This window comes from Rhizobium sullae (assembly GCF_900169785.1).
Classification (GTDB): domain Bacteria; phylum Pseudomonadota; class Alphaproteobacteria; order Rhizobiales; family Rhizobiaceae; genus Rhizobium; species Rhizobium sullae.
Window position 1 is genome coordinate 1 of record NZ_FWER01000024.1, and the last position, 57,671, is coordinate 57,671.

Genomic DNA, 57,671 nt, shown 5'->3' on the forward strand with positions numbered 1-57,671 from the left:
ATGCGATCGTCCCTGGAACATCTGCCGGAAGAAAAGCAGCGCGAGCTTGCCCGCGTTGTTTCGATCATCCATGAGGAGTTCGCCGATGCGCTGTCAGGGACGTCGGCCGCCTTCAAGAAGCGCGGCCGGATCTTAAAGATCATTTTGTTTGGTTCTTTCGCGCGCGGCAGTTGGGTCGACGAGCCGCACACGATGAAGGGCTACCGCTCGGACTACGACATCCTGGTGCTCGTCAATTCCAAGCAGCTTGCCGAACCGCAGTATTGGGAGAAAGCGACCGACCGGCTGCTTTGGGATAAGGACGTGAAGACGCCGGTCGGGCTGATCGTCCATGGCGCCAGGGAGGTGAACAACTTTCTGGCCGATGGCCAGTATTTCTTCGTCGACATCCTGCGCGAGGGCATTGTGCTCTATGAGCTCGATGACCGGCCGCTTGCCGAACCGAAAAAGCTCTCCGCCGTCGATGCGTACAGGGTGGCGAAGGAGCATTTCGGGAGGCGCTACCCCGAAGCCCAGTTAACGCTTCGGACCGCGCAATGGCAGGCCAGCCAAATTGGTGAATCGACTGAATGGGCGCGTCTGGCAGCGTTTAGCTTGCACCAAGCAAACGAACATGCTTTTGCGACCGCGCTCTTGACGCTGACCAACTACAGCCCACCATCGCACAACCTGAAATTCCTGCGGGGGCTGGCGGAAGACCAGGACCGCCGGTTGATCGACGCCTGGCCGCGTGACCAGCACCGCTATACCGCCTGGTACAACATTCTCAACGAAGCCTATGTAAAGGCGCGATACTCGAAACACTTCGAGATCACCGAAGAAGCGCTAGCCTGGCTGCTTGAGCGAACGGAGCATCTACATCAGATTGTTGCAGCCATCTGCAGGGAGCGCTTGGCCGAATTGGAGCGGCAAGCGGCGACGACTGAAGACCGCGCCTAAAATGCGGCATGCCCGCAACGGCATGGGCGGCCAAATCCCTCCTCCGCTACATCAGAACGGTTGTTCGGCCCGGAGGCCTAGATTATTCGACACGGGTAGCTAATAGCCGTTAATACCGCTGCCGCGAACTGGGCCTATCCCTTGCGGCTGTGCGTAGGTTGTGTTGTCCGAGCCGGTGGTTGTACACCCTGAAAGGGTCAAAAGCGCTATTGCTGCGGCGGCCAAAAGATATTTCAGAGGCATGGGATTATCCTATCATGGAAGACTGCCCAGGCCCCAGGGGCCAGAGGCCGGATACTCCCTTAAATCATCTGCAATGGCAAGCGGACGGAGGTAACCGAGGCAAGTGCCTCCACGGTATCGGGCGGCGGTGATCGTCAGTCGAGGCGGACAACCTTATTGCGGGAAGCATACATCAAGCATCGCATGTCGCAGGTGTTCGGTATTGCCCATTCCTAGAATCACACCTCGCCAAGCATCGATGGGCTGCACGCACGGCGGAACAGGGCGGTTCCTCAAAGCAGATACAAAAGCTCGACGATCGCCGCAACTGTGTCGAGGATTGGCAATGCCAAACCAGCCAGGGCCAAAGAGATGATAGGCCAATTTGATTGGGCTTGGGCGGGTTTGTTGTTCCTGTCAACATCCATAGTCGCGCCTCCATGTGAATTGATATAGGATACCCGCATTAAGATGGAAGCCACGCCACCGCCCTTTCATCTTGTGGTCCCTACCGAGCCGCCTTCTCCTTAGCCGGGAAGGCAAGGGGCACACTCCTGCGGCACTGGGATCATGCAATTTTCATCGACTGAAGGACGATGAAATCGCGTGCCAATAAGCGCGCACGAGAAGGAAAAGTTCTCGGTGAAAAAAGGAAAACAGCCCCGCCCCATAGGGTGGAGGGCGAGGCTGAACTGGGAGGAGTAAATCACCGCCGCGGCGGCTCACCAGAAACTAGGGCAAGCTCTCAGTTTCCCAGGCGGTCAAATCGTCGCAGGCCGCGATAGTTCAATGGCTGATACTCCCGTCAATACCAGCGAGTGATCGTTAGATGCGGGACTGGAAGAATTATTTCACGGCGCCATTTACTGAATTCTAAGGAACATGGCTCGGTGAGGTCCGCGCTTTATCAGCCCGATGGACGTCGACATCGAAGGCAACGGCGATTTCCACGCGCTGACACAGTCAAGGACCTCGCCGGTCATGCGCCCAAGCAGCAAGTTATCCGAGTGCCGAAGCTAGTTTGCGTGTCCAGCCAGACCAAGCCTGGTGATGACGCGCTGGGAAAAGAAGCCCCGCAAGGGGACGGGGCTCAAGAAATGATGAGCAGCGCCCTAGAGCGGGCGACGTCGGAAAATACGCTTCATAGCTCGCATCTTCAAGATGCACGAACTAAGGTTCCAGGCCGCGCCCATGGCCAAGTCTCATCGTTCGAAGCCACTCTAGGCGACTGACGGACGATTGATCATCGTGTGAGAGAGGCTGGTGAGGCGAGCCGTCTGCTTGATGCTGAGAAGGTGCCAAGGCTGTCAGCCGTAGGGCGAGCGCCCCGCTGAAAGGGCTGCCTCGATATCTTTTCGCCGGCAGCCCACTTCGGGATCGGGCGGCTGAGCGAAGCGGACGTAGGCGAGGGCGGCTTGTCGACAATCGATTTGTTCATAGCCCACCACGGGCTTGTCACCGATGTTGCCGGCGGCACAAATGCCGAGAGCCTTTTGGTGAGCCGCAAACTCAGTTGTTTTAGAATGGTAACGGTGGTCAAGAGCAGAACGGCCACGTGATCTCGTGGCAGCGGCGTGACGTCAATCTGCCGCCCGACCCCATTCTCAAGTTAATGGCGGTCGCGTCCTGGCGCAGCGTCTACATCATCTGGTCGTTTACGCAAGGCGATCGATCAATCGCCCTTTTCTCTCGTCGCCCCCGCCAACAGCTTAGCTGTTCTGGTTCACGCACGCCTTGCCGATACAATTCGATGATGATCGATGCCAGGTGATCGACTACTGATCTGCCGTTGGCCAGTTGAAATTCAGCGCACAGTTCGTCCAGAACCATGTCGCAGATCGCGAGGTCTTCAGACGTAAGCGGGACGTCGCGGAGGCGGGGCTGGTGCGTGTCGGTCATGGTTGTGGCTCCCCCGATTTGCTCTTAGCGTTTTGCGACGATCTTTCCAGATTTCCTTCCAATCAGGCGCCGCAACCGAGAAGGCTGCGGCAATCCCGAAGTAGCTATCATAGACGCGTTTAGCCGGCGGCGCTGGACGACCACTCAACTAGATACTCAGTTCCGAATTCAGCAGTCGGTATCCGCCGCGTTGCCGGATCGAAGCTATCCGGCCAAGGAATATTGAGTTTTTCCGCCAATGCCCAGCAGCGATGCAACGCCTTTGGCAAGCAGAAGCGAAAAGTCCGGCCTGGCAAGCAGCGGCATAATCCAACGGCTCGACCAGACTTGCACGACTCCGGTAGTGGGATCCAGATTGCTCACGGTGAACCAATCAAAGATGCGATGGGAAGGACCGTTTCGTCCTTGACCGTCTTCGTAACGATATAAGTGAAGTAGCGTTCGATGCCGAGTTCGCGGTCGAGCAGGTCGTCGATCAGCCGCTGATAGGCATCGATGTCGGGTGCTGCGATTTTCAGAAAATAGTCGATCCCACCGCCGACCGACCAGCAGCCGACGATTTCGGGAATGGTCGCGATCACCCGTTCGAAGCGCTCGAAGTCGCTCTGGCGATGATTGGCAAGCGTCAGCTCCACCATAACGCTGGCGACCGGTGCGATCCGGCGGAGCGCGATGCGGGCATGGTAGCCGGTGACGATACCCGCTTTTTCCAGTTTTCTCAGCCGCATCCAGCAAGGGGTCGGCGAAAGCCCGGCCTTTTCGGCAAGCGCCAGCTTGGTGATGCGCCCGTCACGCTGAATGGCGTCGAGGATACGCAGGTCGATGGCGTCGAGTTTCATGGCATTTCCGGGTGGGCGAAATCATTCCAAAGATGAGGAAAAGACAATGGGAGCACATTTTGCCATTGTCAATTGAACTGATTTTCACCAGTGTCTAAATCATGACAAATTGGCGCCCTGATCCCTCTCAGCTTCGCCGGCCGGCCTATCTTTCGCTTGCCGAACAGATTGCCCGTGCAATTACCGACGGGAAGCTTTCCGACGGTGTCCGGCTGCCGCCGCATCGTAAAATGGCCGATGACCTGCAGCTTTCCGTGCAGACAGTGAGCCGGGCCTATGACGAACTGATCCGGCGCGGCCTGATATCCGGCGAGATCGGCCGTGGCAGTTTCGTGCAGACCCAGCCGCGCGAGCCGGAACCCCCTTACCTGCCGGAGCGGCTTGGTGAGGTGATCGACCTTTCGATCTTAAAGCCCGTTTGCGAGCAGTTGCATCTTGAAAAAATGCGCCAGGCGTTTGGCTGGCTTTCGGAGAATCTTCCATCAAGTTCGGCCCTGTCTTTCAGGCCGAACATGGTCTTCCCGCGTCACCGCGCCATTGCGGCGGACTGGCTGTCCCGCTGTGGCCTGGACGTCTCTCCGTTGAATATCTGCCTTACGAATGGCGCAACGTCCGGCATGACCGTCGCGCTGATGAGCGTTGCGCCGCCTGGCTCCACCGTTGCGACCGAAGCGATCAGCCATCATACGCTCGTGCCGCTTTCCACCTATCTCGGCCTTCATCTCGAAGGTCTGGCGATCGACGAGGAGGGCATGATCCCCGAAGCGCTCGACGAGGCTTGCCGCAAGGGTCCGATCCGCGCGGTCTTTCTGCAGCCGTCCGTCATCAATCCGATGGCCGCGCTGATGAGCGCCAAGCGCCGGCAGCAGCTCGCCGATATCGCGGCGCGCCACGACATCGCCATCATCGAAAACGACATCCTCGGGCCGCTGGTGGAAGATCGCGCGCCGCCGATTGCTGCTTTTGCGCCGGAGCGCACGCTCTACGTCACGAGCTTCACGAAGATCACTGTGCCGGGCCTACGCATCGGCTATCTCGCAGCCCCCGACCGCTATGTCGCCGCTGTTGCCAACCGCCATCTCGTTTCGAGCTGGATGGCGACACCGGCGATTGCCGAAATCGCCACCCGATGGGTAAGCGACGGCACGGCTCTTGAACTTGTCAAATGGCAGCGCGAGGCGCTGAAGGGCCGGCATGCCATCGCTGCGGAGGCCCTGGCGGGGCTTGCCTATCGCGCCCATCCGCAGAGCCTTCACGTCTGGCTGCCGCTTTCGGGCGCCCACCTGGAAGATTCCTTCGTATCGCAGGCCCGCCTGCGCGGCGTTGCGATTGCTCCCGGCACCTCTTTCAGAACAGCGGACCAAGGGTGGACGCCCGCTGTGCGCATTTCACTCGGCTCGACCACGGAAAACGAATTGCGCACCGGCCTTGGGGTTGTCGCATCTCTGGCGCAAGGAAATCCCGAGGCGCTGCTGCTTGCGATTTGACGCTGCTGCCCACGGAATGTGCAGTGCCAGAATAATTGTCATGATATTATTTTGCGAATTGACATGATTTCGATCGGCCGTCATCGTTAGCGCATTGCCTGTCTCAATAGGGGAGACATGAATGACGGCGCCCATCATCCGCATCGACAACATCGTCAAGAAATACGGTCCGCTGACCGTGCTCGATGGTCTGTCGATGAATGTCATGCCGGGCGAGAAGCTGGCGCTGATCGGGCCGTCAGGATCGGGAAAAACGACGATCCTGCGCATCCTGATGACGCTTGAATCGATCAACGGCGGCCATATCGAGGTCGACGGCGAGCAGCTCTACCACATGCCCCGAGGCAAGGAGCTGGTCCCGGCAGACGAGCGCCATCTGCATCGCATGCGCGAGAAGATCGGCATGGTCTTCCAGCACTTCAATCTGTTTCCACACAAATGTGTTCTCGACAACGTGACGCTTGCGCCGATGCTGACGAAAGGCCTCAAGCGGGCCGATGCGGAAAAGCGCGCGATGGCGCTCCTGGATATGGTCGGCATGGCCGACAAGGCCAAGAGCGTTCCCGCCCAACTGTCTGGCGGTCAGAAGCAGCGCGTCGCAATCGCAAGAGCCCTCGCGCTGTCGCCGAAGATCATGCTCTTCGACGAGGTGACATCGGCGCTTGATCCGGAACTCGTCGAGGAGGTCTTGAGCGTCATGAAGCACCTCGCGTCGGAAACCGACATGACGATGCTTCTCGTCACGCACGAAATGGGCTTCGCTCACGATTTTGCTGATCGCGTGCTGTTTTTCGACCGCGGCAAGATCGTCGAGGAAGGCAAACCCAACGACATTTTCCGCAATCCGACGCAGGAGCGGACGCAAACCTTCCTGCGCAAGATCATCGCGGCGGGACATCGCATCTGACCGCTGTGTATCCTCAAGTAACAATCCAAGGAAAACCAGGAGCAGGGAACATGAAAAAGACGATTCTTCTAAGTGCAGCCGCATTTTCCGCACTTCTTTCGGTGGCGATTGCGCCAGCGCAGGCGGTCGATCTCGATCAGCTGAAAGAGCAGGGCTTTGCCCGCATCGCCATCGCAAACGAGCCGCCGTTCACGTCGGTCGGCGCGGACGGAAAGGTATCGGGCGCCGCTCCCGACGTTGCACGGGTGATTTTCGAGCGCCTCGGCGTCAAGGAAGTGGTTGCCTCGATCTCCGAATACGGTGCGATGATCCCGGGCCTGCAGGCGGGCCGCCACGATGCGATCACCGCCGGTCTCTTCATGAAGCCCGAGCGTTGCGCTGCCGTCGCCTACTCGGAGCCGATGCTCTGCGACGCTGAGGCCTTCGCCGTCAAGAAGGGCAATCCCTTGAAGCTCAAGAGCTTTAAGGACATCGCCGACAATTCGGATGCGAAGATCGGTGCTCCCGGCGGCGGCACGGAAGAAAAGCTCGCGCTTGAGGCCGGCGTGCCGCGTGACCGGGTCATCGTCGTTCCGGACGGCCAGAGCGGCATCAAGATGCTGCAGGATGGCCGCATCGATGCCTATTCCCTGCCGGTTCTGTCGATCCACGACCTGATGGCCAAGGCGAATGATGCAAACCTCGAGACAGTCGCACCGGTCGTTGGCGCTCCCGTCTATTGCGATGGCGCCGCCTTCCGCAAGCAGGATGTTGCACTTCGTGACGCCTATGACGTTGAGCTCAAGAAGTTGAAGGAATCCGGCGAGTTCGCGAAGATCATCGAGCCTTACGGTTTCTCGGCGGCAGCCGCGATGTCGACCAGCCGCGACAAGCTCTGCGCGGCAAAATAAGCCAGCGGACTTCCGGCTCCGCCCTGAAATGCGGAGCCGGCTCCTCAATCCTCTGAAAGGGACCCGTCCAGATGTCGGTATGGTCCGGCTACCTCACATTGATCCTTGAAGGCGCGCTTGTAACCATCAAGCTCACGCTCATGGGATCGGCACTGGCGCTCGTCATGGCATTCGCCGCGGGGCTCGCGCGGCTTTCGCGCATGTTCGCCATCCGGGCGCTTGCGACGGCCTATATCGAATTCTTTCGCGGCACCTCGATTTTCGTCCAGCTGTTTTGGGTCTATTTCGTGCTGCCCTTTGCCGGGCTCACCCTGACGCCGCTCCAGGCGGGCGTTCTTGCGCTCGGGCTGAATGTCGGCGCCTACGCGGCCGAAGTCGTTCGCGGCGCTGTCAAGGCGATCGGGCGCGAACAGAGCGAAGCCTGCGTCGCGCTCAACCTGTCGCGCTACCAGCGCATGCGCTACATCATCCTGCCGCAGGCACTCCCTTTGATGCTGCCGACCTTCTGCAACAATGCGATCGAGCTGCTGAAGGGCACCGCCGTCGTCTCGCTGATTTCGCTGACGGATCTGACCTTCCAGGCACAGGTCGTGCGGGCGCAGACGGGCAATACGCTGATACCGTTTGCGACCATTCTCGTTCTCTACTTCCTGATGGCCTGGGCAATTTCGACTGCGATGCGCTGGCTTGAGCGGCGCATGACCCGCGGTCTCGACGGAATGAGGGTCTAGGGCGATGGAGTGGGATTGGGATTTCGTCTGGCAGATTATGCCGACGCTCATCGAAGGCTTCAAGATCACCATCCTTGCGACGGTGCTCGGCGCGGCAGTGGCGGCGGTCTTGGGCCTTGCTATCGCGCTGGTGCGCCGTTCGCCAATCAACGCTGTATCGCGCGGCGTGGGCTTCATTTCCGAGTTCATCCGTGGCACGCCGCTGCTCGTGCAGCTCTATTTCATATTCTACGTGCTGCCGGATATCGGCATCAGGCTTTCGCCGCTTGTCGCCGGCGTCATCGGCCTCGGCCTGCATTATGCAACCTACACCGCCGAGGTCTATCGCGCCGGCATCGAGAACGTGCCGCGTGGCCAGTGGGAAGCGGCAAAGGCGACGAATCTGACGACGCGCCAAGCATGGATCCATATCATCCTGCCGCAGGCGATCCCGCCGATGATCCCTGCGCTCGCCAACTACTTCATCGCGATGTTCAAGGAGACGCCGCTGCTCTCCGCCATCACCGTGCTAGAACTGATGAACCAGGCAAAGAGCATCGCCAACAGCAACTACCGCTATATCGAGCCGATGACGCTGGTCGGTATCTTCTTCCTGGCGATCAGCCTGATCTCGGTGATCGGACTGCGCTGGTTGGAAGAGCGTTATGCTCGGACGGAAGATTAAGATGACGGCAACGATCAATATCATGACGGCAAGCCGCCGTCCGCGGCTGGACGAGCGGCCCTTGGAAAAGCGCGTGGGCCTGGTGATCCTTGCAACCGATCATACGACGGAAGTCGACTTCCATCGGATGGTCGCCAGCGATCGCATCGGCGTTTACGTGAGCCGCATCCACTACGCTAATCCGACGACGCCGGAAAATCTTCTGAAGATGCAGCCGTCGTTGACGACGGGAGCAGGGCTCATCCTGCCGGGCGAACCGCTCGATGCGATCATGTATTCATGCACGTCGGCGTCGGTCGTCATCGGTGACGACAAGGTCGAGGCGGCGATCGCCGCGGCAAAGCCCGGCATGCCGGTCGTTACGCCGACGGCTGCTGCGCTGAAGGCGCTGCGCGCCTTCAGCGCGAAAAGTATATCGATCCTGACGCCCTACACCGTCGAAACGAGCCGGCCGATGGCGAATTATTTCGCCGCGCTCGGTTTCGAAATAGATCGCTTCACCTGCCTCGGTTTCACGGACGACCGGGAGATGGCACGGATCGCGCCGGAGGAGATTGAGGCGCTTGCGCTCGATGCCACTGCGCCGGGCTCAGATGCGCTCTTCATCTCCTGCACGGCGCTGCGTGCCGCCCAGGTCGCGGGCAGGATCGAACGGAAGATCGGAAAGCCGGTGGTCACCAGCAATCTCGCGACAGCCTGGGCCTGCCTGAGGCATTGCGGCGACGACAGGCCGCGGCCGGAGATCGCCCGGCTCATGACGATACCCTATCCGGGAGATTGATGTCATGACCAGATCCTTGCCAGTCAGTCTTCGGGACATCATCCTCGCGTCCGAGCGCATTTCGGGCCGGGTTCGGCAAACGCCAATCGTGAGATCGGATGCGCTCAGCGAACGTGTTGGCGCAGCCGTCTACCTGAAGCTCGAGCACCAGCAGATTACCGGCAGTTTCAAGTTGCGTGGCGCAACCAATGCCGTGCTTTCGCTGTCGGCTGCGCAGAAGGCGCGCGGCGTCGTGGCGGCCTCGACCGGTAATCACGGGCGCGCGCTTGCTTATGCGGCGAAGGCTGAGGGCTCCAGCGCGACGATCTGCATGTCCCGGCTGGTTCCTGAAAACAAGGTAGCGGAGATCCGCCGGCTCGGCGCAAATGTCCGGATCATCGGACGCTCGCAGGATGACGCCCAGGTGGAGGTCGACCGTCTTGTGCAAGACGATGGGATGATCGCGGTGCCGCCCTTCGATGATGCCAGGGTAATCGCGGGCCAAGGCTCGCTCGGGCTGGAGATCTTTAAGGATTGCCCGGAGGCCGCGACAGTTCTCGTGCCGCTCTCCGGCGGTGGCCTTGCGGCAGGTGTCGCTGCGGCGCTGAAGGCGATCAATCCGGGAATTCGCCTGATCGGCCTGACTATGGAGCGGGGTGCCGCCATGAAGGCAAGTCTCGACGCAGGTCATCCGGTTGCGGTCGAGGAAGAGGAAAGCCTCGCCGATTCCCTGGGTGGCGGGATCGGTCTCGATAACCGGCTTACTTTTTCGATGTGCCGCGACCTACTTGATGACGTCGTCCTTCTGAGCGAGCCGGAGATCGCCGCGGGCATGCATCACGCCTATTGCATGGAACGCGAGGTGGTTGAGGGAGCGGGTGCTGTCGGCATCGCGGCGCTGCTTGCGGGCAAGATCGATGTCACCGGACCGGTGGTTGCGATCCTGTCCGGCCGGAATGTCGACATGGAACAGCATCGAAGTGTGATCAACGGCGCAACGGCATCTACCGGAAAGGACACGGCATGAGCTCCATGATCATTCTGACGGAAGCAGACCTCCGGAAGATCGTCAGCCTTGATCTCGATGCGGTCGGCTGCGTCGAGGACGCCTTCAAAGCGCTGGCGACGAAATCAGTCGCCATGCCGCCGATCCTCAGGCTCGACGTTCCGGAACATCGTGGTGAAGTCGATGTGAAGACGGCCTATGTCCCAGGTATCGAAAGCTTCGCCATCAAGATCAGTCCTGGCTTTTTCGACAATCCCAAGATCGGACTTCCGAGCACCAACGGAATGATGGTGCTGCTCTCCAGCAGGACCGGCCTTGTTCAAGCGCTGCTCCTCGATAACGGCTATCTGACCGACGTCAGAACGGCAGCTGCGGGGGCCGTCGCAGCAAAGCATCTGTCCCGCGAGGACTCAAAGGTTGCCGCGGTCTTCGGGGCCGGCATGCAGGCGAAATTGCAGCTTGAGGCGCTGATGCTCGTCCGTCCGATCACGTCCGCCCGGATCTGGGCGCGGGATGGTTCCAAGGCAGAGGCTACGGCTGCCGAATTATCTGCAAAGCTTGGAATAGATGTCCTTGCGAAAGCCGACCCGCGAGAGGCGATGAGGGGAGCGGATGTCATCGTGACGACGACGCCTGCCGAGACGCCGATCGTGAGCGCTGGCTGGCTGGAGCCTGGCCAGCATCTGACGGCCATGGGTTCCGATGCCGAGCACAAGAACGAAATCGATCCTGTCGCGATCACGCAGGCCGATCTCTATGTCGCCGACAGCCTAAAGCAGACACGCCGGCTGGGCGAACTCCACCATGCGATCGCCGCCGGCACGATCGCCGCCACCACTGAATTTCCGGAGCTCGGACAGATTGCCGCCGGTCAACGTCAAGGCCGTTCGGACGCTAAACAGATCACCATCGCGGACCTGACGGGCACCGGCATTCAGGACACCGCCATCGCCACGCTTGCCTTTGGGCGGGCCAAGGCCGCCAACGCTGGAACGACATTTGAAAGCTGACCGGTGCGGCACCGGTCAAGGAGGGAAGGAATATGACAAAGCCCAATCTCAAATTTTCGCGCGAAGAATACAGCGCGCGCCTCGACAAGACCCGAAAGGCGATGGAAGCCAAGGGCATCGAGCTCTTGATCGTCAGCGATCCGTCCAACATGGCCTGGCTGACCGGCTATGACGGCTGGTCCTTCTATGTGCATCAGGCCGTGATCGTACCGCCGTCCGGCGAACCGATCTGGTTCGGCCGCGGGCAGGACGCCAACGGTGCGAAGCTGACCGCCTATCTGAAGCACGAAAACATCATCGGCTATCCGGACCATTACGTGCAGTCCACCGAGCGGCATCCGATGGACTACCTCTCCGGTATCCTGACCGACCGCGGCCTCGGCAAGCTTTCGATCGGCGTCGAGATGGACAATTACTGGTTCTCGGCCGCCGCCTTTGCTTCACTGCAAAAGCACCTGCCGAACGCCCGTTTCGTCGATGCGACGGCGCTGGTCAACTGGCAGCGTGCCGTCAAGAGCGAGACGGAGATCAAATATATGCGCAATGCCGCCCGCATCGTCGAAGCCATGCATCAGCGCATTTTCGACAAGATCGAGGTCGGCATGCGCAAATGCGATCTCGTTGCGGAAATTTATGATGCCGGGACAAGAGGTGTCGACGGGATCGGCGGGGATTATCCGGCGATCGTGCCTCTGCTGCCGTCGGGCGTGGAGGCCTCCGCGCCGCATCTCACCTGGGACGACCGGCCGATGAAGCGGGGCGAGGGCACCTTCTTCGAGATCGCCGGCTGCTACAATCGCTACCATCTTCCGCTGTCGCGAACCGTTTTCCTCGGCACGCCGACGCAGGCTTTTCTCGATGCGGAAAAAGCAACGCTCGAAGGCATGGAAGCCGGCCTTGCCGTCGCAAAGCCTGGCAATACCTGCGAGGACATCGCCAACGCCTTCTTTGCGGTGCTGAAGAAGTACGGGATCGTTAAGGACAACCGCACCGGTTATCCGATCGGGCTCTCCTATCCGCCGGATTGGGGCGAGCGGACCATGAGCTTGCGTCCTGGCGACAAGACGGAACTGAAGCCCGGAATGACATTCCATTTCATGACCGGGCTCTGGCTTGAAGACATGGGCTTCGAGACGACCGAAAGTATCCTGATCACGGAGACTGGCGTCGAGTGCCTCGCTAATGTGCCGCGCAAGCTGATGGTCAAGGACTGACAGGATGACGAGCAACACAATCCTGCGCCCATCGCCGATCAGCGCCACGGTCGATTTCGCTGCCGACGGCGTCCAGCACGGCTTTCTGCGGCTGCCGTACAGCCGCGACGATTCCGCATGGGGGTCGGTCATGATCCCGATCAGCGTCATACGGAACGGCTTCGGCCCGACTGCATTGTTGACCGGTGGCAATCACGGCGACGAATATGAAGGGCCGATCGCGCTCTTCGATCTTGCCCGGACGCTTCAGGCAGAACACGTCAAAGGCCGCGTCATCATCGTGCCCGCCATGAACTACCCGGCGTTCCTGTCGGGGGCCAGAACCTCGCCAATCGACAAGGGTAATATGAACCGCAGCTTTCCGGGCAGACCGGACGGCACGGTTACGCAGAAGATCGCGGATTATTTCCAGCGGACGCTCCTGCCGCTTGCCGATATCGTGCTCGACTTCCATTCTGGCGGCAGGACGCTCGATTTTCTGCCGTTTTGCGCCGCCCATATCCTGCCCGACAAGGATCAGGAGGCAAAGGGCTTTGAGTTCGTCGAGGCGTTCGGCGCGCCCTACTCGATGAAGATGCTGGAGATCGACACTGTCGGAATGTACGACACGGCCGCCGAGGAGATGGGCAAGATATTCATCACCACGGAACTCGGCGGCGGCGGAACGGCGACAGCGAAAAGCGCGACGATTGCCAAACGCGGCGTGATGAACGTCCTCAAGCATGCCGGCATCGTCGATGGTATCGTTGAGCCACAAGCGACCCGATGGCTCGATATGCCGGACGGCGACTGCTTCCTGTTCAGCGAAGATGCCGGGCTCGCAGAATTTGTAGCCGACCTGGGCGAGACCGTAAATAAAGGGGAGGTTGTCGCGCGGATCCATCCGGTCGGGAGAACCGGCGGCGTTCCGGTCGAGCTTCGGTCAAAGATGACGGGCATCCTCACCGCGCGGCACTTTCCGGGCCTAATAAAGCCCGGCGATTGCGCCGCCGTCCTGGCGATTTGACCTATGGAGGCAATTATCGCGCCGCGCCCAGGCGCGGCGTCGCTGCCATGTCCGGCTTCCGACCAGTCATTGCCCTTCCGGCAGAGGCCGGAAAGGCGGTTTATACGGTTCAGCCGGCCTGCATCAGGTCTGCAGGATCGCGTAGACGACGTTCCTGTTCTCGCCGAACTCCACCTTTGCCTCAAACCGATCCTGATTTGGCAAGTCTCTGATGATCGACCACATTTCCGATTCAGAGCGCCATAGAAGCTCCCAGTTCATGAACGTTTCCATATATCCCTCGACGCTGATGTCGCGCGCGAAGTTGGCGAAGAGAAATTGGCCGCCGGGCTTCAGCATCTGCAGGCAACGTTCAGTAAGTTTCACGGCCACATTGTGCGCAAGATAGTCGTAAAGACCGGCGGCGTAGATAAAGTCAAATCGACCCAGTTGCTGGGCACGGGACAAAAGCGTGCGCACGGAGCCGTTGACGGCCTCGACGGCGCTTCCGGCAAAGTCACGCGCCACCAATCCGACACTGAGCGGGTCCTGGTCGAGCGCCACCCAGCGGCTGATCGCGCCGTCTTGCAATGCACGCGAGCGGTCCGCTTCCCTCAGATGCCCGGCGGCTATCGTCAGAATTTCGCTGTCGCCTGGCCGCTCGGATGCGATGGCGTCCACTTTTGTGGTCAGCAGATCCCGTCTTTCGCGGACAGCGACAGATGATGACGCTTGCTTCGTATATGCATAGAGATCCCGCCCCAGGACGGATGACTGCTCGATCGCGGGGCGCATGCTCGGGTGCTCGTAAATGAAGTCCAAGAGCTGAGCGTCACCCGAGTAGCCGCGGGGTTTTTCGAATGACCAGCGGGTCAGGGGGTCTTCAAGAAGATAGGCGGCGACGGCATGTTCGCGCGCAATCGGAGCGAGGCGCTGCCAGACGGAGGAAGGCAGCTTCTGTCTCAGGACGCTCAGCCGCGCTGTAAGACCGCGGACGATATCTGCCGCCGGCAGGCGGTTCTGGAATTGCTGCTCGCTCAGGGCAAGCAAAATGGCCAGTTCCGCCCGCCCTTCGATGAATTGCTGTTGTAGATACCCGCTGTCGGGTGACTCTGAATTGGCCGCGATGAGATCGGGGGTGATGAGGCTAAAGCCATCGAGGGCTGTCTGAAATTGGTTCACTTTTTGAGTTTCCGTTAATACTAAGCTTACTATAGAAAAAGAATCTCCTTCGCGCTAGAGTTTAATAAATAGCGGAGTTGCTGGGAATTTGTGACGTATTGTCACGCGGTATCCTTGTGGCGATATAAGGCTTAACTAAAACTTCATCGGCAATATCTATGGTCGCGATGACGTTGGCTGCACCATCTGCGATGACAGCAAATAGTTTCGACGTCGCTGAAGCGGACGGAACCCTTCAACTTTCGATGAGCTCGGGTGAACCGTGCATGAGGCACACGCTGGCAGAAGTCGAGACAACGCTCTTTGCGCCGCAAGAGGCTCATCAGGCCTGCGAGATGCGAGCGCTCTATCTCAAACATGGGGATCAACGTCGCAGAACATCAGCGCGCGCAGGCCTGTGGTTGGCCGTCACGGTCTATCTGATGTTCTTCGTGACCGACCTGCTGCTTATTCCCGACGTGGCGATCTTCACCATCATCGCGCGCGTGATCGTCGCGCTCGGCGTCTTGATGGTGCTTGAAGTTCAAGTTTGGCGAGGCGTGGGAACCAACGTCCTTGATTTGACGTGCGCGGCTGCCTTGGTCGTGGGGTATTCAGGATGGCTCGTTCCGACGATGACCACGGCATACGTTGAAAATCTCTCCTACTATATGGTGTTCGGCGCGATCTTCATGATGGGCGCAAACCTCTTTTTCAGCTTTCGCTTTGCGTTGTCGATTATCGCATCCGGCCTGATATTGGCGATCTTCCTGGTATCGCTTGCCGTCTTCAGTCCCGGCCCTTCCTATTATCTTTCTTTCGTGACGTTCTACGTGTCGTGTTTCACATTTACGTCCTATGTGAATTGGAAGCTCAACAAGGAGCGGTTCAATGTCTTCCTCAACGCACATGAGGCGGACCTCCAGCACCAGGAAGCTACAGAGCGGGGGAAAGCGCTTCATAGGCTGGCGAATACCGACCCATTGACCGGATTGGAAAATCGAAGGGCCGTTGACCAGCGCTTGCGTGACTGTTGGGAGGAATGGCAGACGCAGGGGCTCGAATTTGCGACATTTCTGATCGATGTCGATTTCTTCAAGAGATATAATGACTTCTACGGCCATCAGGAGGGTGACAGATGCCTCATCGCCGTGGCAACGGCTCTCGAGGACGCTGTGGCGGCTATCGGGGCGACAATCGGGCGTTACGGCGGCGAGGAATTTATCGTCATCTCGCGTCAAAAGGGCGATGAGGAGGCTGCGCATTTAGCTGAAAAACTCTGCCGAACGGTCGAGAATCTCAAAATCGCGCACGGGCAGCGCCGTGACGGAGTGCCGGTGGTGACAGTCAGCGTTGGCGCAGCGGTGACAAGACCAGGGGCGGGCTCGAAGCTTGAGAAAATTATTAACGAAGCAGATCGCGCTCTCTATTCGGCGAAAGCCAGCGGCCGGAATTGCGCGAAACTCTTCGATCCGAACGATCCTCAGAGCGGCGACGAGACGGAGCATATAGCTGCGCTTTTGAAGATTGCTGTGCCTCAGAAACTCGTTTCCCTCGTTTACCAGCCGATTCAAGACGTCAGCAGCGGCAGCGTTCATGCCGTTGAGGCTCTGATGCGACTTAGGATGCTTGACGGCACGTCAGTGCCGCCAAGCCTCTTCATTCCCGTGGCTGAGCGAACCGGTGCTGTCATGGAACTGGGCTATTGGGCTCTCCGTACCGTGTGCCGTGAACTGCTGACCGCAGATCATGTGGAACTTGTGAGCGTAAATGTGTCCCCGATCCAGTTGAGAGCGCCCGGCTTTGCGTCGTCCGTTGCCGCCGTCCTTTTCGAGACTGGGGTAACGGGCTCAAAACTCGCCTTCGAAATTACCGAGGGGCTTGAAATGGAAATGCATTCGGATCTTATCCGCTGCATCAGCGACCTGAAAGCGCTTGGCATCAAAATCTGGCTGGACGACTTTGGCACAGGCTTCGCGGGCCTATCCTGGCTTCGCCTGATCGACTTCGATACCGTGAAGATCGATCGGTCCTTTCTTCACGACAGTGATACCGCGCGCGGAAGATCCATGCTGCGCGATATCGTCCGGCTCATCCGCAATCGTGGGCATCGTATTCTTGTGGAAGGGGTCGAAACGGCTGAGCAGCTCGAGCTGATGCGAGAATTCCGAATTGACGATGTTCAGGGCTTCCATGTGGGGCGGCCCGCGCCGGCCTCGGAATTTACGCGCCAGCCCACGGACGTTGCGACCAGGTCCGACGGCGACTTGGCCTACAGCGCGAAAGCCTCATGATTTGCGATTCCGGCCTGCAGGTCTTCGGGACCGAGATCCCTCCAGGAGACGGCTGTAGCCCACCACATCGGCAGCCAGAATAGCTGCTAATCGACGTTCGACATGCTCTGCGCACATGCCCGTCTCCCCAAGGTGTTGGTGGCATTTTACCAGCTAGCAATGTTGCCGGGCGATTGTACTACTGACAACTAAAATCTCCCTCTGCCGTCAAACCGACAGTCAACATCTACCTGTTTGATCATCCGTTGCGGAGGCTACCCCACGTACTGGGGCACGAGTCTCGGGCTTCAGTGAGCGCTTTTGATCTCGGCGGCTTCGTCACTACATTAATTCTATCAGGAAATGCTAAAAATGCAGTGCATCCATGACACAGCAGGAATACCAGCCGAAATATCGATGGCGGAAGACTTGGCCGGGAAAACACGACCAGGATTACAGCGCCTGGGACGGCAACATCGAGTTTGGGAGAATTTTCTTTGAGCGTGCGGGAGCGATGAAAGGCCGTTGGTGCTGGGCAGGCGGTTACGATCCGCGCATCAAGATGATCGTCAAGCCACGTTCGGGTTGGAGCGAGACGGCAGGCAGAGCAACCCAGAAAGTGGAAGAACACTACGAGGCATGCCTTCGTCTGAATGGCCTGTTAGCATGAGCCATGGCTTTGCCACCACTTCGAACGCCGTAGCCGGTGGCCACGCCAGGAGCGGATCCCCGCCTTCGGCCATTTTCATTCTGACCTTCTATCGTTCGATCGTGCCGGTCCGTCGGATCTTCTTTTGCAGAAGCATGACGCCATAGAGCAGCGCCTCTGCAGTCGGGGGACACCCTGGGACGTAGATATCGACAGGTACGACCCTGTCGCAGCCGCGAACGACTGAATAGGAATAATGATAGTAGCCGCCGCCATTGGCGCAGGATCCCATCGATATGACGTAGCGCGGTTCCGGCATCTGGTCGTAGACCTTGCGAAGAGCGGGGGCCATTTTGTTGCAGAGCGTGCCGGCGACGATCATGAGGTCGGATTGCCTCGGGCTTGCGCGCGGAGCGACGCCGAACCTTTCCATGTCATAGCGTGGCATCGCCACCTGCATCATTTCGATCGCGCAGCACGCGAGGCCGAAAGTCATCCACATGAGCGAGCCGCTGCGCGCCCAGGTGATGAGATCATCCGTTGATGTAACGAGGAAACCGCGGTCCGCCAGTTCCGAGCTGAAATCCTCGAAGGAACGTCGTGGCAAGGTGGAAGCTGGGTCCGGGTTCTGCATGTCGGCCTCCCTGTCCTGTCAATCCCAACACACAGGCCCTCGTGAAGTTCCCGCTGCGAGCAAAAGTTAGGGAAGCAAAGGATGAATTCTCCTTCGGCAAATATGAGATCTCACCCTAGGCTGCTTGGGCCGGCGCGCAACAGCACCGCTAACATTTTCCTCGACCGAACCTCATAATGCTTCCTCTTGACAAGAGTGTTCACGATCGTGTTTATACGTATAAGCAGCTAATACGTATTAGCAATGAGAGGGGAGAAGGAGTGGCAGGATCAAAGCGTCTGACGCAGCACGATATTGCAAAACTGGCTGGCGTCAGTCAGGCGACCGTCTCTCTCGTGCTGAACGGGACCGACACGGCTCTTGACCGCATCCCTCAAGATACGCGCGAACGTGTGCAGAAGGTCATTCGCGATACCGGCTATGTGGCCGATCCGATCGCCCGGCGCATGGTAAAGGGGGTCAATCGCATTCTTGGCGTCTTTACCTATGAGCCTGCCTTTCCGAGTGCGCAGGCAGACTTTTTTGCGCCATTCCTGCTCGGTATCGAGGAAGAGGCGCAGGCGCAAAGCTACGATCTTCTGCTTTTTACCGGTGCCGGCGTCGGCGGCAGGCGCAAAATCTTCGCGGACGGCAATCGCCTGCGGATTGCCGACGGCTGCCTGGTGCTTGGCCGCGAATTCGACCGCTTCGAACTCACGCAACTCGTCGCCGGCGATTTCCCATTCGTTGCCGTCGGGCGGCGCGAAGATGCCGGCGGGCCGGTCCCTTATGTCGGCGGTGATTATGCTGAGGCGACGCGCGTGCTCGTCGAAAAGGCAAGGCTTTTGGGTCATCGCAAGCTCGCCTATATCGGCCCGAAAGGCTCGGCGGAATCGACTGCAGATCGCTGGAAGGGTTTCAGCGAAGCGCTCAAAGACAAGCTCGACCTTTCATTGCATATCCCGGCAGTGAACGCACCTGCCGGCGAGACCTTGGATGCCCTGCTTTCGAGCGGCGCTACGGCCGCCTTCTTCATCGAGCTTGCCGACGCCATCAGACTTGAGGCTGCGGCGCACGAACGCGGATTGTCCTTGCCCGCGGATCTCTCGGTCGTCGTGATTGGAAGCCATATCCGCCCCGAGCGCAGCCGCACGCAATTTACCTCGTTTCATATCCCCCGTGAGGAAATGGCCCGCCAGGCGACGGCGATGCTGGTGCGGCGGGTGGAAAATGCCGAACCCGTACAGCAGATCCTGCTGCCGTGTGAACCCGTCGAGGGCGAGACCCTCGGCCCTGCAATGAGACGGAAATGACGATCGTGAGAGAGATGCAAACAGATATCCTGGTGGTCGGCGGCGGTCTTGGCGGCGTGGCAGCAGCCCTCGGCGCGCTTCGGGCGGGCCGGAGTGTCATCATGAGCGAGGAGTATGACTGGATCGGCGGCCAGCTGACCAGTCAGGCGGTGCCGCCCGACGAGCATAGCTGGGTGGAACATTTCGGCGTCACCCGCAGCTACCGCCAGCTTCGAAACGGCATCCGCCAGTATTACCGCGATCATTTTCCGCTGACGGAGGCCAGCCGCGCCTGGGGCGATCTCAATCCTGGTGCCGGCTGGGTCAGCCGTGTCTGCGCCGAGCCGCGTGTCGGTCTGGCCGTTCTCGAAGCCATGCTGATGCCCTATCGCGGCGGCGGCAAGCTGAAGGTGCTGCAGCCCTATCGTCCGGTTGCGGCCGATGTCGAAGGCGATATCGTCCGCACGGTGACCCTTCGCCACCGCGACACGGAAGCCGAGATCACCGTCTCGGCCACCTATGTCATCGATGCGACGGAGCTTGGCGACCTGCTGCCGTTGACCCGCACGGAATATGCCATCGGCTTCGAAAGCCGGAGCGACACCGGCGAGCCGAATGCGCCAGATGAAGCGCAACCGGAAAATGTCCAGGCCGTCTCGATCTGCTTTGCGATCGACCATGTCGATGGCGATCAGACGATCGACAAGCCGGAAAACTACGATTTCTGGCGAAGCTACGAACCCTCCTTCTGGGGCGGCCCGCTGCTTGGTTTCAAGGCCCCGCATCCGCGCACGCTCGAAACGACAACCCGCTCCTTCACGCCCAATCCGGACGACGATCCGTTGCTCGTCGACGCCGATCAGCGAAAGGGCGGCGGCGACGAGAACCTCTGGACCTTCCGGCGCATTGCCGCTCGGCGCAATTTCGTGCCGGGCGCCTACCAGTCGGATATCTGCCTCGTGAACTGGCCGATGATCGACTACATGGAAGGCTCGATCCTCGACGTCTCCGAAGAGAAAAAGGCCCGACACCTGAGGGCGGCGGCGGAACTTTCCTATTGCGTTTTCTACTGGCTCCAGACCGAAGCGCCGAGGGTGGACGGCGGGCAGGGGTTCAAGGGACTGAGGCTGCGCGGCGACATCACCGGAACCGAGCACGGCCTTGCCATGGCGCCGTATATCCGCGAAAGCCGCCGCATCAAGCCGGTGACGCGCATTGTCGAGCAGGATCTTTCCTACGCCGTTCGTGGTGAAAAGGGAGCGGTCAACTATCGCGACAGTATCGGCGTTGGCATGTACCGTATCGACCTCCATCCCTCGACCGGCGGTGACAATTATATCGATGTCCCGTCCTGCCCATTCGAGATTCCGTTGGGCGCGCTTCTGCCGCAGCGGGTGAAGAACCTTCTGCCGGCCGGCAAGAACATCGGCACGACGCACATCACAAACGGCTGCTATCGCCTGCACCCGGTCGAGTGGAATGTCGGCGAAGTTGCCGGCATGCTCGCCGCCCATTGCCTGAACAAGGGGCTGACGCCGCACCAGGTCCAGGAAAACGACGTTCATCTCGCCAACTTCCAGTCGCGGATTTCCCGGGAGGGGATCGAAATCCGCTGGCCGGACGTGCGCGCCTACTAACCGACAAAAGGAGGAGGAACCATGTCGAACCGTCTGAGAATGAAATATGCCGCCATCATGGGGAGCGCCGTGCTCTCGCTGGGCCTTGCCAGCAGCGCAATGGCACAAGACGCCGTCAAGTTGCGCATGACGATCTGGAGCGCCAACGAGGCGCATTTGAAGCTCTTCAACGACATCGCTGCAGGCTTCAATAAGGCGCATCCGAACACCACGGTGACTTTCGAATCCCTGCCGTTCGAAACCTACACGACGGCGCTGACGACGCAGATCGCCGGTGGCAACGCGCCCGACATGGCCTGGATATTCGAGACCACGGCCTACGACTTCGTCAATTCGGGCGCCCTTTATCCGTTGACCGAAAAACTGACTGCCACCGAAGGCTACAATCTCGCAGAGGTCAGCCCGGGTGCTGTCGAACGCTGGTCGAAGGGCGGCACGCTCTATGCCTATCCCTTCTCGACTTCGCCATTTGGGATGTTCGTCAATAACGACCTCATCAAGAAAGTTGGCGCCAAGACGCCCGCTGAGCTGATCTCGGCCGGCCAATGGACCTGGGACAATGCAATCGCGACAGCCTCTGCCGTCGGCCAGACGGGCAAGGGCGGCCTGATCGTCCGCGACTTCAACTATCAGGCCTGGCAGAACCTCGCCTCAATCTGGACCGGTTGGGGCGCGTCGCCGTGGAGCGAGGACGGCAAGACCTGCACGCTTGGGGAAAAGCCGATGACGGACGCGCTGACCTTCATCCATGACGCGGTCTTCACCAAGAAAGCGATGCCGGGGCCTGGCGAGAACGTCGACTTTTTCGCCGGAGATGCGGCCATGACCATAACCCAGATCAGCCGCGCGTCGCTGCTGCCGAAGCAGAACGGCTTCGCCTGGGATCTCGTGCCGCTGCCGAAGGGGCCGGCCGGGGAGTACGCACTTATCGGCCAGGCCGGTATCGGCGTCATGCAGTCGAGCAAGAATGCCGAGACCGCCGCCGAATTCGTAGCCTATATGACCAATCCGGAAAACTCCGCGAATCTTGCCCAGTTCTTTCCGTCGGCCCGCAAATCTCTGCTTAACGCCGAGGTCCTGAAGAAGACCAATCCGCTGCTGTCGACCGAACAGTTGGACAAGGTCGTCATCTCCGGTATTGCGACCGGCAAGGTTATTCCGGGCCACACCGGTTTTGCCCAGATCCAGCAGGTCGTGCGCGCCGGCCTCGACAACATCTGGACGCCGAATGCCGATATTCCGGCCTCCATGCAATCAATCTGCGGCCAGATCGGGCCGTTTCTGCAGCGTTGAGGAGAGCCGTATGGCTGCGGCAGAACCCTATGCGTCCAATCCGAGCCTGCCGGCGGCGAAGCCGTCCTTCTGGACGGTGGAGCGACGTGACAGCCTCGCCGGTTTCCTCTTCATTGCGCCGCAGCTGGTCGGCATCATCATCTTCGTGATGGTGCCGCTCGGCCTCGTCTTCTGGTATTCACTGCATGAGTGGAACGTACTGGCAAATACCTTCACTTACACCGGTGCGCAGAACTACACTCAGCTCCTGAGCGACCCTTCCCTGCCTTCCGTTCTGGGCTCAACGGCGATCTTTTCGGCCGGGCTTGTCGTGTTCAATATGAGTCTCGCATTGCTGCTTGCCGTCCTGCTGAACCAAAAGCTTGCCGGAATCACCATTTTCCGCACGCTGTTTTTCTCGCCCGTCGTCGTCTCGCTTGTTGCATGGACGATCGTTTGGAGCTTCCTGCTGCAGAAGAACGGCGGCATCAACGGAGTGCTGATGATGTTCGGCCTCGAAGGCCCGAACTGGCTACGCCAGCCAACGACGGCAATGATTTCGGTCATCGCGGTTCAGGTTTTCAAGAATGTCGGCCTCAACATGATCCTGTTCCTGGCGGCCCTTCAAGGCGTGCCGAACGAGCTCTATGAAGCAGCCCGCATCGACGGGGCGCCGCGCTTCAAACAGTTTCGCCGGATCACTTTGCCGCTGATCAGCCCAACGGTTCTACTGACCTCGATCATAACAATCGTCGGCTCGCTGCAGGTCTTTGCACAGATTGCGGTACTCACGCAGGGCGGCCCTGGCCTCTCGACGACGGTGCTCGTCTACTATCTCTACCAGCAGGCCTTTCAGTTCCATTTCTTCGGTTACGGTTCGACGCTTTCCATTCTGCTGTTCATGATCGTCGCCGTTCTCACCTTCGCCCAGTGGCAGTTGCGCAAGAGGGTCGTCTTTTATGAAAACTGACCTGTCCCCGCGCATGAAGGTCTTCGTCTATGGGCTGATGTGCGTGCTGCTCATTCCCTTCGTCTTTCCGACCTGGTGGATGGTGACCTCGTCTGTAAAGCCGGTCAGCGATATCTTCGCCTTCCCGCCGAAATTCATCCCGACCTCTTACGACTGGACGACCTATTCGCAGGTGTTCAAGCTGCAGCCCTTCGTCCATCAGTACTGGAACTCCGCCTACATCGCTGCGATCGTCACCATCGGCACGATGGCCGTGTCGTCGATGGCGGGCTACGCCTTCGCGCGCATACGCTTTCCTTTCGCCAACGCGATCTTCATGGTCGTGCTGCTTGGGCTGCTGATCCCTTCTGAAGCGACGATCGTGCCGCTCTTCCAGATGTTCCTGAAGATGGGCATGGTCAACACGCACTGGCCGCTGATCCTTGTTCCGATCTTCGGCGCGCCGAGCGTTTTCGCCACCTTCGTCATGCGCCAGTTCTTCATCTCGCTGCCAATCGAACTGGAGGAGGCGGCGCGGGTCGATGGCCTCGGTCGTTTCAAAATATTTCGCAAGATCGCGCTTCCCTTGGCGCGACCGGCGCTTGCCTCCGTCGCGATCTTCACCTTCCTGCATAGTTGGAACCTCTATCTCGAGCCGATCGTCTTCCTCTCCAGCGCCGAGAAATTCACGCTGCCGCAGGCGCTGACGCAATTCACCGACGCCTATGGCGGGCCGATGTGGAACATCCAGCTCGCCGCCGCGACGCTGACTGCGCTGCCGGTGCTCATCGTCTTCATCATCGCGCAGAAGCAGTTCGTCGAAGGGCTCGCGCATACCGGCCTCAAGGGCTGAAGAACCGGATATCGATCTATGGCTGAAGTTGCACTCTCGAACGTTCGCAAGGCTTATGGCAGCCACGCCGTCATCCACGGCGTCGATCTCGACATCGCCGACGGCGAATTCGTCGTGCTCGTCGGTCCGTCGGGCTGCGGCAAGTCCACCTTGCTGCGCATGGTAGCGGGTCTTGAGACCATAACCAGCGGTGAGGTTTCCATCGGTTCGCGCATCGTCAACAATCTCGATCCGAAAGATCGCGACATCGCCATGGTCTTTCAGAACTACGCGCTCTATCCGCATATGACAGTCGCCGCAAACATGGGTTTTTCGCTAGAGCACCGCGGTGGCAGCAAGGCGGAAATCGCCGAGCGCGTCAAATGGGCGGCAGACATTCTCGGCCTTGCGCATCTGCTTGACCGCTATCCACGCCAGCTTTCCGGTGGCCAGCGCCAGCGCGTCGCCATGGGCCGCGCAATCGTGCGCGACCCGCAGGTCTTTCTCTTCGACGAGCCTCTTTCCAATCTCGATGCCAAGCTGCGCGTCGTCATGCGCGGCGAGATCAAGAGCCTGCATCAGAAGCTGAAGACAACGACGATCTACGTCACCCATGACCAGGTCGAAGCCATGACCATGGCCGACAAGATCGTCGTCCTGAATGGCGGCCGCGTCGAACAAATCGGTGCGCCGCTCGACCTTTATGATCGGCCGATCAACCAATTCGTCGCCGGCTTCATAGGGTCGCCCTCGATGAATTTCATTCCGGGAGAGATCACCTCCGAAGGTTTTGCGGCAGCCGGTGTGATACTGCCGCTGCCCGAGGCGGCGCATGATCACAACGGCAAAAAGGCGATCTATGGCGTGCGACCGGAAAACTTCCACCTGGCCGAAGGCGGCATCTCTGTCGAGGTTGTGCTTGTCGAGCCCATGGGATCAGAGACGCAGGTGACGATGCGGATCGGACCCATAGAGCTCAACGGTATCTTTCGCGAACGCGTCTTGCCCAGGCCCGGCGAAACGATCACGGTCGAACCCGATATAAGTGCAATTCATCTCTTCGCAGCTGACGACGGCATGAGACTGAATTAGAGCCTCATATCACGTTTCGAGAACCGGAGAGCGCGAACCTTGATAGGTTTGCAACTATGCCGCATTTCAAGTGCGTGGTTGCATTTAAGAACTCTGCTACATCTCCGCGGTGTGCTGGTTGGCGCTTGTTTCGCGCGGGCTGTCCCATAGCGATCAAAAGGCGGACTGGCAAATTGCTGACTATTACATTCGTCAGCGGCCAAATGTGCCCTGCTTGTGGCCTATTCGCGGACAATTCGCAGCAGTGGCTCAAAGCTATAGAGAGCCGGGCGCCTGCCTGCAGAGGGCTCCAATTTCCTGACGAGCTCCATCTCGACCAGGATGCGCGTAAACCGGTGCGCTGTTGTCTCGGGAATTCCCGATTTGCTCGTGAATACGTTGTTCCTGAACACCGGACGCGAAAACAGAAAGTCCAGGGCGGCCGTGCTCCATTGAGATGTGAGGATCTGCGGAAACTCCCTTTTGAGTTCTTCGTAAAGGTCGCGGATCCGATCTGCGGCGGCAAGATTTTTGTTTGCCTGAGTTTCAAGCGCCTCGAGGAAGAAGATGACCCACTCTGTCCCCGCACCGGACTTCGAAACCTCCCGCATCCTATCAATGTATTCGTCACGTCGATCTTCGAAGTAGCTGCTGATATAGAAGTGAGGGGCGGTTATCGCTCCGTATTTCCATAACATCAGGGTGATAAGCATCCGTCCAATTCGACCATTGCCGTCTTTAAACGGATGCAATGCCTCGTGGGCCACAGCTGCTTGATCAGAATCTGCCAGCTCCCATCGTCGATGAAAGAGAAAAGTCGCTCCATGCCATCATTGAGTTGCTCGGGCCGCATTGGGACAAAATGCACTTTGCGGCGCATGCGGTCGGCCAGGTAATTTTGTTCGATTGTGAACTCACCGGGCGATAGATGGGCGCCTCGGCCGAAACCGAGCAGAACCTTATGGGCGCTTTTGATAAGAAAGCTCGAAAGGGGAGCTCCTTGCTCGATACTTCGCTGCGCAGCGCTGAGAGCCCGGCTGTGTAGGAAGACTTCGATCGCCTCATTTCGATAGTGCCCTTCCGGCTCATTGCCGCTTTCTTCTTGATCTGCCTCATATCTCAGCACGTCGTCGAGAGTGCTCACGGTTCCTTCCATTCGAGAGGAAACCACAGCTTCCTGGTTGCGCAATGGCGCAAGCAGGATCTCGCCATTGTGCATACCCTTAAGCATCTGGTCATAGCGAGCGAGCGCCGCTGATGCAGAGGCTATCGGAATTATGAGCCGATTGGCATCCATTCCCTTGGGAGGGAAATTGATCGTAGTGGTATTCCACTGCGTTTGACAGGTCGAGCGTGGGATGCTGAACCATATTTGGCTCCCAGAGTTCGGTATTTTTGCAAGATAAATAACCTTGGTCGCGCCATGGCCAACTCAATGACATTTGTCCACCAAAAACGAGGAATATTGGAAGACAAACTATTTTGAGTCCGAGTCGTGAGAGTCAATTTGTCTTGAGGTCCGAGATCCTGGATTTTTGAGAGTCAACGGGATTTGAGTCTCACGTGAGAGGTACAAACAACGTTCCCTGCCAAAATACCCAGAATCTGGCAATCAAAGTGGTCGATACCACCACTTACAGCTTCTGCGACGGTCGAGTGCGCGGCGATGATCAAGATCAAGGCGAGACTCGTCGGGGGCTGGGACGCTCATACGGTCCGGGCTGTCTCGCAGCGATCAAACGGCGAACTGGCGATAAGGCCATATCACTCCTCAGCGCCGCATGGTATATTTTGAGGCATGGCGACTAGGCGCCGCTGGAATAGCAGGTTGCTGATCGCGGCAGGTCGCGAGTGCCATATCATGACAGAGGCGCCCTGCTGCGCAGTTGCGGTACCGCTCTCGTGCACAAGGCGGAAGGCTGTTTCATGCACCGCATCGCCGTCGCAGTTTTCGCGCTTGCAGCCGTGGTCAGTTTTTCCGCGCACGCTGAGGTACTGATCGGCGTTTCAGCCGCGATGACCGGACGGCTCGCGTGGATCGGCGAACAGGGGCAGCGTGGCGCAGAGATGGCCGTGGCCGATATCAATGCGGCGGGCGGCGTTCTAGGCCAGCAGGTGCGGCTCATCGCGGTCGATGACTTCTGCGATCCAGAGCAAGCGGTGGCCGTCGCCAAAAAACTCGTGGCTGACGGCGTGGTTCTCGTCGTCGGGCACTACTGCTCTGGAGCCTCGATCCCGGCATCAGAGGTGTATGAGGCGGCGGGAGTTCTGCAGATTTCACCGGGGTCGACCAATCCGCTGCTGACTGAGCAAGGCCGCGCCAACGTGTTCCGCGTCATTGGTCGCGACGATGCGCAAGGCGTCGTCGCTGGCAACTATCTGGCCGATCATTGGGGCAACAAGAAAATTGCGATCCTTCACGATGGCACCACCTATGGCAGGGGCCTTGCCGATGAGACCAAAAAGCAGTTGAACAAGCGGGGTGTGACCGACACGGCCTACGAGGCGTACAGTCCTGCGAAGAACGACTATTCGGTTGAAATCGCTGCACTAAAGGCTTCAAAAGTCGCCGTGGTGTATGTTGGCGGTTATCATGCTGAAGTTGCGCTGATGGTTCGCGCTGCACACGACCAAGGTTACGCGGTTCAGTTCATCTCAGGCGATGCCCTGGCGACCGAGGAATTTGCCCTGATCGCCGGTCCAGCCGCTGAGGGAACTCTCTTCACGTTCTCCGCGGACGCACGGCGAACGCCCGAAGCGGCCCCGGTGGTGGAGCGGTTCCGTGCAGAAAACTTCGAACCTGCAGGCTATACGCTGCTGAGCTACGGCGCGGTTCAGGCCTGGGCGCAGGCAGTCAAGGAAGCCGGTTCGCTGGAGTTGCGCGAGGTGATTGCTTCATTGCGCGCCCACTTGTTTGATACTGTGCTGGGCCGTATCGACTTTGACGACAAGGGCGACCTCACGGTTCAGAGCTGGGTATGGTATATCTGGAAGGGTGGCGAGTACGTGCCATTGCAATAACGCAACGCTGATCACTGCGGATCGCGTTCGAGAAAAAAGCTGTGCGGGCCATGTTGACCACATCAGCCGGATGGATGGGTCGCCGCGATGTTTGAACGTCTCGGCATACGTGGCCGCTTACTCTTCGCCTTCTTTGGTATCAGCACCTTCGCGGTGCTCGCAACCGCTGCAGCCGTGTATGCCTTCCTGCAAGTGGGCGAGGTCGTCGAGAGGATCACGGAGCGCCGGGTCCCGTCGGCGCTTGCATCGCTCGAGCTCTCCCGCCAAGCTGAGCGGGTCGCCGCCACTACGCCGGCCGTACTTGCAACGACCAGCACGGTTCAGCACAACGAGGTCTCGGCTGCGATCGGCGTGGAGATGTCGCGCCTGGAAGGGTTGCTCGCCGCGCTCAAAGGCACCGCGGCAAGCACGGCGGCGGTGGCTGAGATCGAAGCCGCAGTGATTGGCCTGAGGCGTAATCTCAACGCCCTCAACGATCTTGTCGCCGCTCGCCTCGGTGTGGTGGCGCGCAAAGAGGAACTGCTGGGCCGTTTGTCGGCTACGACAATCGCAAGCGAGCGTCTTGTGGCAGCCGGCATCCTCGTGATGAACTCCAAGATCCCCCAGTGGCGAGTAACCGTGGCGGATGCCGCCGTACCACCCGAAGCACGCGCGGCGGCTACGACAGAGCTTGCGCAGGCAATTTCCGCCTACATCCCGCAACAGAAGGCTCAACGGGAGATTTCCGTGATCAACGAAGCGCTGCTCAAAACGGCGGTTGCACCGACGCCCGGCGACCTAGCGCTGATGTCGTTTCCGCTGCGCCGCTCGGTCGAGTCGCTTGCGACGGTGACATCGGAGATCGATGAGAAGCTGCGGACGCGGTTCCGCCAGCGTGTTGACGAGTTCGAGGGGCTGATCGACGGCCCGAAGAGCATTGCACAAGCGCGTGAGGATGAGCTCGCATTACTCGCAAAGGGCGGCAAGCTATTGGTCGAGAACGCTCAGCTCTCGCGTAATTTGACCGTTGCCGTGGATCGCCTGGTAGCTGCGGCTAACCGTGACATCACCGAGGCTGGTCATGAAGCCGCTACCGTCCAGCGCTACGGTACCGGTGTTGTTCTTGGCTCAGCCGTTCTGAGCCTCCTGAGTTCAGTTCTGATCGTATGGTTGTATGTCGACCGCAATCTTCTTGCCCGCTTGTCGGGGCTGAGCCAGAGCATGCTTGCCATCGCCGGCGGCAATCTTCGGGCACCACTGCCTGCCACGGGCCGCGACGAGATCGGCCGCATGGCCAAGGCGCTTCTGCTGTTCCGTGACACTGCGGTCGAGGTCGAAGAAAAAAACCTGCGTGAGATCGCCGAAGCGCGCCAGCGACTCGTCGATGCAATCGAGAGCATCTCCGAGGGCTTCGCCCTTTACGATGCTGAGGACCGGCTTGTTCTGTGCAACAGCCGCTATAGGGAAATCCTCTATCCCGGCATAGCCGATGCCGTCGCGCCGGGTGCGCAATTTGAGACGATTGTCCGTAAGGCAGTGGAACAGGGCCTCGTCGAGGACGCGAAAGGTCGAGAGGAGGAATGGCTCGCCGCGCGGCTTGAGGCACACTGCAACCCTAAGCAGACGCTGGTTCAACATCGCAGCCATGACCACTGGGTTCAAGTAAATGAGCGGCGCATTACCGGCGGCGGCACCGTCGCGGTCTACACCGATATCAGCAAGCTTAAGAGGCATGAAACAGAGCTCGAGATAGCCCGCGACGCGGCCATGGCGGCGACCCAGGCCAAGAGCAAGTTCCTTGCCAGCATGAGCCACGAGTTGCGCACGCCGCTGAACGCCATCCTGGGCATTACCGAAATGCTGCAGGAAGATGCCAGCGAAGCCGGCCAGGACGAACTGATCGAACCGCTTCAGCGGGTCTCGCGCGCCGGCAAGCATCTGCTCAAGCTCATTAATGAGGTCCTCGATCTGTCAAAGATCGAGGCCGGCCGCCTGGAATTGCATATCGAGGAGTTCGATATCGCAGGAATGGTTCAAGATGCTGCCACAACCGCGCAGCCCCTTGCGCAGAAAAACCGCAACCGGATCATCATCCGCTGCCCAGATGACATTGGCAGCATGCGCGCCGATCAGCTTCGGGTGCGCCAGGTCCTCCTCAACCTCTTGAGTAACGCCTGCAAGTTCACGGAGAACGGCCAAGTGACGATTGGGGCGACCTGCGCGGAGCATGATGGAGGCGGTGGCGTGATATTTACCGTCGCCGACACTGGCATCGGTATGACGCCGCAGCAGATGACGAACCTGTTCCAGGAGTTTAGTCAGGCCGACAGTTCCACCACCCGCAAGTACGGCGGCACTGGGCTAGGGCTTGCCATCAGCCAACGCCTGTGCCGCGCGATGGATGGCCAGATCACTGTGGACAGCACTCCCGGCGCCGGTACTAAGTTCACGGTGTGGTTGCCGTCGGCGATCGACGTAGGCTTCACGCTGGCAGAGCAGCCGGCCCCTGGCACCGGCGTCGCCGCTGATGATCACCTTCGCCTCGCCTCGAACGTGGTCCTCGTCGTTGATGACGATAAGGCGGTGCGGGACCAGATGCGCCGGTTTCTTGCCCGCGAGGGTTGCGATGTCGTGACGGCCAGGGACGGTGCCGAAGGCCTTAATCTGGCCCGGCAGGTGAAGCCAGCGCTCATCACCCTTGACGTGCTCATGCCGGGTTGCGACGGCTGGAGCGTCCTGCAGGAACTGAAGGCGGATCCTGAGCTCGCGAGTATCCCCGTTGTGATGCTCACCATGGCGGATAAGAGGAATCGGGGGTACGCGCTCGGTGCCGCCGATTACTTGATGAAGCCGATCGACCGCGACGCGCTCCGGAAACTGATCGCCAAATTCTGGTCGGGCGCGCCCAGCCCAGCGCTTCGTGTTCTGCTCGTCGAAGATGATGAGAACACGCGCCAGCAATGGCGTCGCATATTGAGTACCGAGGGTTGCGATGTGGACGAGGCCGAGAATGGCCGGGTCGCGCTGGAACGGCTCATCCGCGCGCCTCCGGACCTGATCATTCTCGACCTCATCATGCCGGAAATGGACGGCTTCGAGTTCCTTATCGAACTGCGAAAGCAGCCTGCCTTCAAGGCGATGCCGGTCGTGGTTGTGACGGCGGCGACCCTTGGCAAGGAAGACCACCGGCGTCTGAACGGTGGCGTCGAGCGCGTGCTCGCCAAAGCCGCCTTCAGCCGCAACGAGCTTCTGGAGGAATTGCGCAAGATGGTTGCTCGATACATTGTCAAACGAAGCTCACCTGACAAGGATCGCCGTGATGGTTAGGATCCTCTATGTCGAGGACAATGAGGACAACGTCTACATGCTGTCCGCGCGGCTAAGACGAAAAGGCTACGAGGTAGTCGTCGCCACCGACGGCGATCAGGGCGTGGCGCGTGCACGATCGGACGCCCCGGCGCTTATCCTGATGGACTTAAGCCTTCCCGTCCTCGACGGCTGGGAGGCGACAAGACGTCTCAAGGCATTGGCTGAGACGCGGGGTATTCCCGTGATCGCACTCTCGTCGCACGCGATGGCTGGCGACCGCGAAGCAGCACTGGCCGCCGGGTGCGATGACTTCGATACCAAGCCCGTCGACTTCGCGCGCCTGCTTGGAAAGATCAAGGCCCTGCTCCCAAAGGAGTCGATGCCATGAGTGAGGTTGGACCTGCCCTGCTTGTCGTCGATGATAACGAGGACAATCGCTTTACGCTGACCGAACGCTTGAAGCGAGAAGGCTACCGGAACGTGGGATGCGCCAGCAATGGACGGGAGGCGCTCGCAATGCTGGCAACGAGACTGTTCGACCTTGTGCTGCTCGACATTACGATGCCGGAAATGGACGGCTACCAGGTGCTCGAGCACCTGAAGGCCGACACAACGCTGCGCAACATTCCGGTTGTCATGATATCGGCGGTCGATGAGATCGACAATGTGGCGCGCTGCATCAGCCTCGGCGCCGAGGACTATCTGGCCAAACCGTTCAACGCGGTTCTGCTGCGTGCCCGCGTGGCCGCCTGCCTGGAAAAGAAGAGGCTGCGCGACCAAGAGGCGGTATATACGCAGCAAATCGAAAACGAAAAGCGCCGAGCTGACGAGCTTCTGTACGCCATCCTGCCGGCCGGCGCGGTGCGCGAGCTCAAAGCGACCAATGAGGTCCGGCCCCGCCGATACAATGAAGTCGCGGTGCTATTCTGTGATATCGTTGGCTTCACAGCCTATTGCGATGAGAATCCGCCGGAGAAAGTGGTGGAGGATCTTCAGGCGCTGATCGGCGAATGCGAACGAATCGTCCGTCAGCATGGAATGGAGAAGATCAAGACTATCGGCGACGCCTTTATGGCTACGGCCGGCCTGTTTGATCGCATGCCAGATCCGGTTTTTGCCAGCTTGCAATGCGGACTCGACATGGTGACGGCATCACGCCGCATCGAGCCCAAATGGGAAGTACGAGTCGGCGTTCAATTCGGTCCAGTTGTGGCGGGGATCATCGGGCAGCGGCAATACGTGTTCGACCTGTGGGGCGACACGGTAAATATGGCCTCCCGGATCGCAGCCCATGCTAGCCCTGGGACCGTAGCGACCAGCGGGGCCACGTGGCATCGCATTCGCGAGCGGGGTCGCGGGCGCTCACTGGGCTTCGTAGAAATCAAGGGCAAGGGTCGGATTGAACTGATCGAATGCCAGGAACTTCGTTGAGGGGACCGGAACAACCCTAGCCACCCTTCGCCATGCAGTTCGTCTTGCCAGGCTGAGACGTTCCTGAGCAACGGATTTGCGGCGGATGTGGCCGGCATGTGCCGGTGACATCGTGTCCGTGCATTTACCGGATCGGCACATCCCTCTGCCTTGCAGCGGTCAGAAGCCGCTCATGAATACCATTGATTGCAGGAGCGATCATGTAGCCGTTCTCCAGATCGCCAATCATGACCGACTGCTCGCGCGGTGCTGCCAGCCAATGCAATCCAATGAGAGCGCATATCATAGCATCGATCTTGTCCTGGTCAGCTTTCATCGGCGCCGCGTTTGCTGAGACGGCTGAACACCATGAGTCTTGTTGCGCCAGGGCTCGAAGCTCTCCGAATTTCCGGACCGTTTCTGACACAGACTGCCAATGCGCGTACTTAAACGTCTTCCGGTTGGCTGGATTATATTTTGGAGCGCCGAGGCGGCGGCAATAGATATCCTCGATTGCGAGTAATGCCAGGGCAGGAAAAACTTCGAGAAGAAATAATCCTTCACGCGCTGTTCGTGCAAGTTCGGGATCCTCGATTGCACCAAGTGCGCCCTTGAACCGCCAGATTGGCGCAGCAGCATCGAACATGCCAAGCTTCGATCGGTTCGCCGGTTGAACGCCGCCACATACCCAGGAAATGAGCGATCCGGCAACCTTGTCGACGGGTCGCGAGCCGCTCAGATTTGGCACAATCGTCGGCTGATCAAGAGCGACCAGGCATTTGCCGACTTGCCCTCGCTCGCTATGGATGATCTCTACCGCCTCGTTGAAGGAGGCGAGCCGGGGCATGAAGTGCAATCGCGACCCCGCTTCGTCTTCGCGTAAGACGCAGATCCCTCCTGGCGCCCTGGGATTGTCTGTCCACGCAGAGTCGAACCCAATCACAGATGTGGTCGAGGTGCTCATTCCATCCTCTTCAGGCAGACTCACTCCCGCAGAACATAGCTGGTGCTGCGTCCTCCAGCCGCTTCCCTTCTGAGGATACCGCGCCGCAGAAGGTCGTTTATATCCCTCAGCGCAGTGTCCGGCGAGCACTTTTCAATTGTGGCATATTTCGAGGACGTGAGCTTTCCATCGAATCCGTCGAGGAGGCGATTGGTCATGTCACGTTGGCGGTCATTGAATGTTTCGCCCTCGTGTTGCTTCCAGAATTCGGCCTTGAAAAGCACATCTGAGAGGGTTTCCTCCGCACCTCCTACGGCGCGGTCAATGCATTGCAGGAACCAATCCAGCCACGGCGTGACGTCAAGGTCCGGGGCTTTCTGCGTCCTCTCCAGAATATCGTAGTAAGCTTTTCGGTCGAGACGAATTTGCGCCGACATGCTGTAAAAGCGCTGCGGGCTATCTTCGGACCGGGCCAGCATCATATCCGCTATTGCACGAGCAATGCGGCCATTGCCGTCATCGAAGGGATGGATGGTCACAAACCAGAGGTGGGCTAGGCCCGCCTTTAGGACAGGATCAATGTCCTCGCCGCCATTGAACCAGTCGAGAAATGCATTCATTTCGGGGTCGAGCCGTTCTGCAGCTGGCGCCTTATAGTGGACGCGTTCCTTGCCGAGCGGACCCGAGACGACCTGCATCGGCCCCGACTTGTCGTCGCGCCAAGCTCCGACAACAATCCTCGTCATGCCGCTGCGACCAGTGGGAAAAAGCGCCGCATGCCAGCCGAATAGGCGTTCGTCGGTCAAGGATTCGTCGAATTTCTGCGTGGCATCAAGCATCATCTCGACGACGCCCTCAACATTGCGGTCGGCGGGCAGCACCGCGCCAGCCTCGATGCCAAGGCGACGGGCAATCAATGACCTGACCTGCTGGCGGTCGAGGATTTCGCCTTCGATCTCGCTGGATTTGATAACGTCTTCGGTCAGCGTCTTGAGAATGGCTTCCTGGCGTAATGGGAAGCCTAGCGCCTGCATATGGCCAAAGAGTCTGCCCTGCCGATGCCGGACGGTGGCGAGCTGCCGGGACAAATTTTCCAGATTCCATTCGAACTGCGGCCATTCCGGCAACTGATGAATGTACTTTGGCATAATCCCCGTATCTCCTGCGGAGATTATGCGTCTCATTCACCGCAAAATCAACCGTAATCGCCGCGAAGAACTCGGAGATTAGGAGCTGTTTTCGCCGCATGCCTGTCCTGCCCATGCAGGTTGCTCGTATGTTTCGCGAGCGCGTCCTGCCCACGCCCGGCGAAACAATCACTGTCGAGCCTGAGATAAGAGCAATTCATCTCTTCGCAGCTGACGACGGCGTGAGACTGAATTAGAACCTAGGGATACCGGAACGATCCCGAATTCTTCGAGGGCAACAGCCGGCTCGGCCGTTAAGGCTGGCTTCATAATCTTGCCCGCGGCTGAAGAGCAAAACCGACCGGAGGCCAGTAGTGATGCAAAGAGGACGATAGAGAAGCCGTCTTACGACAAGGATCACTTAAGGATCGAGGCCTGATGCACCAGCCTTTTGATGCGCTTGCGCTCACACTCCGGCACCGTACTGTTATGACCTAGGTATTCACATTTTACAGGATGCAACATGACGGCCGACCGCCCGATGCCCGAAGAGACAGGTATCCTTGAATTTCTTTCCGTCTGTAGCAGCGTCTATTCGGACGATGCGGTATCGCAATCTACCGAAGCCCAGCGGGCCCAATATGACGCGCTGTGTGCCCGTTTCAGTCCGCCGATTCCTGCTGGCCTGACTTTCGCTGATGCTCCGATCCGGACTGTGCCGACAAGGCGCTACAGGCCACGGCATGTGACGAGCGAGACCTTGCTGCTCTATCTACATGGCGGCGGTTTCGTCGTCGGCTCGCTTGAGAGCCACCACGCGATCTGTGCGGAAATCGCCGACTTTGCGGGTGCCGAACTGGTCGCCGTCGACTATCGGCTGGCACCAGAACATCGCTGGCCGGCGCAGACCGACGATGGCTTCGCTGTGCTTTCCGAGCTTGTCTCAAGCGGCAGCAGGATCGTCCTCATCGGCGACAGCGCCGGAGGCAATCTCGCAGCGGGGCTTGCCATGCGGGCAAAGCAGGCGGGGCTTTCCAGCATCGCCGGGCAGGTTCTGATTTACCCGGCGCTGGGCGGTGATCTAACGGCCGGATCCTACGTCGAGATGAGCGAAGCGCCAGGACTAACGACGGCCGATGTGGCCTATTACCGGGAAATCCTGCAGGCGCCGCAAGACGATCCCGTAGCAGCACCGCTCAAGTCTGCCTCTGTTGATGGACTACCACCAGCCTTTATCACCGGCGCGGCCTTCGACCCCCTACGGGACGACGCTCGACAATATGCCGCCAGGCTGGCGCAGAACGGTGTCGAAGTTTGGTTCCGCGAGGAGCCGCAGATGGTGCATGCCTGGTTGCGGGCCCGCCATATGAGCGATGGCGCGCGTGCTGGTTTCCTGACCGTCTGCGAGGCGGTGCGCCGTTTTGCAGCAGCGTGACACTCACATGAGGTCGCGGGGGACGCGTTTCTCCGCGAAAACCTTTTCGAAAATCTGAACATCGGCTTCATAGGCCGTTACCAGGGCATTGATGACCCAGTCGGTCTTCGTGCAGGCGATTTTCGCCGTCGCAACAGTTCGCACGAACCAGCCAGGGCGGCGCATGTCGCAGGTCCAGGTGGAGTTGCCTGTCATCGATAGCGGATCGGCGGGTGAAATCGACCAGACCTCCTCGCGGAGTTGCCGCGTCGAAAGGCCGGTTTCAGGATGCTCGTAGAGGCCGGTGTCCTCGTGGATGAGATACTCCGTGCGATTGGCCGAAAGATCACGCATGACCTGCCGCTTCGCCGCCGCGGGTGCGTGTTCGATGTATTTGGGCAAGGGATCGGGATTGGCCGGTTCGGGAATATCGACCCGGCGATGCTCTCCGAGCATTGGCAGCGCCAGGCCAAGCGAGGCGATATCGATCTCTACACCTTGATCGTCCGGCGGCGGCAGGATCATCGGCCAGTATGCGGTGGACAGCGACAGGCGGATGCGATGTCCCTTGCGGAAGCGGTAGCCACAGGCATCGAGGACGAGCCGGATCGAGACTTTCTCGCTGGGCGGAAGCGGAGCGGGGTCTGCGTTGCCGTCGCGATGGGTGAGATTGATGACGCCGAAGGCGACGCGTGTCGCCGTACCATCCGGATGGATATCGACGAGCCGGGCGCAGAGATTGCCGGTGAGGGCTTCGGAGCGCAGCGAGAGGCTGAGCACCGGGCGGCCGAGATAATCATGGTCTGCGGCAAGCGGCGTGGTATCGAAGGTGAGCGAACCGGCGTCGTCGGAGCGTTGGTCGATCGCCATCTCCGCATCGGGCTTCAGCGTAAAATATTCGCCGGATGCGGTGCCAGTATCTAGCGGCGAAAGCAGATAAGCTGTGTGTTCCGGCGCCTGCGGGATCGGCATGCCCTCAGTCAGCTTGCCGAATTGCTCTACATAGAAGCACTGCATTTCCGGCGGCTTCCAATCATCCTTGGCAACCCAGAAGCCCGGATCGAACTCGCGCCGCGGAGCCGGGCGGATGGCGTCAAGAATATATGCTCGGGTCTGGGGCAGCATGTCGATGCCGTTGTCCTCGCCGCGCAGCCACTTGTTCCACCAGGCGATCGCTTCGCCATGAAAGTCTGTCCGCGGCTTCGGCCAGGCGAAGTGCGGATATTTGTGAACCCACGGGCCGATCAGGGCCTTCGCTTTCTCACCCAGCCCTTCGACAGCCGCCAAAGGCGTATTGCGATAGCCGTCCGCCCAGCCTGCGATCACTAGCGCGGGAATCTCGACATTCGAAAAATCCTGTGAGATCGAGCCGTGGCGCCAGAACGCGTCGCGGCGCTGATGGGTCAGCCACTCTTCCATGAAGAAGGGCTCCTGCTCGAGTCGCTCCAGCCACATCTCTTTCCAACGTTCGCCGACCAGAGTCGGATCGGGCGAACGGGATTGATAGCCAAGCATGGTTGCTGCCCACGAGAGTTGCGCGGAAAGATGGCAGCCGTTTTTATAGTGGATATCGTCATTGTAGCGGTCGACCGTGGAGGCGATCGAGATGACGGCCTTCAGCGCTGGAGGCCGGAGCGCTGCAACCTGCAGGCTGTTAAAGCCGCCCCAGGAGATCCCCATCATGCCGACCGAACCGTTTGACCAGGGCTGAGCGGCAATCCACGCGATCAGTTCGCAGGCGTTGGCAAGTTCAAGTTCTGTGTATTCGCCATCGATCACGCCGTCGGATTCGCCGGAGCCGCGGATATCGACGCGGACGCCCGCAATTCCTGCAACCGCGAAGACCGGATAGGTCGATTCGTCGCGAAGGCTCGTTCCGTCCCGCTTTCGATAAGGCAGAAATTCAAAGACGGCGGGCACCGGATCGTTCTCCGCACCATCCGGCATCCAGATGCGGGCGGCAAGCCGCGTGCCGTCCTTCAGCGTGATCCATTGATTTTCGATTGTGCTGAAACCGCGCGAGGTCATGTCATGTTCCATGATACAATTGTCGTGAAGCGAGGCGGCAGCAAGCGCCTCGCGGGATTTCAGTTGCCGGCGCTTTCCATCCGCCGTGTCGCGAAGACGCGTTCCAGCCAGCCGATTTCCATCTCTGGCACAGATTTGAGCAGCAGGTCGGTGTAGTCGTCGAAAGGCGCTGACAGCGCCTTTGACTTCGGCCCGAACCGTACGACCTTGCCGCGATGCATGACGGCGACGCTATCGGCGATCGCTCTGACGGTTGCGATGTCGTGGGTGATGAAGATGTAGGAGATCTGCTCTTTTTCCTGCAGCCGCAGGAGAAGTTTGAGAATACCCTCGGCAACCAGCGGGTCAAGCGCCGACGTAGGCTCGTCGCAAAGGATCAGTTCCGGCCTGGCGGCAAGGGCGCGGGCGATGGCGACCCGCTGTTTCTGGCCGCCGGACAGCTCGGCCGGATAGCGGCCGACGAAGCCGTTGCTCATCTCAATCTGTTCGAGCAACTCCTTGACACGTGCGGTCTTTGCCGCGCCGCGCAGGCCGAAATAGAAAGTGAGGGGACGGCCGATGATATCGCGCACGGTCTGGCGCGGGTTCATGGCGGTATCCGCCATCTGGTAGATGAGCTGAATGCGCCGCAGCTCGTCGCGCGATCGCTCCTTCAGGGCCGGCGTCAGCTTCTTGCCGTTGAAAGAAATTCCGCCTTCGCTGGGCGGTAGGAGCCCGGTGATGACGCGGGCGAGCGTCGATTTGCCGGAGCCGGATTCGCCGACGATTGCCAGCGTCTGGCCCTTCGGCACATGCAGCGAGACATCGTGGAGAACCTTAAACCCGTTTGAATATTGCGCGCTGACACGTTCGACCTTCAAAAGCGCGCCGGATTGATCGGCGGCTTCCTCGCGGGCGATCTGGCGAACGTTGACGAGGGCACGGGTGTAATCCTCCCGTGGGGCCTCGATGATCTGCTGCACGGATCCATATTCGACTTGCCTGCCGTGACGCAGAACCATGATGTCGTCCGAGACCTGCGCAACGACGGCAAGATCATGCGTGATGTAGAGTGCGGCAGTATGCGTTTCCTCAATGGCATGCTTGATCGCCGCCAGGACGTCGATCTGCGTCGTCACATCGAGCGCGGTCGTCGGCTCATCGAAAACGATCAGCTTCGGATTGGAACAGAGCGCCATCGCCGTCATGGCACGCTGCAATTGGCCGCCCGAGACCTGGTGGGGGAAGCGGTTACCGAACGTCTCGGGGTTTGGAAGGCCGAGAACGCGAAAGAGATAGAGAGCACGCTTGCCGGCCTCGTCCTTGGTCATCAAACCGTGCTTGACCGAAGCTTCGATCACCTGCTCGCCCAGCCTGTGGGCCGGATTGAAGGCGGCAGCAGCCGATTGCGCGACATAGCAGACGCGGGCGCCGCGAATCCGGCGGATGCCCGATTTCCCCAGTGGCAGGATATCCACTCCGTCGAGCATGACCGCGCCGCCGGTGATTTCGGCGCCGCCGCGACCGTAGGCGAGCGCTGAAAGACCGATCGTGGATTTGCCGGCGCCGGATTCGCCAATCAGGCCCAGCACCTTGCCCTTCTGCAGGTCGAAGGAGACGCCGTCGACGATTGTGACGCGCTTCGGCGGCTCGCCCGGCGGATAGCTGGTTGCTTCGATCTTGAGGTCGCGAACGGAAAGAAGCTCAGGCATCGCCACGCCCTCCCTTGAGGCTGGAGGTGCGCTTCAGGAGCCAGTCCACCACCAGATTGACACAGACTGCGAGCGCCGCAATCGCGGAGCCCGGAACGAGAGCGGCAGATATGCCGAAGATGATGCCGTCTTTGTTGTCTTTGACCATGCCGCCCCAATCCGCCGACGGCGGCTGGATGCCGAGACCGAGGAAGGACAACGTCGACAGAAAAAGGATCGAGAAGGCGAAGCGCAGGCCGAATTCGGCGAGCAGAGGCGAGAGCGTGTTCGGGAGGATCTCCCGGAAGATGATCCAGATCGTGCCTTCGCCGCGCAGCCTGGCGGCCTCCACGAATTCCATGACCGCCACATCCAGCGCGACGGCGCGGCCGAGACGGTAGACGCGGGTGGAATCGAGGATCGCCATCACCAGGATGAGCACAATCAGGTTCTGCGGCAGCACCGCCAGCACGACAAGGGCGAAGATCAGGGTCGGGATTGACATCATCAAGTCGTTGAAGCGCGAGAAGATCGCGTCGATCAATCCGCGCGAAACGGCGGCGGTGAAGCTGAGGATGATCCCCAGCGAAAATGAGATGATCGTTGCTGCCAGTGCCACGAACAGCGTCGTTCGGGCGCCGTAGATCAGCCGCGAAAGAATATCGCGGCCGAGATTGTCGAGGCCGAAGAAATACTGCGCGTCACCCACTTGCCAGACATTGCCGACAACTTCGGTCTCGCCATATGGCGCGATCCATGGTGCGAAGATCGCACAGATGAAGACCAGCAGAATGCCTATGATGCCGATCCAGGCGGTAATGGGGATGCCTCTCAATCTCATCGTGGATGCCTCAGACGCGGGTTGGCGACGATCGCCAGGGTGTCGGCAACCATGTTGAGAAGGATGTAGACCGCGGCGAAGATCAGGCCGCAGGCCTGGACGACCGGCATATCGCGGACGGTAACGGCGTCGACCATGTACTGGCCCATGCCGGGATAGACGAAGACGACCTCGACCACGACGACGCCAACGACGAGATAGGCAAGGTTCAGCGCTACGACGTTGATGATCGGCGCCAAAGCATTGGGTGCGGCATGTTTGACGATCGAGCGGAAGGCGCCGAGGCCTTTCAGTTCTGCAGTTTCCATATAAGCCGACGACATCACAGAGAGGATTGCGGCCCGTGTCATGCGCATCATATGAGCAAGGACAACGAGTACCAAGGTGGCGGTCGGCAGGGCGATGGCCTTCAGCCGGTCGACGAAATCCATGCCGTCGTAGACGGTCGCAGGAAATGTCGCGATCCCGAATTTCACGCCGAAGAACAGGATGAGCAGATAACCGATGAAGAATTCCGGTAGTGAAATCGCCGCCAGAGAGATCACGTTGATGATCTTGTCAGGCAAACGGTTGCGGAAATGCACCGCCAGCATGCCGAGCCCGACGGCAAGCGGCACCGAAATCAACGCCGCAAAGGCTGCAAGGAAGAGCGAATTGCCGAGCCGCTTGGCGATCTGCTCGCTCACCGAATTCTTGCTTGCCCAGGAGGTGCCGAAATCACCCTGCACGGCATTGCCGAGCCACTCGAAATAACGCGTAGTCACAGGCCGGTCGAGACCGAGTTCGGTGCGGATATTGGCAACAGCCTGCGGTGTCGCCGACTGGCCGAGATAGGTTGTCGCGAAATCGCCCGGCAGCGCTTCAAGGCCGCCGAAGATCAGGATCGAAACAGCAAGAAGCAGCAAAAGACTGAGCACGAAGCGCTCGGCGATGAGGGACAGCAGCGGGAAACGCTGCTTGAATCTTAGTCCCGGCAAGACGGTGCTGGGTGGCGGATTGGACATGACTGATGCCTCGCGCTGAAACCTCAGGAAGACCGCGGAGGTTTTCCGCGGCCCCGGTTCCGTTAGAGATGAGGGCGTCTCCGCCCCGCTTCGAGCATCAGGCGTCCAGCCAGACGCGGGTCGCGACGTAGCCGTTCGACATGTCGTTGCCGATATCGTGAACGTAGCCCTTCACCTGCTTGGTGGAAGCGTTCACGAAGTCGTTGAACATAGGCAGGATGACGCCGCCTTCATCACGGACCATCATTGCCATGCTGCGATACATCTCCTTGCGCTTTGCTTCGTCGAGTTGCGAACGGGCTTCGAGCAGGATCTTGTCGAAGTCCGGGCGCAGGAAGCGGGTGTCGTTCCAGTCGGCCGTCGAGATATAGGCCGTGGAGTACATCTGGTCCTGCGTCGGACGGCCGCCCCAATAGGACGTCGAGAAGGGCTGCACGTTCCAGACGTTTGTCCAATAGCCGTCGCCTGGCTCACGCTTGACCTCGATATTGATCCCAGCCTTCTTGCAGCTTTCCTGATAGAGGACGGCGGCATCGACGGCACCCGGGAAGGCGACCTCGGAGGTACGCAGCAGGACTGAGCCGCTATGACCTGATTTCTTGTAGTGGAAGGCCGCCTTGTCCGGATCATAGGCGCGCTGTTCGATGCCCTCGGGGAAAAGCGCATATGTGCTGTTGATCGGGAAGTCATTGCCGACCTTGCCGTAACCGCCAAGAATCTTCTTGACCATCGTCTCGCGGTCCATGGCGTATTTCAGCGCCATGCGCAGATCGTTGTTGTCGAAGGGCGCAGTGTTGCCATGCATGATGAAGACGTAATGGCCGCGGCCGGACGTCGACAGGATTTCGACATTCGGCGCACGCTTCAACAGGTCCACAGTCTTCGGATCGACGCGGTTGATGTAGTGCACCTGACCTGACGAAAGCGCTGCAATACGTGCCGTCGCATCGTTCATGCCGATGATTTCGATCGAGTCGACATAACCACGATCGCTGCGCCAGTCGTCCTTGTTCTTTTCGAAGGTCGCACGTACGCCGGCTTCGAAACTCGCAAGCTTGTAGGGACCGGTGCCGATAGAGGCAAGCGGGTCGTCATTGCCGCCGTTCGGCTGAATGACGAGGTGGTAGTCGGTCAGGAGCAACGGCATGTCGGCGTTGCCTTCGGCCAGCGTCAGGACGAGGTCGCTGCCGTCGGCCTTGATCTCCTTGATCGACTTGACAACACCAAGAGCGCCTGACTCCGATTTGCTGTCGGTATGGCGCTTCAGCGTCGCAACGACATCGTCGATCGTCAGGTCCTTACCGTTGTGGAACTTGACACCCTTGCGGATTTTGAAGGTCCACGTGACGGCATCGTTAGACGCTTCCCAGGATTCGGCTAGCGCCGGAACGGCAGCGCCGGTCAGCGGGTCGGATTCGACCAGCATGTCGCCCCAGCAACGGCCGACGCAGAACATGAATTGTGACAGGAACTTAGCCGGGTCCTTGGAATCGGTGGCTGCGCCGCCCTCGAGACCGAGTTTCAGGTGACCGCCGCGCTTTGGTTCGGCTGCCGTTGCGCTTTCGGTGAAGAGCTGGTCTGCAAGCGCCAGCGTAACGCCGGCCGCCATTGCGCGTCCCATGAATTCGCGGCGGCTGAGACCGCCCGCACTCACGCGGCTTGCCAGATATTTCGTGTAGTCGTTCATTCCCCTGTTCCTTCTTCTTGATGTTGATAGAACTCCCGGGCAACGCTTCGGGATGCGGTTTCCTCTTCCGCCCCGAAACCTCACTGCCCGCGATCATGCGGAAAATGATGCGGTCGCTGCCGCCTCGTCACCTTCCTTTCCAGATTGGGCTTCGCTTCTCCCCGAAAGCCCGTGCGCCTTCCAACTGGTCCTCGCTCGAATAAAGGGCATCGACCGTTGCAAACTGCCTTTTGGTGATCTTGTTCATGGCAGTCTGAAATGTCATTCCTTCGGCTTCGCGCACGATCTCCTTGATGGCTGCATAGACGAGCGGCGGACCGCTATCGAGAAGGCGGGCCAGTTCCCATGCCCGCTCCATCAGCCTGTCCGCAGTGACAATTTCATTGACGAAACCCCAGCGATGCGCCTCCGTAACGTCAAGCCATCGGCCAGTCAGAAGCATGTCCATCGCGATATGGTAGGGGATGCGCTTCGGCAGCTTGATCGAAGCAGCGTCTGCGACCGTTCCCGAGCGAATTTCCGGAAGTGCAAAGGTTGCGTGCTTGGCGGCGATGATCAGATCGGCGGAAAGGGCAATCTCCAGACCACCACCGCAACAGATGCCGTTGACAGCGCAGATGACGGGCTTGTTGAGGTCACGCAGTTCCTGCAAGCCGCCGAACCCGCCGACGCCATAATCGCCATCGATCGCATCGCCGGCTGCCGCAGCCTTCAGATCCCATCCGGCCGAGAAGAATTTCTCGCCAGCACCCGACACGATGGCGACACGCAACTTAGGGTCGTCGCGGAAATTGCGGAAAATCAGGCCCATGTCGCGGCTGGTCGCAAGGTCGATGGCGTTCGCCTTCGGCCGGTCAATGATGACCTCGAGGATACCGCTGTCGCGTCTGGTGCGAATGGGGTCTTGCAACTTCTGCTACCTCCTTCGCCGGATGAGAGCGTCTGCGGCAACGACACCATGGTTTTCAGGGAGAACCATCAATGGATTAATGTCCAGTTCTTCCAGCCACACGGCATTTTTTACGACATATTCTGCTGCTGATGCGACGGCTTTGACCACTATGTCGAGGTCGCTCTTCGCCGCGCCGCGATAACCCTCGATGAGTTTCCTGATCCTCAGGCGCGAAATCGCTTCCAAGATCTCCGCTTCTGTTACCGGAAGCGTTAAAATGACGGAATCTTCAAGCAATTCCACCAAAATTCCGCCCGCACCGACGGTTAAAGTCAATCCAAGGACCGGATCGCGTACCGCGCCAATGATCAGCTCGGCCACGGGGCGCTCGATCATCCGTTCAACCAGGTATCCGGCGGCGACATGGGCCATTTTCTGCGCTGCGTTTCGCACCGCTTCAGCATCCTTAAGGTTGAGCGCGACAGCACCGGCCTCGGTCTTGTGCTCGACGCCAAGCGCTTTCAGAGCGATGGGAAAACCGAGACGCTGCGCCTGTTCTGCTGCCTCGTCCGAACTCGGTGCGGTTGCACCAAGCGGAACGGAGAGACCGGCGGCAGACAGTTCCGCTTTGGCTTCCGCCTCGCTCAACGTCTCGATCTCGCCTGCGGTCAACGGTACATTGAGCAGTGGCAATGGCTGCGGGTTTTGCCAGGCTTTGCCGATGTTAGCGGCAATTTCCGCGGCGGCGACGGTTTCGCTGATGCCGCAGAAAGGCACGATGCCATCCTCCATCAACAGCAAGGCAATCTCTTCCGGCATGTTCTCCGGCAATGTCGCCACGATACCGGCGCGCGCTTCGGTTCGTTTCGCGGCTGCCGCGACGGCACTGACCGTCGTCATCCAGTCCGCTGTGTTGCAACGATCGCTCCGCGGAAAATCAAGGACAACCAGATTGAGGGCATAAGCGCCCTCGAACATGGCTATAAAGGCCTCCGACTGGCGGGTCAGATCGCCCCAAACGAAAGTGTGGTAGTCGAGAGGATTGGAAAGGGTGACCATTTCACCCAGGCTGCACCTGAGAGACGGAAGCTGCCGGGGTTTCAGAGAGCGGAATTCCACGCCCCGGCTGACAGCGGCGTCGGCCATTAGCGAGGCTTCGCCGCCGGAACAACTCATGGAAGAGATCGCATTGCTGTCAAGCGGGCCTGCTACGTGGAGAAGTTTCAGCGTTTCGATCATTTCCGGGAGGGTTGCCACGCGGCCAATGCCGAGGCGAGCGAGAATGGCATCGGCAACCGCATCGCTTCCGGCAAGGGATGCGGTATGCGAAATGGCGGCGCGCTGCGCCTGTTCGGATTTGCCGACTTTCAGCGCAACGATGGGCTTTTTCAGTTCCCGGGAACGTAAGGCAAGCTTCTCAAGCGCCTGAATGTTGCCGAATCCCTCGATATGCAGGCCGATGGCCGTGACGCGCGGGTCCTCGATCACGGCGAGCGCTAAATCCGACAATCCGGTCTGCGCCTGGTTGCCGGCCGTCATCAAATAACTGATCGGCAGGCCGCGCTTTTGCATGGTGAGATTGATGGCGATGTTGGAGGATTGCGTGAGAATGGCAACACCGCTTTCGACGCGCACCATTCCGTGCTGGTCAGGCCAGAGCAGGGCGCCATCGAGGCCGTTGATCATGCCATAACAATTCGGTCCGAGGATCGGCATATTTCCGGCCGCTTCGACGAGATGATTTTGCAGTATCGCGCCATCGGCGAGTTCCGCGACCGCCTCGCTGAAGCCGGAAGCATAACAAACGGCGCCGCCGGCGCCTATGACGGCAAGCGAGCGTACGATATCGACAGTCAACAGCCGGTTGACGCCGACGAAGGCCGCGTCGGGTGCCGCGGGCAGCTCGCCCACTGATCGATAACAACGGCGCCCCACCACCTTCTCGAGAACCGGATGGACGGGCCAGATTTCGCCGGCAAATCCCATGCGGTCGCACTGCTCGATGACCCGGCGCGCTTCGCGGCCGCCGAAGACGGCGATCGTTTGCGGTCTGATCAGTCGATCGAGCGAGCGTTGCGTCATCGGGTCACGCTCCGAACGGCCGCAGCAGATCGCGGCTGATGATGTGCCGCTGGATCTCCGAGGTTCCGTCCCAGATGCGTTCGACCCGCGCGTCACGCCAGAAGCGGGCAAGCGGCAGGTCGTCCATTAGCCCCATGCCGCCAAAGATCTGGATCGCTTCGTCGGTGACGCGGGCAAGCATTTCGGAGGCGTAGAGTTTCGCCGAGGCGATCTCTCGGTTGGCACCAAGGCTAGCATCAAGCCGCCAAGCGGCGGATAGCGTCAGCAGGTCGGCGGCGTCGATCTCCGTGATCATGTCGGCAAGCTTGAACGACACACCTTGATTGGCGCCGATCGGCCGGCCGAACTGCTTGCGCTCCGCTGCATAGGGCAGCACCATATCAAAAACGCGGCGTGCACGCCCGACGCAGGTTGCCGCGACCGTCAGACGTGTGCCGTAAAGCCATTCATTGGCGATGTCGAAGCCGCGATGGACTTCGCCGAGCACCTGGGATTTGGGCAGGTGGCAGTCGGTGAAGTTCAGGATGAGGTTGTGGTAGCCGCGGTGCGATATCGATTGATAGCCCTTGAGGATATCGAAGCCCGGCGTGTCGCGATCGACAAGAAAAGCCGTGATCTTCTTCTTGATGCCCTTGGGCGTCTCCTCTTCTCCGGTTGCCGCAAAGACGATAACGAAATCGGCGACATCGGCATGGGAGATAAAATGCTTGGTACCATTGAGCACGAAATCGCCACCGTCCTGCCGCGCCATGCATTTCATTCCGCGCATGTCGGAGCCGGCATCGGGTTCGGTAATCGCCAGCGCGTCAACCTTTTCGCCCCGCACCGCCGGCAGAAGATATTTCTCACGCTGCTCGCCTTCACAGGCCATCAAAATTCCGGAAGGGCGGCCGAAGAACACTGTCAGTGCCATCGAACCGCGGCCGAGTTCGCGCTCGACAAGTGCAAAGGTAACGTGGTCGAGACCGGCGCCGCCAGTCTCCTCAGGAAAATTGCAAGCATAAAAACCGAGATCGATGCATTTGCGCCTGATTTCCTCGCCGAGTTCTGATGGAACAATACCAGTGCGATCGACCTCGTTCTCATGCGGATGGATTTCCGTCTCGACGAAGTCGCGGACCGTCTGGACGATCATCTCCTGTTCTTCGTTGAGCCCGAAATTCATGACTGCTTCCTCCTAGCGTTTTTGCCCGACATGGCGTCCGACGCCATCCGGTATGGGCAGTTTTGCGTGGAGCTCGCTGATCGGCTTTATCTTGCTCAGCACCTCCCCCGGTGCGAGAGCGGCTTTTCCGGCCTTGGCATCGACATGCAGCAGCATCTGTTCGGCGGTCGCAATCGCCTGGCCCGTCGCTGTGTCATGAATCGTGTTGAACAGATGCAGCCGCTTCTCGTCTGCTGACAGAAGCTGGCAGGTTGAATGAATCGCCTGACCGAGCTTGGCTTCGCCGAGGTGGCGGATATGGGTCTCGACGGTGTAATAGCTGTGACCCCGCTCGACATAGGCGAAATCGACGCCGATAAGGCGCAGCAGTGCATCCGATGTATCCCCAAACACCTGCAGATAGCGATGCTCGGTCATGTGCCCGTTGTAATCGACCCATGCGGGGCTGACATTGGCTTCGACAAGCCTCAATGGCCGCGCGATGTCCTCGGGATGCTTGCGGCTGCCGCCGGCCGTCCAGAGCGTATGCTCGAAATCCTTGAGCAGCTTGCCGGCACCCCAGCCCTTACCGCCATGGCCGCCCTTCAGCGCCTGCAGGATGCCGACGAGATTTTCGTCGCGGATGCGCTCGAGCTCGCGGATTGACAATCCGTCCACTTGTTCATCCGACTGCTGGCCGATCTTCTCGACAAGCGCGTCGTCGAGGTCGACGACGTCCATCAGCTTGGTCCAGTTCCATTGCAGAGCCGGACCGAACTGGGCTAGGAAATGCCGCATGCCTGCCTCGCCGCCGGCGATGCGGTAGGTCTGGAAGAGACCCATCTGCGCCCAGCGAAGACCGAAGGAATAACGGATGACGTCATCGAGCGTCTCAACTGTGCAGATATCGTCATGGATCAGCCACAGCGCCTCGCGCCAAAGAGCCTCCAGCAGACGGTCGCCGACAAAGGCCTCGATCTCCTTGGCGATGTGAACGCCCTTCATGCCGATCGGTGGCAGCTTCTCCATCGCCACCTTGATGGTGCCATGGCTGGTCTTTTCACCGCCCACGATCTCGACGAGCGGCAGGAGATAGACGGGGTTGTAGGGGTGCGCCACGAAGAGGCGTTCCGGAAACCGCATGTCGCGCTGCAGGTCGGTTGGCAGCAGGCCTGATGTGGAGGACCCGATCAGCGCGTCGGGGCGGCAAGCCGCATCGATCTCCGTCAACACCTTACGTTTGAGGTCCAGTCTTTCCGGTACGCTTTCCTGGATCCAGTCGGCATCAACGACGGCTTCTTCAAGGGTCTCGCAATAAGTGAGCTTGCCGCGTGGTGGCTGAGGTGCCCCGGTCAGCATGGCGTAAGCGCGCTCGGCATTGGCGATGACTTCGCCGACAATGCGGCTCGCCTCCGGATGCGGGTCAAAGACGTCGACATCAATGCCTGCAAGCAGAAAACGGGCGATCCATCCGCCACCGATGACGCCGCCGCCGACACATGCTGCTTTGTTGATCTTGCTCATGGGCGCCTCAGCGGTTCCTCAATTTCAGTTTCTTCCGGACGTCCTCAGGCCCGATGATGCGGGCGCCCATTCCTTCGACGACCTGCACCGCCTTCTCGACAAGCTGGGCATTCGTCGCGAGCACGCCCTTTCCAGCATAGAGGTTGTCTTCAAGCCCAACGCGGACGTTGCCACCGGCAAGCACCGCGGCAGCCGGATAGGCCATCGCGTTGCGGCCGATCGAGAAGGCGGAGAAGGTCCAGCTATTGGGAACGTTGTTCACCATCGCCATGAAAGTGTTGAGATCATCGGGCGCGCCCCATGGAATGCCCATGCAAAGCTGGATCAGCACCGGATCCTCGATCAGGCCCTCCTCGGCAAGTTGTTTGGCAAACCAGAGATGACCGGTATCGAAGGCCTCGATTTCCGGGCGTACGCCGAGATTTGTCATCTTCGTCGCCATCGCACGGAGCATCGCCGGCGTGTTCGTCATGACGTAGTCGCCGAGGCTGAAGTTCATCGTACCGCAGTCCAGCGTGCAGATTTCCGGCAGGCACTCGGCGATGTGGGAGACGCGCTCCGTTGCACCTGCGATGTCGGTGCCTTGCGGATTGAGAGGTAGAGGGCGTTCGACATCACCGAAGATCAAATCACCGCCCATACCGGCCGTCAGGTTGAGTACGACGTCGATATCGGCAGAGCGAATGCGCTCAGTAACTTCCTTGTAGAGGTCGTTGCGGCGGCTCGCGGCACCCGTTTTCGGATCGCGGACGTGACAGTGGACAACTGCCGCCCCAGCCTTGGCGGCGTCGATCGCGGAATCCGCGATCTGCTTGGGAGTGATGGGAACGTGGCTGGATTTCGAAACCGTATCGCCGGCACCGGTTACGGCACAGGTGATGAAAACATCGCGGTTCATCGCAAGAGGCATTTTCTTCTCCCTCGTGTTGGGCCTATTACGGGGGAAGATGGCGCGTCATGCTTTGCATTAACGGAAGTACTTGATACGTTTTCGGAAATGATGGAGGCCTAATGCTGACGCGATCCAACGATCGGCTGGATGTTGATCTTCTTGTCATGCCGGAGACGAACCTCATTCTGCTCGCTTCGGTGATCGAGCCCATGCGTGGTGCCAACCGGATTTCCGGCAGTGAGCTTTATCGATGGCGGCTTCTAACGCCTGATGGTTCGCCTGTGCTGACGACGAGCGGCATTCCTGTACCCGCCGCCGGTGGCTTTGGGACGGGGCGGGATGAGACACCACTCTTCGTGCTTGCAAGCTACAATTGGCGCCGCAGCTCGACACCGGCATTGAAGATGCAGCTCTCTCAGGCGGCCCGTTACCGAAGCATGATCGCAGGCATCGAATCCGGAACATGGCTGCTTGCCGAAGCCAGCCTTCTCGATCGGCTGCCGGCGACCATACACTGGGAAGATTTCGATGACTTCTCGCTTGCCTATCCGCATGTGCGGGCGGTGAAGGAGCGTTTCGTCATCACAGGCAAGCGCATTACCACGGCAGGTTCGCTCCCGACCGTCGACCTGATGCTGGAGATCATACGGCAAAGGCAAGGATACTCGCTGGCGCTCGAGGTTAGCCGGCTCTTCAGCTACGAGCAGGACTCCGTCCACAGCGAGACCCAGCTTTCACCTTCGGGGACAGGTCTGCACATGCGCGATCCTCGGGTCGCCCAAGCTGTACGGCTGATGGAGGAGAATATCGAGCAGCCTATCGTGCTTGCGCGACTGGCTCGCAGAGTGGGCATCGGTGCGCGCCACCTGCAGGGGCTCTTTCAGCAGAGCACCGGCGCGCCCCCGCACGTCCATTATCTGGCACTGCGCCTGAACGCAGCGCGGCGGAAGGTGATCGAAACCAAGGCGCCTTTTGCCGATATCGCGGCCGCGACCGGCTTCAATTCGGCTTCAGCATTTACGAGAAGCTATCGCGCGAGCTTCTCGGAAAGCCCCTCGGACACGAGGCGTCGTCTCCGGCGGCCTGTTACAGCATCGGAGGAACAGCCATAGGCTGAAATGCGTCCCGTACCATATCGGCGAGCCCGCGTACGGCCTCGCTGGAATGATAGGGGTTTCGGCGCAGGACCACTCTGGAGGCATCGACCGGTGGGAACCCTTCCTCCGCCGTCAGCTCGCGGCAGCCCGGTGGTATGTTGCTACGGGAGAGCGTGGTGACGGCAAGGCCCGCGGACACAGCGTTCTTAAGCCCGGAGCTAGTATCGGCAACGAAGGCCACACGGTACTTTCGACCCTGCAATTCGAGCGATCTGAAAGCGAAATCCCGCGCCCAGGTGGAATTGCGGTAGATGGCGATCGGCAGCGGCTCGAGGTCGTGGAGCTGGTGGACCTGGGACGTGACCCACACGGTCGGATCGACACAGAGGATTTCGCCCGCCGCCTGATTGCTCCAGTCAAAGACGACGGCGAGATCCAGCTCGTCGCGCTCCAGGGCCGCGAGATTGCGCGCCGTGTAATCGCAGGAAACTGTGACCTCTACGGCTGGATGGCGGACGGCGAAAGCGGCAAGTGCGGCAGGCAGCACGGTCTGGCTATATTCTTCGGGTATCCCAATACGGACTGGGCCATCGAGCGGTTTGGTCCGAATGGTCGCTGCCGCTTCGTCTAAAAGATCAATCACACGGCGCGCATAGGGCAGCAGTTGCAGGCCAAGGCGCGTTGGGATGACACCGCGCGGGCCCCGGTCGAAAAGGGTTTCCCCGATAGTTTCCTCAAGTTTCTTAATCTGCGCGCTCACGGCCGATTGCGTCCGACCGACGGCCTGAGCAGCGGCAGAGAAATTCGAGGTCTTGACGACCACGAGAAATGTGCGCAGCAGATCGCTTTCGATGGGTTGACGCATTTTAGCCATAAGAAAATCCGATGGCAGTCATCTCAACTATTCGTTTGCCTGATGTCAAGAACAAGCGCAATCAGAGGCATCAGACCTCTGGTTCGGGAAAACCGATGTCATCCCAAACAGGCGCCCGTCCGTTCGGCCTCAGCGAGCATGACAAGGGCGTGATTCTTGTCGCCGCCGCGACGCTCGCTTGGAGCGCAAGCGGCGTCTACTCACGACTGCTGACGACCGATGCTTTTACAGCGATCGCGTGGCGGTCATTGTTCGGGGGACTGTTCCTTCTCATTCCGAGCTTCTTCCTCGAAGGAGGAATGTCCAAGCGGCAGTGGCGCTCGGTCTTGCGCCCGTCAGGTCTCGCGATGATCGCCTGCCAGACCTTCAGCCAGGCATGTTTCATCGGCGCACTTTATACGACGAGCGTGGCGAATGTCGCCGTCATCTACGCGACAGCCCCGTTCATCGCGGCCCTGCTGGGCTGGCTTTTGCTGAGGGAGCGCGTGACGAGGCGCACGATGGCCGCAGGCGCCGTCTGTCTGCTCGGCGTGATGGTCATCGTCGGTTCATCAGTCGGGGGCGGCACGGGTCTCGGCGATCTGCTGGCACTTGGTATGACGGCCTCTTTTGCGATGATCATCATCATTCCCCGGATCAACCCGGGCGTGCCGAGTCTGCCCTCCACTATCGTCAGCGCCTTTCTCACGCTGGCGCTCTTTGCGCCCTTCGGCTCGGTCGGCTCCCTCGATTTCCACAACTGGATCGTCCTCGCTGCCTTTGGCGCAACCAATTTCTCCATCGCTCTCGTACTCTTCCTCGCCGGCGCAAGACATATGCCTCCCGCTAAAGCTGCGCTTATCGGAACATTGGAGATCGTCCTCACTCCGATGTGGGTATGGCTCTTCTTCGCGGAACGTCCGCCTGTTGCGACTTTCGCCGGTGGCGCACTGATCTTGGTCGCTGTGGTTTGGCATATCCTGGTGGAAGCCAGGCGTGATGGGCGTTAGCAGCGAGCGCTGGTCACTGGATGACAATCGCCCTGTCGCCGAATTCGGCGCGGGCGGCTTCGAGACTAGCCGCGCGGCTCTCCCGGTCAGGGCGACACGGGCGCCTTCGGCGAACTTGCGGACCGCGACCAACGCCTTGTGACAATCTTCCGAACGGACGTCGCCGGCCATCGCGATGGCGTCGCCCGATTCTGCCTTGATCCGGCAACGGGGCCGCTGGTTCCAGCCACCCGGGACGTGGTCTTGCGACATGGGATACCAAACGAGGTGCTCGCGCAGCTCGGCGTCGTCCGCAGATAATGCGAGCTTCCAGCCCGTCGCTTCAATATGCTGGTTTGACGGGAAACCAATCCGCGCGCTGCTTATCGAGGTATGCGCCGGCAATGTCGGAAACGCGATATCTCTCGAGGGATCCCTCATCGATGACAACACCGAGCCCTGGCTCCTCGGGCACCTCAAAGCGGCCGTCAGCCAGTACCGGCGGATTGGCACAGATATCGCCACCGAGATAGGCCCGTTCGGTGTCGATCGCGATGGAGAGGTTGGGGATCGAGGCGGCAAGATGGATATAGGCGGATTGCGAGAGCGCCAGTTCCGCGCCGGAGTGTAGTGTCACAGGAATGCCGACGGCCTCGCAGATCGCGGCTGCCTTGATCGTCTGCCACAGGCCGCCTGCCTCGTGCGGATCGAGCAGCACGACATCGGCAGCCTGTGCGCGGACGATATTGCCGATATCGGAAAGCGTGTAGGCGCTTTCGTCGAGCGCGATCGGCACGGGACTTCCCGCGACAAGTGCGGCATGGCCGGCGAGATCATCGAGTTCCAGCGGCTGCTCCACATAGGCGGGATCGAAGGGCTTCAGCTTTTCGAGCTGCCGCTTGGCTGTCGCGATGTTCCAGGCGCCGTTGACGTCGAGGCGCAGCGGCCGGCCGCCGATGACATTGCGCGCCGTCTCAGTAAGCAGGATATCGCTCTTCTCGTCGAAGCCGATCTTCACCTTGAACGTTTCGTAGCCGGAATCGAGGAAACGCTGCAGCCGCGGCTTGAGTGCCGCCGGATCGTTGGTGAAGAGATAGGCTGCCGCTTCGACATCCTTGCGCCAGCGGCCTCCCCACAATGCGTAGAGCGGCAGTCCCGCCTGCTTGCCGAGCGCATCCCACATCGCCATTTCCAAAGCAGCGATTGCCATCACCGCGGCACGCTTGTGGTGATAGAAGCCAGCGCCGAGCACATGGCGGTGGAGCCGCTCGACATCGGTGACCGGATAGCCGATGGCAAGCGGTGCGACGACATCCGCAAAGACGGCCGGTACGTTGGCGATCAGGGAGATGGTCTCGCCCCAGCCGGTGATTCCCGCGTCCGTTTCTATCCTGCAGACGAGCCGCGTCGTGCCGATCCGGCGTCCGGAGCCCCAGAGGATATCCTCCGTAAAGGGCACGCGTATCAACCAGTGGAACACTTTCGTAATGCGCATTCTCTCTCCTCCCCGACAGAGCGAACCGGCGCATCCGTCACATTTGATGTTGACATGGAACTTAGTTCCAAGATATTCGATCGGTCAAGGGCGGAGAGGATTTCGCCGCGGGAGACGTCATGAGCAAGGTGCAACTGAGCATCGACACGGCCGAGCGCGATACGGTTGGCGGGGAGGGACATGGCGTTCCCGGCGTTCAGGCGCTGACGCGCGGCATCCAGATCGTCGAGGCCGTTTCAGCCGAGCCGCGCGGCCTGCGTTTCACCCAACTGCTGGACGAGACACAGTTGCCGAAGGGCACGCTGCACCGCCTGCTGCAGGCTCTCGTCGACGAACGGCTGCTCGCCTTCGACAGCCGTGACCAGGTCTATCGCCTGGCGCCGCGTCTCTTCCAATGGGCGCACAAGGTCTGGGACAATTTCGACCTGCGCGGTGCCGCCGAGCCGGAGCTCGAGCGCCTGCGCGACATGACCGGCGAGGCGATCCGGCTCGGCGTGCTCGACGGCTCGATGGTGCTCTACATCGATCAGCGCGAGGTGCCGCAGCCGCTCCGCCTCAACAACGGCGTCGGCGGGCGTGCCGCGCCGCACGCGAGCGGCATCGGCAAGGCGATCCTTGCTCATCTTTCGCTCGAAAAGCGCCGGGCGCTGCTTGCCGACATCGAGCTCGAGCGGCTAACGCCGAACACCATCATCGATGTCGAGGAGCTGCAGCGTCAGCTCGACCTCACCAAGGCGCGCGGCTATGCGGTCTCGGTCGACGAGCAGAATACCGGCATCTCCTCCGTGGCCGCGCCGGTCCTCAACCATCGCGGCGAGCCGATCGGCGCGATCGGGATCATCGGCCCGTCCTTCCGGCTTCCCGTCGATCGCCTGCACGCGTTCGGACGCGACGTGATCGAGGCCGCACGCCGGACATCCGGCAATTTCGGAGAATTCGCAATGTCGCTCGCCGTCAAGCCGCGCCCGCTCGGGCCGGATCGCTCCGATGTCCGCTGCGTGATCCCGGCAAGCACGTTTCTCGGCGAGGGGCCGCACTGGTCGGCGAGGGAAAACAAGCTCTATTTCGTCGATATTCTGGCACCTGCCGTCTGTACTGGCGATACCGTCAAGGGCACCTATACGACGATGCAAGTGCCGGAGCTGATCGGCTTCGTCATTCCGCGCAAGCGCGGCGGCTTCGTCGCCGCCATGCATGGCGAGATCCGCGGCCTCGATCTTACCTCGGGCGAGATCACGACACTTTCGCGGCCCGAAGCGGATCGACCCGGCAATCGCTTCAACGACGGCAAGTGCGATAGGGCGGGCCGCCTTTGGGCAGGCACGCTGGCGATCGACACCTCTCCCGACCAGGGCCGTCTCTGGCGTCTCGATCCGGATGGCCGCACCCATGAGATGGATCGCGGCTTTCACGTCTCGAACGGCCTCGGCTGGAGCCCCGACGACAAGACCTTCTACTTCACCGACACGGCCAAGCAGACGATCTATGCCTATGATTTCGATCTCGAAACCGGCGCGATTGCCAACCGGCGCATCTTCGTTGCCGTGCCGGAGGCGGAGGGCAAGCCGGACGGGCTGACGGTCGATGCGCAAGGCTTCGTGTGGAGCGCCCATTGGGACGGCTGGTGCGTCACGCGCTACGACCCGGACGGCAAGGTGGAGCGGGTGATCAACCTGCCGGTGCCGCGTCCAACGAGTTGCGTCTTCGGCGGCCCGGATATGCAGACGCTTTTCGTCACTTCAGCGCGGATACGGCTTTCGGCAGCACAGCTTGCCGACGCTCCGCTTTCCGGCAGCGTCTTTGCCATCGATACGGGCATCAGGGGTCTGCAGGACCCGATGTTCGGCGGCTGAGAATGGTTGATATTGGGGAGGAGGAATGAATGGCCAAACTGGAACTCAGCGGGATCAGGAAATCCTTTGGTGCCGTGGACGTGCTGAAGGGGATCGATCTCACTGTCGAAGATGGTGAATTCGTCGCCTTCGTTGGCCCTTCCGGCTGCGGAAAGTCGACGCTGCTGCGGCTCATCTGCGGGCTCGACGAGATCACCGCCGGCCAGATGGCGATTGACGGGGAGATCGTCAACGACGTTCCGCCGGCCAAGCGCGGCATCGCCATGGTTTTCCAGTCCTATGCGCTCTATCCGCATATGACGGTTGCCGGCAACATGGGCTATGCGCTGAGGCTCGCCGGAGTGCCGAAGGAGGAAATCCACAGCCGCGTGGCAGCCGCCGCCAAGGTGCTGCGCATCGAGACCTATCTCGACCGCAAGCCACGGCAGCTTTCCGGCGGCCAACGCCAGCGCGTCGCAATCGGCCGCGCCATCGTGCGCGAACCGCGCATCTTCCTCTTCGACGAACCGCTGTCGAACCTCGATGCGGCGTTGCGCGTGGAAATGCGCATCGAGATCGCCCGCATGAAGGAAGAGCTTGGCACGACCATGGTCTACGTCACGCACGACCAGATCGAGGCGATGACGCTTGCCGACAAGATCGTGGTGCTGAACGGCGGCACGGTCGAGCAGGTCGGCTCGCCGCTCGATCTTTACAACAAGCCGGTCAACCGCTTCGTCGCCGGCTTCATCGGCAGTCCGCGCATGAACTTCCTGACGCTCGGCGCCCGCAAGGCCGACAACGTTCATGCCGTATCCGGCGGCGAGATCCGCCTGGCGGCGAAGCTATCCGAAGCGCCGGCCGAGATCGGCATCCGGCCCGAACACATCTCCCTGACGGCCCGCGGCGCGCCGGATTCGCTTGCCGGCAAGGTAACGATGACCGAGCATCTCGGTTCCGACACTTACGCCTATGTCGCTCTCGACGGCTCGCAGGACGTGCTCGTCGTGCGCCTTTCCGGCGAAAAGGCGATCAAGCGCAACGAGCCGATCGGCGTCCATGCCGATCCCGGCATGGCGCATGTCTTTTCCGCGGCCGGTCTGTCGCTTGCCTCCGCTCGTCCCGTCTCGCTGGAG

General features: G+C 60.0%; 46 protein-coding genes and 6 pseudogenes (1 of these 52 running past the window's edge). 29 read left to right on the forward strand and 23 right to left on the reverse strand.

Annotated features, from left to right (window positions below):
- The coding region (locus BN1800_RS21210; protein ID WP_087000842.1) for a nucleotidyltransferase and HEPN domain-containing protein at positions 1-939 on the forward strand (939 nt) is incomplete at its 5' end.
- 515 nt (positions 940-1,454) lie between these two features.
- On the opposite strand, the gene BN1800_RS43465 is transcribed toward BN1800_RS21210, so the two are convergent.
- The 3 genes from BN1800_RS43465 to BN1800_RS21220 all read right to left on the reverse strand — a co-directional run bounded on the left by BN1800_RS43465 (position 1,455) and on the right by BN1800_RS21220 (position 3,899).
- Positions 1,455-1,589 (reverse strand): hypothetical protein, encoded by a 135-nt coding sequence (locus BN1800_RS43465; RefSeq protein ID WP_260308537.1) that lies wholly within the window; start codon positions 1,587-1,589, stop codon positions 1,455-1,457.
- Positions 1,590-2,799: 1,210 nt separating this feature from the next.
- Positions 2,800-3,060, reverse strand: coding sequence for a hypothetical protein (locus BN1800_RS21215; RefSeq protein ID WP_179213841.1), 261 nt, complete (start codon positions 3,058-3,060; stop codon positions 2,800-2,802).
- 359 nt (positions 3,061-3,419) lie between these two features.
- Positions 3,420-3,899 carry an Lrp/AsnC family transcriptional regulator gene (locus BN1800_RS21220; RefSeq protein WP_027513661.1) on the reverse strand — a complete coding sequence of 160 codons (480 nt, stop codon included), beginning with the start codon at positions 3,897-3,899 and terminating at the stop codon, positions 3,420-3,422.
- Positions 3,900-4,000: 101 nt separating this feature from the next.
- On the opposite strand from BN1800_RS21220, the gene ehuR reads away from it, so the two are divergent.
- From ehuR to doeB, 10 genes are all read left to right on the forward strand, one after another.
- Complete coding sequence (gene ehuR, locus BN1800_RS21225; protein WP_087000845.1) at positions 4,001-5,386, forward strand: MocR-like ectoine utilization transcription factor EhuR; 1,386 nt, start codon at positions 4,001-4,003, stop codon at positions 5,384-5,386.
- A gap of 121 nt (positions 5,387-5,507) precedes the next feature.
- Positions 5,508-6,293, forward strand: coding sequence for an ectoine/hydroxyectoine ABC transporter ATP-binding protein EhuA (gene ehuA / locus BN1800_RS21230; RefSeq protein WP_087000847.1), 786 nt, complete (start codon positions 5,508-5,510; stop codon positions 6,291-6,293).
- A gap of 50 nt (positions 6,294-6,343) precedes the next feature.
- Complete coding sequence (gene ehuB / locus BN1800_RS21235; RefSeq protein WP_027513658.1) at positions 6,344-7,183, forward strand: ectoine/hydroxyectoine ABC transporter substrate-binding protein EhuB; 840 nt, start codon at positions 6,344-6,346, stop codon at positions 7,181-7,183.
- A 71-nt stretch (positions 7,184-7,254) separates the two neighbouring features.
- Positions 7,255-7,914: an ectoine/hydroxyectoine ABC transporter permease subunit EhuC gene (gene ehuC, locus BN1800_RS21240; RefSeq protein ID WP_087000849.1), complete on the forward strand. Its 660-nt coding sequence runs from the start codon at positions 7,255-7,257 to the stop codon at positions 7,912-7,914.
- Positions 7,915-7,918: 4 nt separating this feature from the next.
- Positions 7,919-8,578, forward strand: coding sequence for an ectoine/hydroxyectoine ABC transporter permease subunit EhuD (gene ehuD, locus BN1800_RS21245; protein WP_087000851.1), 660 nt, complete (start codon positions 7,919-7,921; stop codon positions 8,576-8,578).
- A gap of 1 nt (position 8,579) precedes the next feature.
- Positions 8,580-9,359, forward strand: coding sequence for an ectoine utilization protein EutA (gene eutA, locus BN1800_RS21250; protein WP_087000853.1), 780 nt, complete (start codon positions 8,580-8,582; stop codon positions 9,357-9,359).
- A 4-nt stretch (positions 9,360-9,363) separates the two neighbouring features.
- On the forward strand, positions 9,364-10,365 hold the full coding sequence (eutB, locus tag BN1800_RS21255) for a hydroxyectoine utilization dehydratase EutB (RefSeq protein ID WP_027513654.1): 1,002 nt from the start codon (positions 9,364-9,366) through the stop codon (positions 10,363-10,365).
- The gene (eutC, locus tag BN1800_RS21260; RefSeq protein ID WP_087000855.1) at positions 10,362-11,354 is read left to right on the forward strand and encodes an ectoine utilization protein EutC; all 993 of its coding nucleotides are present in this window, start codon (positions 10,362-10,364) and stop codon (positions 11,352-11,354) included. The genes eutB and eutC overlap by 4 nt, the downstream gene beginning before the upstream one ends.
- Before the next feature lie 32 nt (positions 11,355-11,386).
- Positions 11,387-12,568: an ectoine hydrolase DoeA gene (gene doeA / locus BN1800_RS21265; protein ID WP_087000857.1), complete on the forward strand. Its 1,182-nt coding sequence runs from the start codon at positions 11,387-11,389 to the stop codon at positions 12,566-12,568.
- 4 nt (positions 12,569-12,572) lie between these two features.
- Positions 12,573-13,574, forward strand: coding sequence for a N(2)-acetyl-L-2,4-diaminobutanoate deacetylase DoeB (doeB, locus tag BN1800_RS21270; protein ID WP_087000859.1), 1,002 nt, complete (start codon positions 12,573-12,575; stop codon positions 13,572-13,574).
- Between the two features lie 123 nt (positions 13,575-13,697).
- Here doeB and BN1800_RS21275 read toward each other — a convergent pair whose 3' ends face one another.
- On the reverse strand, positions 13,698-14,735 hold the full coding sequence (locus BN1800_RS21275; protein ID WP_087000861.1) for a class I SAM-dependent methyltransferase: 1,038 nt from the start codon (positions 14,733-14,735) through the stop codon (positions 13,698-13,700).
- 266 nt (positions 14,736-15,001) lie between these two features.
- Between BN1800_RS21275 and BN1800_RS21280 the strand changes: the two genes are divergently transcribed.
- Entirely contained in the window at positions 15,002-17,008 is a 2,007-nt protein-coding gene (locus tag BN1800_RS21280) for a putative bifunctional diguanylate cyclase/phosphodiesterase (RefSeq protein WP_087000945.1), read from the forward strand.
- A gap of 364 nt (positions 17,009-17,372) precedes the next feature.
- Complete coding sequence (locus tag BN1800_RS21285) at positions 17,373-17,657, forward strand: hypothetical protein (protein WP_037144090.1); 285 nt, start codon at positions 17,373-17,375, stop codon at positions 17,655-17,657.
- A gap of 88 nt (positions 17,658-17,745) precedes the next feature.
- On the opposite strand, the pseudogene BN1800_RS21290 reads toward BN1800_RS21285, so the two are convergent.
- A pseudogene (locus tag BN1800_RS21290) lies at positions 17,746-18,213 on the reverse strand (NuoB/complex I 20 kDa subunit family protein); the annotation flags it as partial.
- Positions 18,214-18,530: 317 nt separating this feature from the next.
- Between BN1800_RS21290 and BN1800_RS21295 the strand changes: the two are divergent.
- The 6 genes from BN1800_RS21295 to BN1800_RS21320 are packed head-to-tail and all read left to right on the forward strand — an operon-like array spanning position 18,531 to position 25,323.
- Positions 18,531-19,562, forward strand: coding sequence for a LacI family DNA-binding transcriptional regulator (locus BN1800_RS21295; protein ID WP_087000863.1), 1,032 nt, complete (start codon positions 18,531-18,533; stop codon positions 19,560-19,562).
- Between the two features lie 14 nt (positions 19,563-19,576).
- Positions 19,577-21,178, forward strand: coding sequence for an FAD-dependent oxidoreductase (locus BN1800_RS21300; RefSeq protein WP_087000947.1), 1,602 nt, complete (start codon positions 19,577-19,579; stop codon positions 21,176-21,178).
- 21 nt (positions 21,179-21,199) lie between these two features.
- A complete protein-coding gene (locus tag BN1800_RS21305) occupies positions 21,200-22,471 on the forward strand; it encodes an ABC transporter substrate-binding protein (RefSeq protein ID WP_087000865.1) in 1,272 nt (423 codons plus the stop codon).
- 10 nt (positions 22,472-22,481) lie between these two features.
- Positions 22,482-23,420, forward strand: coding sequence for a carbohydrate ABC transporter permease (locus tag BN1800_RS21310; protein WP_087000867.1), 939 nt, complete (start codon positions 22,482-22,484; stop codon positions 23,418-23,420).
- Positions 23,410-24,252 carry a carbohydrate ABC transporter permease gene (locus BN1800_RS21315; RefSeq protein WP_087000869.1) on the forward strand — a complete coding sequence of 281 codons (843 nt, stop codon included), beginning with the start codon at positions 23,410-23,412 and terminating at the stop codon, positions 24,250-24,252. The genes BN1800_RS21310 and BN1800_RS21315 overlap by 11 nt, the downstream gene beginning before the upstream one ends.
- A gap of 18 nt (positions 24,253-24,270) precedes the next feature.
- On the forward strand, positions 24,271-25,323 hold the full coding sequence (locus BN1800_RS21320) for an ABC transporter ATP-binding protein (RefSeq protein ID WP_087000871.1): 1,053 nt from the start codon (positions 24,271-24,273) through the stop codon (positions 25,321-25,323).
- Positions 25,324-25,544: 221 nt separating this feature from the next.
- On the opposite strand, the gene BN1800_RS42570 is transcribed toward BN1800_RS21320, so the two are convergent.
- From BN1800_RS42570 to BN1800_RS43650, 3 genes and pseudogenes are all read right to left on the reverse strand, one after another.
- The gene (locus BN1800_RS42570; protein WP_244564593.1) at positions 25,545-26,015 is read right to left on the reverse strand and encodes a Fic family protein; all 471 of its coding nucleotides are present in this window, start codon (positions 26,013-26,015) and stop codon (positions 25,545-25,547) included.
- 9 nt (positions 26,016-26,024) lie between these two features.
- Positions 26,025-26,069: pseudogene (locus BN1800_RS42575) on the reverse strand (hypothetical protein); the annotation flags it as partial.
- Positions 26,070-26,380: 311 nt separating this feature from the next.
- Positions 26,381-26,599: pseudogene (locus tag BN1800_RS43650) on the reverse strand (Fic/DOC family N-terminal domain-containing protein); the annotation flags it as partial.
- Positions 26,600-27,228: 629 nt separating this feature from the next.
- Here BN1800_RS43650 and BN1800_RS21330 point away from each other — a divergent pair.
- From BN1800_RS21330 to BN1800_RS21345, 5 genes and pseudogenes are all read left to right on the forward strand, one after another.
- Complete coding sequence (locus tag BN1800_RS21330) at positions 27,229-28,323, forward strand: branched-chain amino acid ABC transporter substrate-binding protein (protein WP_087000873.1); 1,095 nt, start codon at positions 27,229-27,231, stop codon at positions 28,321-28,323.
- Positions 28,324-28,410: 87 nt separating this feature from the next.
- Positions 28,411-30,279 (forward strand): annotated as a pseudogene (locus BN1800_RS42585) (PAS-domain containing protein); the annotation flags it as partial.
- A 162-nt stretch (positions 30,280-30,441) separates the two neighbouring features.
- A pseudogene (locus BN1800_RS42590) lies at positions 30,442-31,629 on the forward strand (response regulator); the annotation flags it as partial.
- Positions 31,622-31,999 carry a response regulator gene (locus BN1800_RS21340; RefSeq protein ID WP_027513595.1) on the forward strand — a complete coding sequence of 126 codons (378 nt, stop codon included), beginning with the start codon at positions 31,622-31,624 and terminating at the stop codon, positions 31,997-31,999. The pseudogene BN1800_RS42590 and the gene BN1800_RS21340, both read left to right, overlap by 8 nt.
- Positions 31,996-33,042 (forward strand): adenylate/guanylate cyclase domain-containing protein, encoded by a 1,047-nt coding sequence (locus BN1800_RS21345; protein ID WP_087000877.1) that lies wholly within the window; start codon positions 31,996-31,998, stop codon positions 33,040-33,042. The genes BN1800_RS21340 and BN1800_RS21345 overlap by 4 nt, the downstream gene beginning before the upstream one ends.
- 124 nt (positions 33,043-33,166) lie before the next feature.
- On the opposite strand, the gene BN1800_RS21350 is transcribed toward BN1800_RS21345, so the two are convergent.
- Both BN1800_RS21350 and BN1800_RS21355 read right to left on the reverse strand, forming a co-directional pair.
- Positions 33,167-33,985, reverse strand: a complete 819-nt coding sequence (locus BN1800_RS21350; RefSeq protein ID WP_087000879.1) for a DUF429 domain-containing protein — start codon at positions 33,983-33,985, stop codon at positions 33,167-33,169.
- Between the two features lie 20 nt (positions 33,986-34,005).
- Entirely contained in the window at positions 34,006-35,112 is a 1,107-nt protein-coding gene (locus BN1800_RS21355) for a Fic family protein (RefSeq protein WP_087000881.1), read from the reverse strand.
- Positions 35,113-35,614: 502 nt separating this feature from the next.
- Between BN1800_RS21355 and BN1800_RS21360 the strand changes: the two genes are divergently transcribed.
- Positions 35,615-36,526 carry an alpha/beta hydrolase gene (locus BN1800_RS21360; RefSeq protein ID WP_087000883.1) on the forward strand — a complete coding sequence of 304 codons (912 nt, stop codon included), beginning with the start codon at positions 35,615-35,617 and terminating at the stop codon, positions 36,524-36,526.
- A 3-nt stretch (positions 36,527-36,529) separates the two neighbouring features.
- Here the strand turns inward: BN1800_RS21360 and BN1800_RS21365 are convergent, their stop codons facing one another.
- The 10 genes from BN1800_RS21365 to bcoG all read right to left on the reverse strand — a co-directional run bounded on the left by BN1800_RS21365 (position 36,530) and on the right by bcoG (position 50,287).
- Entirely contained in the window at positions 36,530-38,533 is a 2,004-nt protein-coding gene (locus BN1800_RS21365) for a CocE/NonD family hydrolase (RefSeq protein WP_087000885.1), read from the reverse strand.
- Between the two features lie 59 nt (positions 38,534-38,592).
- Complete coding sequence (locus BN1800_RS21370) at positions 38,593-40,224, reverse strand: ABC transporter ATP-binding protein (RefSeq protein ID WP_087000887.1); 1,632 nt, start codon at positions 40,222-40,224, stop codon at positions 38,593-38,595.
- Positions 40,217-41,044 carry an ABC transporter permease gene (locus BN1800_RS21375; protein WP_027513668.1) on the reverse strand — a complete coding sequence of 276 codons (828 nt, stop codon included), beginning with the start codon at positions 41,042-41,044 and terminating at the stop codon, positions 40,217-40,219. Before BN1800_RS21375 ends, BN1800_RS21370 begins: the two co-directional genes overlap by 8 nt.
- Positions 41,041-42,048, reverse strand: a complete 1,008-nt coding sequence (locus tag BN1800_RS21380; protein WP_027513669.1) for an ABC transporter permease — start codon at positions 42,046-42,048, stop codon at positions 41,041-41,043. Before BN1800_RS21380 ends, BN1800_RS21375 begins: the two co-directional genes overlap by 4 nt.
- Positions 42,049-42,145: 97 nt before the next feature.
- Positions 42,146-43,735 carry an ABC transporter substrate-binding protein gene (locus tag BN1800_RS21385; protein ID WP_027513670.1) on the reverse strand — a complete coding sequence of 530 codons (1,590 nt, stop codon included), beginning with the start codon at positions 43,733-43,735 and terminating at the stop codon, positions 42,146-42,148.
- A gap of 127 nt (positions 43,736-43,862) precedes the next feature.
- Positions 43,863-44,645 carry a carnitinyl-CoA dehydratase gene (locus tag BN1800_RS21390; RefSeq protein WP_087000889.1) on the reverse strand — a complete coding sequence of 261 codons (783 nt, stop codon included), beginning with the start codon at positions 44,643-44,645 and terminating at the stop codon, positions 43,863-43,865.
- Positions 44,646-44,651: 6 nt separating this feature from the next.
- Positions 44,652-46,709, reverse strand: a complete 2,058-nt coding sequence (locus BN1800_RS21395; RefSeq protein WP_087000891.1) for an acetate--CoA ligase family protein — start codon at positions 46,707-46,709, stop codon at positions 44,652-44,654.
- A 4-nt stretch (positions 46,710-46,713) separates the two neighbouring features.
- Entirely contained in the window at positions 46,714-47,874 is a 1,161-nt protein-coding gene (locus BN1800_RS21400) for an acyl-CoA dehydrogenase family protein (protein ID WP_087000893.1), read from the reverse strand.
- 12 nt (positions 47,875-47,886) lie between these two features.
- Positions 47,887-49,377, reverse strand: coding sequence for a carnitine 3-dehydrogenase (locus tag BN1800_RS21405; RefSeq protein ID WP_087000895.1), 1,491 nt, complete (start codon positions 49,375-49,377; stop codon positions 47,887-47,889).
- 7 nt (positions 49,378-49,384) lie between these two features.
- The gene (gene bcoG / locus BN1800_RS21410) at positions 49,385-50,287 is read right to left on the reverse strand and encodes a 3-dehydrocarnitine:acetyl-CoA trimethylamine transferase BcoG (RefSeq protein ID WP_087000897.1); all 903 of its coding nucleotides are present in this window, start codon (positions 50,285-50,287) and stop codon (positions 49,385-49,387) included.
- 101 nt (positions 50,288-50,388) lie between these two features.
- Between bcoG and BN1800_RS21415 the strand changes: the two genes are divergently transcribed.
- Positions 50,389-51,381, forward strand: a complete 993-nt coding sequence (locus BN1800_RS21415) for a GlxA family transcriptional regulator (RefSeq protein WP_087000899.1) — start codon at positions 50,389-50,391, stop codon at positions 51,379-51,381.
- Here BN1800_RS21415 and BN1800_RS21420 read toward each other — a convergent pair.
- A complete protein-coding gene (locus BN1800_RS21420) occupies positions 51,356-52,231 on the reverse strand; it encodes a LysR substrate-binding domain-containing protein (RefSeq protein WP_087000901.1) in 876 nt (291 codons plus the stop codon). The two genes, BN1800_RS21415 and BN1800_RS21420, sit on opposite strands and share 26 nt — an antisense overlap.
- 104 nt (positions 52,232-52,335) lie before the next feature.
- Between BN1800_RS21420 and BN1800_RS21425 the strand changes: the two genes are divergently transcribed.
- The gene (locus tag BN1800_RS21425; RefSeq protein WP_087000903.1) at positions 52,336-53,229 is read left to right on the forward strand and encodes a DMT family transporter; all 894 of its coding nucleotides are present in this window, start codon (positions 52,336-52,338) and stop codon (positions 53,227-53,229) included.
- A gap of 123 nt (positions 53,230-53,352) precedes the next feature.
- Here the strand turns inward: BN1800_RS21425 and BN1800_RS42595 are convergent.
- Both BN1800_RS42595 and BN1800_RS21430 read right to left on the reverse strand, forming a co-directional pair.
- A pseudogene (locus tag BN1800_RS42595) lies at positions 53,353-53,430 on the reverse strand (SDR family oxidoreductase); the annotation flags it as partial.
- Positions 53,431-53,551: 121 nt separating this feature from the next.
- A complete protein-coding gene (locus BN1800_RS21430) occupies positions 53,552-54,703 on the reverse strand; it encodes a mandelate racemase/muconate lactonizing enzyme family protein (protein ID WP_087000905.1) in 1,152 nt (383 codons plus the stop codon).
- A 119-nt stretch (positions 54,704-54,822) separates the two neighbouring features.
- Between BN1800_RS21430 and BN1800_RS21435 the strand changes: the two genes are divergently transcribed.
- Together BN1800_RS21435 and BN1800_RS21440 are read left to right on the forward strand one after the other, a co-directional pair.
- Positions 54,823-56,556, forward strand: coding sequence for an SMP-30/gluconolactonase/LRE family protein (locus BN1800_RS21435; protein WP_087000907.1), 1,734 nt, complete (start codon positions 54,823-54,825; stop codon positions 56,554-56,556).
- A gap of 29 nt (positions 56,557-56,585) precedes the next feature.
- On the forward strand, positions 56,586-57,671 hold the 5' portion of the coding sequence (locus BN1800_RS21440; protein WP_027513468.1) for an ABC transporter ATP-binding protein. The gene runs 9 nt beyond the window's last position; 1,086 of the gene's 1,095 nt are visible here — the first part of the coding sequence; it begins with the start codon at positions 56,586-56,588; its stop codon lies beyond the right edge, outside the window.

What these genes read in the sequence shown, in the direction of transcription:
- BN1800_RS43465 (WP_260308537.1), bottom strand. Translation starts at nt 1,589, where the DNA reads ATGGATGTTGACAGGAACAACAAACCCGCCCAAGCCCAATCAAATTGG.
- BN1800_RS21215 (WP_179213841.1), bottom strand. Translation starts at nt 3,060, where the DNA reads ATGACCGACACGCACCAGCCCCGCCTCCGCGACGTCCCGCTTACGTCT.
- BN1800_RS21220 (WP_027513661.1), bottom strand. Translation starts at nt 3,899, where the DNA reads ATGAAACTCGACGCCATCGACCTGCGTATCCTCGACGCCATTCAGCGT.
- ehuR (WP_087000845.1), top strand. Translation starts at nt 4,001, where the DNA reads ATGACAAATTGGCGCCCTGATCCCTCTCAGCTTCGCCGGCCGGCCTAT.
- ehuA (WP_087000847.1), top strand. Translation starts at nt 5,508, where the DNA reads ATGACGGCGCCCATCATCCGCATCGACAACATCGTCAAGAAATACGGT.
- ehuB (WP_027513658.1), top strand. Translation starts at nt 6,344, where the DNA reads ATGAAAAAGACGATTCTTCTAAGTGCAGCCGCATTTTCCGCACTTCTT.
- ehuC (WP_087000849.1), top strand. Translation starts at nt 7,255, where the DNA reads ATGTCGGTATGGTCCGGCTACCTCACATTGATCCTTGAAGGCGCGCTT.
- ehuD (WP_087000851.1), top strand. Translation starts at nt 7,919, where the DNA reads ATGGAGTGGGATTGGGATTTCGTCTGGCAGATTATGCCGACGCTCATC.
- eutA (WP_087000853.1), top strand. Translation starts at nt 8,580, where the DNA reads ATGACGGCAACGATCAATATCATGACGGCAAGCCGCCGTCCGCGGCTG.
- eutB (WP_027513654.1), top strand. Translation starts at nt 9,364, where the DNA reads ATGACCAGATCCTTGCCAGTCAGTCTTCGGGACATCATCCTCGCGTCC.
- eutC (WP_087000855.1), top strand. Translation starts at nt 10,362, where the DNA reads ATGAGCTCCATGATCATTCTGACGGAAGCAGACCTCCGGAAGATCGTC.
- doeA (WP_087000857.1), top strand. Translation starts at nt 11,387, where the DNA reads ATGACAAAGCCCAATCTCAAATTTTCGCGCGAAGAATACAGCGCGCGC.
- doeB (WP_087000859.1), top strand. Translation starts at nt 12,573, where the DNA reads ATGACGAGCAACACAATCCTGCGCCCATCGCCGATCAGCGCCACGGTC.
- BN1800_RS21280 (WP_087000945.1), top strand. Translation starts at nt 15,002, where the DNA reads ATGAGGCACACGCTGGCAGAAGTCGAGACAACGCTCTTTGCGCCGCAA.
- BN1800_RS21285 (WP_037144090.1), top strand. Translation starts at nt 17,373, where the DNA reads ATGACACAGCAGGAATACCAGCCGAAATATCGATGGCGGAAGACTTGG.
- BN1800_RS21300 (WP_087000947.1), top strand. Translation starts at nt 19,577, where the DNA reads ATGCAAACAGATATCCTGGTGGTCGGCGGCGGTCTTGGCGGCGTGGCA.
- BN1800_RS21305 (WP_087000865.1), top strand. Translation starts at nt 21,200, where the DNA reads ATGTCGAACCGTCTGAGAATGAAATATGCCGCCATCATGGGGAGCGCC.
- BN1800_RS21310 (WP_087000867.1), top strand. Translation starts at nt 22,482, where the DNA reads ATGGCTGCGGCAGAACCCTATGCGTCCAATCCGAGCCTGCCGGCGGCG.
- BN1800_RS21315 (WP_087000869.1), top strand. Translation starts at nt 23,410, where the DNA reads ATGAAAACTGACCTGTCCCCGCGCATGAAGGTCTTCGTCTATGGGCTG.
- BN1800_RS21320 (WP_087000871.1), top strand. Translation starts at nt 24,271, where the DNA reads ATGGCTGAAGTTGCACTCTCGAACGTTCGCAAGGCTTATGGCAGCCAC.
- BN1800_RS42570 (WP_244564593.1), bottom strand. Translation starts at nt 26,015, where the DNA reads ATGCTTATCACCCTGATGTTATGGAAATACGGAGCGATAACCGCCCCT.
- BN1800_RS21330 (WP_087000873.1), top strand. Translation starts at nt 27,229, where the DNA reads ATGCACCGCATCGCCGTCGCAGTTTTCGCGCTTGCAGCCGTGGTCAGT.
- BN1800_RS21340 (WP_027513595.1), top strand. Translation starts at nt 31,622, where the DNA reads ATGGTTAGGATCCTCTATGTCGAGGACAATGAGGACAACGTCTACATG.
- BN1800_RS21345 (WP_087000877.1), top strand. Translation starts at nt 31,996, where the DNA reads ATGAGTGAGGTTGGACCTGCCCTGCTTGTCGTCGATGATAACGAGGAC.
- BN1800_RS21350 (WP_087000879.1), bottom strand. Translation starts at nt 33,985, where the DNA reads ATGAGCACCTCGACCACATCTGTGATTGGGTTCGACTCTGCGTGGACA.
- BN1800_RS21355 (WP_087000881.1), bottom strand. Translation starts at nt 35,112, where the DNA reads ATGCCAAAGTACATTCATCAGTTGCCGGAATGGCCGCAGTTCGAATGG.
- BN1800_RS21360 (WP_087000883.1), top strand. Translation starts at nt 35,615, where the DNA reads ATGACGGCCGACCGCCCGATGCCCGAAGAGACAGGTATCCTTGAATTT.
- BN1800_RS21365 (WP_087000885.1), bottom strand. Translation starts at nt 38,533, where the DNA reads ATGACCTCGCGCGGTTTCAGCACAATCGAAAATCAATGGATCACGCTG.
- BN1800_RS21370 (WP_087000887.1), bottom strand. Translation starts at nt 40,224, where the DNA reads ATGCCTGAGCTTCTTTCCGTTCGCGACCTCAAGATCGAAGCAACCAGC.
- BN1800_RS21375 (WP_027513668.1), bottom strand. Translation starts at nt 41,044, where the DNA reads ATGAGATTGAGAGGCATCCCCATTACCGCCTGGATCGGCATCATAGGC.
- BN1800_RS21380 (WP_027513669.1), bottom strand. Translation starts at nt 42,048, where the DNA reads ATGTCCAATCCGCCACCCAGCACCGTCTTGCCGGGACTAAGATTCAAG.
- BN1800_RS21385 (WP_027513670.1), bottom strand. Translation starts at nt 43,735, where the DNA reads ATGAACGACTACACGAAATATCTGGCAAGCCGCGTGAGTGCGGGCGGT.
- BN1800_RS21395 (WP_087000891.1), bottom strand. Translation starts at nt 46,709, where the DNA reads ATGACGCAACGCTCGCTCGATCGACTGATCAGACCGCAAACGATCGCC.
- BN1800_RS21400 (WP_087000893.1), bottom strand. Translation starts at nt 47,874, where the DNA reads ATGAATTTCGGGCTCAACGAAGAACAGGAGATGATCGTCCAGACGGTC.
- BN1800_RS21405 (WP_087000895.1), bottom strand. Translation starts at nt 49,377, where the DNA reads ATGAGCAAGATCAACAAAGCAGCATGTGTCGGCGGCGGCGTCATCGGT.
- bcoG (WP_087000897.1), bottom strand. Translation starts at nt 50,287, where the DNA reads ATGCCTCTTGCGATGAACCGCGATGTTTTCATCACCTGTGCCGTAACC.
- BN1800_RS21415 (WP_087000899.1), top strand. Translation starts at nt 50,389, where the DNA reads ATGCTGACGCGATCCAACGATCGGCTGGATGTTGATCTTCTTGTCATG.
- BN1800_RS21420 (WP_087000901.1), bottom strand. Translation starts at nt 52,231, where the DNA reads ATGCGTCAACCCATCGAAAGCGATCTGCTGCGCACATTTCTCGTGGTC.
- BN1800_RS21425 (WP_087000903.1), top strand. Translation starts at nt 52,336, where the DNA reads ATGTCATCCCAAACAGGCGCCCGTCCGTTCGGCCTCAGCGAGCATGAC.
- BN1800_RS21430 (WP_087000905.1), bottom strand. Translation starts at nt 54,703, where the DNA reads ATGCGCATTACGAAAGTGTTCCACTGGTTGATACGCGTGCCCTTTACG.
- BN1800_RS21435 (WP_087000907.1), top strand. Translation starts at nt 54,823, where the DNA reads ATGAGCAAGGTGCAACTGAGCATCGACACGGCCGAGCGCGATACGGTT.